Here is a 55,185-nt window from a genome sequence, read left to right on the forward strand (position 1 = left end):
TTCTCCCCAGGCTATATGGCGATGACCCACAACCTCCCCGTAGCGGGCGTGGTTGAAGCGGTCATTGAAGGCGTGCGTGAAGGCTGCAAAACCTTTGACGTTCAGGCGCGTTTGATCGGCATTATGAGCCGTACCTTCGGTGAAGCGGCCTGTCTTCAGGAACTGGAAGCATTACTGGCGCATCGCGACCAGATCACCGCTATCGACCTGGCCGGTGACGAGCTGGGCTTCCCGGGCAGTCTGTTCCTGTCTCATTTCAACCGCGCACGTGATGCAGGATGGCATATTACCGTTCATGCGGGGGAAGCTGCGGGGCCGGAAAGCATCTGGCAGGCCATTCGTGAACTGGGTGCGGAACGTATAGGTCATGGCGTGAAAGCCATTGAAGATCGCGCGCTGATGGATTTCCTCGCCGAACAACGTATTGGAATCGAATCCTGCCTGACCTCCAATATTCAGACCAGTACAGTAGCGTCGCTGGCGCAACACCCGCTGAAAACCTTCCTCGAACACGGGGTGCTGGCTTCGCTGAACACGGACGATCCGGCGGTTCAGGGCGTGGATATTATTCACGAATACAACATCGCCGCACCACAGGCCGGGCTGAGCCGCGAGCAGATCCGTCAGGCGCAAATCAACGGGCTGGAGATCGCCTTCCTGACGCCTGAAGAGAAACAGGCGCTGCGCGATAAAGTTGCTCAGTAGTCCTCTTTACTGCCGGGTGGCGCTGCGCTTACCCGGCCTACGAAAGCGTTTGGCACTTATGCCAGACAGAGCGTTGCGCGATGTTTGGCAGATTCGATCCCGAGCTCGATGAGCTCCATAATCTGGATTGCCTGGCTTGCGGGAACCGGATTTTCACCTGAACCATTCAGCGCGTCACGAATGGCGGCGTAATACGCTGGATAGTTCCCCGGCAGGGTCAATACCGTCTCTTCAACCAGTACCTCACCCTCCGCACGCGTCACCACCCCGTCGCGCATGTCGTAGCCCCAGTCCTCCTGCGGTAAGCGTTCGCCATTTTTGAGGCGCTCTTCCTGCGGATCCAGGCCGAACTTCACATAGCTGCCGCGCGCCCCGTGAATGATATAGCGGGCCGATTCCGCCGCCGCAAGCATTGTCCCGTGCAGCACAATGCGCCGCTGCGGATAACTCAAAATGGCATGGAAATAGTCGGTGGTCTGCGCCCCCGGCCTGAGCTGCGCTAAATCGACCGTCATGCTCACGGGCAGACCAAACAGATGGACGGCCTGATCGAGAAGATGCGGCGCTAAGTCATACCAGATGCCGCTGCCCGGTCCCGCCTGCTCGCGCCAGCGATCTCGCACCTGCGGACGATAACGATCGAAATGCGATTCAAAAAAGGCAATTTCGCCGAGCGTGCCTTCGTTTATCAGCGCCTTAACCGTCAGGAAATCGCTGTCCCAGCGCCGATTGTGAAAGACCGATAATAACCGACCCAGACTTCGCGCCAGCGCATCCAGCTCGCGCGCCTGTGACAACGTCACGGTGAAGGGCTTATCGACAACAACATGTTTCCCTGCCTCCAGCGCCGCTTTCGCCAGGGGGAAATGAGTGTCGTTAGGAGTTGGAATGATAATAAGGTCAATATTAGGATCGTTAAACAGATGCTTAGGCTCCGTTACCACCGGCACGGCTGGCCAGTCGGCGCGGACCTTAGTCTCATCGCTGCTTGTGATAGCCGCCAGTTCCATTCCCGGCGTGCCGGCAACCAGCGGTGCATGAAAGGTTTTGCTTGCGTACCCGTAGCCAATAAGACCGACGCGGATGTTTTCACTCATCGTTTGCCCCCTCGCTGTGCGCTTATTTATCACTGGCCTTGTGCTTAACGCACAGATTAATAATGTGCCCTTTGAGTTAAAATAGCATCTCGCGACAGCGTTTTTTGTTACCTCGCATTAAAGTGTGTATATGGGTTCGGGGAATCGTTCCCAAAGCGCTTGCTCTGGCGAAAAGGGCGCTGTAACATTTGTAATCTGTATTTATGGATAAATTACAAACACAAATTATGTCGTCAATAATTAATCGAATCATTGAATTAGCGGGATGGATTGTCCTTGGAGTTTCAGTCGTGTTGCTCGGCATTGCCAGCCATATCGATAACTACCAGCCGCCGGAGCCTGTTACTGTCGCACAACAAAAGTAAGCCGTGTCGTCATAAAGCGTGACACATTACGTCATGGAACGTATTGCCAGCCGTAATGAACGAGGTTACCCTTCTCTTCCAGGCATCTGCTGATGCCTGAATCTTCGCAAAGAAAACTCCTAATTTCGTCGCGTTACCCGAGTGGACAGTTTACGTCTTTATTAATCCGTTTATTATTCGAACGCATTACCTTTATGGGTATTACCCTTTTATATGGAAACTTATTAACATGACAGTTCAGGACTATTTATTAAAATTTCGCAAGATCAATTCCCTTGAAAGCCTGGAAAAACTGTTTGACCATCTGAACTACACGCTGTCGGATAATCAGGACATCATCAATATGTACCGCGCTGCTGACCATCGTCGCGCCGAACTGGTCTCTGGCGGTCGTCTGTTCAATGTGGGGGAAGTGCCTAAATCCGTATGGCGTTACGTTGTATAAGAAAGTAGCCTTCGGCGTGAAATGTTATATACTCTCCGCCCTGCAAATTTCTGTATAACATTTCGCGCAGACTATGGGAGAGCGTATGACCGCATTGCCTGGAGAGAGAATTGGGGGCTGGTTAATCGCCCCGCTGGCATGGCTGCTGGTGGCATTATTAAGCGCTTCGCTGGCGCTGTTGCTATACACCACCGCACTGGTTACGCCTCATGCTATCCAGACACTGATGTCCCAGAGTGCGCTCAATATTGCAACGTGGTTTGTGTCGTTCGTTTTCGCGATCGCGATGTGGTACTACACGCTGTGGCTGACTATCGCCTTCTTCAAACGCCGCAAAAGCGTGCCGAAACATTACATTATCTGGCTGCTGGTCTCCGTGCTGCTGGCTGTCAAAGCATTCGCTTTCTCGCCAGTATCTGACGCGCTGGCGGTTCGCCAGTTACTGTTTCCGCTACTGGCGACGGCGCTTATGGTCCCTTATTTCAAGCGTTCGACGCGCGTTAAGAAGACCTTTGTCAACCCGTAATAACCTTACAGTTAACCTGTTGTGGCCTGTTGTCGTTTATCCGATAATAGGCGGCTATTTTATTTCAGGCTAAATAATGACCGATTACTTACTGCTCTTTGTCGGAACTGTGCTGGTTAATAACTTCGTACTGGTGAAGTTCCTTGGCCTGTGCCCGTTTATGGGCGTCTCCAAAAAGCTGGAGACGGCAATGGGCATGGGGCTGGCGACCACCTTCGTGATGACGATGGCCTCCATTTGCGCATGGCTGATTGATACCTGGATCCTGATCCCACTGGACATGCTCTACCTGCGCACCTTGTCCTTTATTCTGGTCATTGCGGTTGTGGTGCAATTTACCGAGATGGTGGTGCGGAAAACCAGCCCTGCCCTGTATCGCCTGCTGGGCATTTTCCTGCCTCTCATCACCACCAACTGCGCGGTGCTGGGCGTGGCGCTGCTCAATATCAACCTTGGGCATAATTTCCTGCAATCGGCGCTGTACGGTTTTTCCGCGGCGGTCGGTTTCTCTTTTGTTATGGTCCTGTTCGCCTCGATTCGCGAGCGTCTGGCCGCGGCGGATATTCCCGCGCCGTTTCGCGGTAACGCCATCGCTCTGGTGACCGCAGGTTTAATGTCTCTGGCCTTTATGGGCTTTAGTGGTCTGGTGAAGTTGTAATGAGTGCTATCTGGATTGCCATCGCGTCCATCAGCGAACTGGGACTCGTCTTTGGCATCATTCTGGGTTATGCCTCCCGCCGGTTTGCGGTGGAGGACGATCCGGTGGTTGAAAAAATTGATGAACTTTTACCGCAGAGCCAGTGCGGGCAGTGCGGCTACCCTGGCTGCCGCCCTTACGCTGAGGCGGTGGGCGTGCAGGGCGAAAAGATCAACCGCTGCGCACCGGGTGGCGAAGCGGTCATGCTTAAAATAGCTGCCCTGCTGAACGTCGATCCCCAGCCTGTCGACGGCGATGAACAGGCCCAGGAGCCCGTTCGTGCCCTTGCTGTCATCGACGAAGCCAACTGCATTGGCTGCACCAAATGTATTCAGGCGTGTCCAGTTGACGCCATTGTGGGCGCAACGCGCGCGATGCACACCGTTGTGGCGGATCTGTGCACCGGCTGTAATCTCTGCGTGGCGCCCTGCCCGACGCAGTGTATAGAACTACGCCCGGTTGAAACGACTACTGAAAGCTGGAAGTGGGACCTTCAGACCATTCCGGTTCGCAATATTCCTGTGGAACAACATGCTTAAGTTATTTTCTGCCTTCAGAAAAGAGAAGATCTGGGATTTCGACGGCGGCATTCATCCGCCTGAGATGAAATCGCAGTCTAACGGCACGCCGCTGCGCCAGATCCCGCTGGCGACCCGTTACGTTATGCCCCTTAAACAGCATATCGGCGCGGAAGGTGAACTGTGCGTGAAAGAAGGCGATAGCGTTCTTCGCGGCCAGCCGCTGACCTTTGGTCGCGGACGGATGTTGCCGATACATGCCCCGACTTCCGGTAAGGTGGTGGCTGTTGCCCCCCATACCGTTGCCCATCCGTCGGCGTTGTCTGAGCTGAGCGTGATCATTGAAGCCGATGGTGAAGACCGCTGGATCGATCGTGACGGCTGGAGCGACTACCGTTCCCACAGCCGTGAAGCGCTGATTGAACGCATTCATCAGTTCGGCGTGGCGGGTCTGGGAGGCGCAGGCTTCCCGACCGGCGCTAAGCTTCACGGCGGCGGCGATAAAATCGAAACGCTGATCATCAACGCCGCCGAGTGCGAACCGTACATCACCGCCGATGACCGTCTGATGCAGGACTGTGCCGCGCAGGTGGTGGAAGGGATTCGCATTCTTGCGCATATTCTGCAACCCCGCGAAGTGTTGATCGGTATTGAGGACAATAAACCGCAGGCCATTTCGATGCTGCGTGCGGTACTGGCGGACAGCCACGATATCGCCCTGCGAGTGATCCCGACCAAATACCCGTCCGGCGGGGCAAAACAGCTGACGCAGATCCTGACCGGCAAACAGGTCCCCCACGGGGGCCGTTCGTCCGACATCGGCGTGCTGATGCAAAACGTGGGAACCGCCTACGCGGTGAAACGTGCGGTGATTGACGGCGAGCCATTGACCGAGCGCGTCGTCACGCTGACCGGCGAGTCCGTCTCCCGTCCCGGCAACGTCTGGGCGCGTCTGGGTACGCCGGTGCGTCATCTGCTGGAACAGGCTGGCTTCTGCCCGGGTAGCGATCAACTGGTCATTATGGGTGGCCCGCTGATGGGCTTTACCCTGCCGTGGCTGGATGTGCCGGTGGTGAAGATTACCAACTGCCTGCTCGCCCCTTCCCCAACGGAGATGGGCGAAACGCAGGAAGAGAAAGGCTGCATACGCTGTAGCGCCTGTGCGGACGCATGCCCGGCAGATTTACTGCCGCAGCAGTTGTACTGGTACAGCAAAGGCCAGTTGCACGATAAAGCCCAGGCGCATAACCTGGCTGACTGTATTGAATGCGGTGCCTGCGCCTGGGTCTGCCCAAGCAATATTCCGCTGGTGCAATACTTCCGTCAGGAGAAAGCCGAAATCTACGCCATCTCCATGGAAGAAAAACGTGCCGCTGAAGCGAAGGCCCGCTTTGAAGCGCGTCAGGCACGACTGGAGCGCGAGAAACAAGCCCGTCAGGAACGCCATAAGCAGGCTGCCGTCCAGCCTGCGGCGAAAGATCAGGATGCCATTAACGCAGCCCTGGCCCGCGTGCGCGAGAAGAAAGCCACCGCCGCCCAGACGGTTGTGATCGCTCCGGGAGAAAAACCGGACAACAGCGAAGCGATTGCGGCCCGCGAAGCGCGTAAAGCCGAAGCTCGCGCGCGTCAGGCGGAGAAAGCGCAACACGCCAAACCGGAAGCCGATATCGACCCGCGTAAAGCGGCAGTGGAAGCGGCTATCGCCAGGGCAAAAGCCCGTAAGGCCGGTCAGCAGACAGTGGTGGTTGAACAGGAAGCGACGGATCCGCGCAAGGCGGCCGTTGAAGCCGCTATCGCCCGTGCCAAAGCACGAAAAGCGGCACAGGTTCAGCCAGCCGAAGAGAGTGAAGCGCCTGTCGACCCGCGTAAAGCCGCCGTTGAAGCGGCCATCGCCCGTGCCAAAGCACGAAAAGCGGCACAGCAGGACGAACGGCCTGCGGCCGCCAACGACGATCCACGCAAAGCCGCAGTCGCCGCCGCGATTGCGCGCGTTCAGGCAAAGAAAGCCGCGCAGCAAGCCGTTAACGAGGATTAAATGGTTTTCAGAATTGCAAGTTCCCCTTATACCCATAACCAGCGCCAGACATCGCGTATTATGATGCTGGTGTGCCTGGCCGCGCTGCCAGGTATTGCCGTACAGTGTTGGTTTTTCGGCTGGGGTACGCTTTTCCAGTTAGTTCTGGGTTGCGCCAGTGCCGTCGCAGCGGAAGCAGCGATCCTGAAGCTGCGCAAAATGGAAGTGACTCGCATCCTGAGCGATAACTCCGCCCTGTTGACCGGCCTGTTGCTGGCCATCAGCATTCCCCCGTTCGCCCCGTGGTGGATGGTGGTATTGGGAACGGTGTTTGCGGTGATCATCGCCAAGCAGCTGTACGGCGGGCTGGGCCATAACCCGTTTAACCCGGCGATGATTGGCTACGTGGTACTGCTGATCTCCTTCCCGGTACAGATGACCAGCTGGCTGCCGCCGCATGAGATCGCCGCCACCGTCCCCGGCTTTATGGATGCCCTGCACGTTATCTTTACCGGCCACACCGCGCTGGGCGCAGATATGAACGCGCTTCGCATGGGCGTGGACGGCATCAGCCAGGCCACCCCGCTCGATACCTTCAAAACCTCCCTGCGTGCCGGACACAGCGTGGAGCAGGTGATGAAATCGTCTATTTACAGCGGCGTACTGGCGGGTGCTGGCTGGCAGTGGGTCAATCTGGCCTATCTGTTGGGCGGCGCGTTCCTGCTGCAACAGAAGGCAATCCGCTGGCATATTCCGGTGAGCTTCCTGGTGACGCTGGCCGTCTGCTCGACGCTCGGCTGGGTCATCTCACCTGAGTCACTGGCCAGCCCGCAGCTCCATCTGCTCTCCGGCGCGACCATGCTCGGGGCATTTTTTATTCTGACCGATCCGGTCACCGCGTCTACCACCAACCGAGGACGTCTGATTTTCGGCGCGCTGGCGGGCTTGCTGGTCTGGCTTATTCGCAGCTTTGGCGGTTATCCGGACGGTGTGGCATTTGCCGTGCTGCTGGCTAACATCACCGTTCCGCTCATCGACTACTACACGCGGCCACGCGTGTACGGTCATCGCTAAGGGTCACGCCATGCTAAAAACAATGCAAAAACACGGCGTTACGCTGGCGATCTTCGCTGCCGCCCTCACCGGGCTGACCGCGCTGGTAAATGAACTGACGAAAACAACCATTGCAGAGCAGGCAATGAAGCAGCAAAAGGCGCTGTTCGATCAGGTGATCCCATCCGACTTCTACGATAATGACCTGCAAAAAAGCTGCTTTGTCGTGCAGGCTCCGCAGCTCGGTAAAGGACCCCATCGCATTTATATTGCCCGCAAGGGCGATAATCCCGTGGGTGCCGTCATGGAAGCCACCGCGCCGGACGGTTACTCCGGTGCGATTCAGCTGCTGGTTGGCAGCGATTTTTCCGGCACCGTGCTGGGCACGCGCGTGACGGAACATCACGAAACGCCGGGCCTTGGCGACAAAATTGAAACACGCTTAAGTGACTGGATCTTACACTTCTCCGGAAAGATGATTCATGGCGAAGACGATCCTGCTTTCGCGGTGAAAAAAGATGGCGGCGAGTTTGACCAGTTCACGGGTGCCACGATTACCCCGCGCGCGGTGGTCAACGCCGTCAAGCGCGCCGGGCTGTATGCCGAAACGCTGCCCGCGCAGATCAATCATCTTTCCACCTGTGAGGAGTGACCATGAGCCAGGTTAAAGAGGTTATCGTCCAGGGTCTCTGGAAGAACAACTCCGCGCTGGTACAGCTGCTGGGGCTGTGTCCGCTGCTGGCGGTGACGTCTACCGCCACCAACGCGCTCGGGCTGGGGCTGGCGACCACGCTGGTGCTGACCCTGACTAACTTTTCCATTTCAGTTTTGCGCCGCTGGACGCCGTCGGAAATCCGTATTCCGATCTATGTCATGATCATTGCGTCGGTGGTCAGCGTGGTGCAAATGCTGATTAACGCCTACGCATTTGGCCTGTACCAGTCGCTCGGGATTTTCATTCCGCTTATCGTGACTAACTGTATTGTCGTAGGCCGCGCTGAAGCCTTTGCGGTGAAAAACAATCCGGCCATATCCGCGCTGGATGGTTTTTCCATCGGCATGGGCGCGACTGCCGCCATGTTCGTTCTCGGCTCTCTGCGTGAAATTTTGGGCAACGGTACGCTCTTCGACGGTGCGGACGCGCTGCTTGGCGGCTGGGCGAAGTCGCTGCGTATTGAGGTGTTCCATACGGACACTCCGTTCCTGCTGGCCATGCTGCCGCCTGGCGCCTTCATTGGCCTTGGGATGATGCTGGCGTTAAAATACCTGATTGATGAAAAACGTAAACGCCGCGCCGCTGAGCGCAGCGTACAGGAAGGGATCCCCGAGAAAGCAGTATGAATAAAGAGAAACGCATTGCGATCCTGACGCGCCTGCGCGATGAGAATCCTCATCCTACGACAGAGCTGAACTTTAACTCGCCGTTTGAACTGTTGATCGCGGTGCTGCTCTCTGCACAGGCGACGGACGTGAGCGTCAACAAAGCCACGGCCCTGCTCTACCCTGTCGCCAATACGCCGCAGGCCATGCTGGAGCTGGGCGTTGAAGGTGTGAAATCCTATATCAAGACCATTGGCCTGTTTAACAGCAAGGCCGAAAACGTCATTAAGACCTGCCGGATCCTGCTGGAGCAGCACGGCGGTGAAGTCCCGGAAGACCGCGCTGCGCTGGAAGCGTTGCCGGGCGTCGGGCGTAAAACGGCAAATGTGGTGCTGAACACGGCGTTTGGCTGGCCGACCATCGCCGTGGATACCCATATCTTTCGCGTCTCTAACCGTACCCGGTTCGCGCCGGGTAAAAACGTGGAAGAGGTGGAAGAGAAGCTTTTAAAAGTGGTCCCGGCGGAATTTAAGGTGGACTGCCACCACTGGCTGATCCTGCACGGACGGTATACCTGTATTGCCCGTAAGCCACGCTGCGGTTCCTGCATTATCGAAGATCTCTGCGAATACAAAGAAAAAGTCTATCCCTGAGCGTAAACCACCTAACTTCTTACCTGTTCAAGCCCTTAATATTAACAAGGGCTCTAATATCTTCCCGATTGACCATAAATTGCCCTCTCTTTCCCCTTAACGCATTGTCGATTCTTCGGTCATTTAACACTCAAACAGGTTAATAGTTTTTTCATCACCAAAAATTTCTATACATCTGTGATCGCGATCACTCTGATAACCTGATGTTGGATTTTTGTTGTTAAAACCCGCCCAACCCCTTTGCCAGACAAGATTTCATCGATTCCACACCGCACATAAGACCAGTCATTTTTCAGAATATGGGCTATATCACTGCCATTCACCCAAAATAGCAGAACATATCGCCATACAGCCATTAAACAGGGTCGATTACAGTGAAAAAAACCATCAATTTTGAACGGATGAGATTTAACGCTGTATAACATTTGCATGAACCGATGATTATACCGCCAGAGTTATATGTAACAGATTATTACAAACGTATTGCCAGATGGGGCTGGATAGTGAACATTACCCGCCGTTTCCCCTCCCAATATAACTATAAAGCGGATGGACTACGGTCATCACGCTATGAACACCCCCGTTAATATGGGATGTAAAAAAAGAGGTATATGTGTCTACTGCAAACAATAAACCAACAGATGAGAGCGTAAGTCTTAACGCTTTCAAACAGCCTAAAGCGTTCTATCTCATTTTCTCTATTGAATTATGGGAGCGTTTTGGCTACTACGGCCTGCAAGGGATCATGGCGGTTTACCTGGTTAAACAACTGGGTATGTCTGAAGCCGATTCCATCACGCTGTTCTCTTCCTTCAGCGCCCTGGTGTATGGCCTGGTCGCTATCGGCGGCTGGTTAGGCGATAAAGTCCTCGGTACTAAACGAGTCATTATGCTGGGCGCCGTTGTTCTGGCGATTGGCTATGGGCTGGTTGCCTGGTCCGGGCACGATGCAGGTGTGGTTTACATGGGCATGGCTACCATCGCGGTAGGTAACGGCCTGTTCAAGGCGAACCCGTCTTCCCTGCTCTCTACCTGCTACAGCAAAGATGACCCACGTCTGGACGGTGCATTTACCATGTACTACATGTCCATCAACATCGGTTCCTTCTTCTCTATGCTGGCAACCCCATGGCTGGCCGCAAAATTCGGCTGGAGCGTAGCGTTTGCGCTGAGCTTCGTGGGTATGCTGATCACCGTTGTGAACTTCCTGTTCTGCCGTAGCTGGGTTAAAGACTATGGTTCAAAACCAGACTTCGAACCCGTGCACATGGGCAAACTGCTGGCAACCATCGTCGGCATCGTGATCCTGGCCGCTGTCGCCACCTGGCTGCTGCACAACCAGGGCGTTGCACGTGCCGTACTGGGCGTGGTTGCGCTGGGTATCGTGTTTATCTTCGCGAAAGAAGCCTTTGCGATGCAGGGTGCGGCACGTCGTAAGATGATTGTGGCGTTCATCCTGATGCTGGAAGCGATCATCTTCTTCGTTCTGTACAGCCAGATGCCAACGTCTCTGAACTTCTTCGCTATCCGCAACGTTGAGCACTCCATCCTTGGTATCGCGTTCGAGCCGGAGCAGTATCAGGCCCTGAACCCGTTCTGGATCATGATTGGTAGCCCGATTCTGGCCGCTATCTATAACAAGATGGGCGACCGTCTGCCTATGCCGCACAAGTTCGCTATCGGTATGGTGCTGTGCTCTGGCGCATTCCTGGTGCTGCCGCTGGGGACGAAATTCGCGACCGACGCGGGTATCGTGTCTGTTAACTGGCTGATCCTGAGCTATGCGCTGCAATCCATCGGTGAACTGATGATCTCCGGTCTGGGCCTGGCGATGGTTGCGCAGCTGGTCCCTCAGCGTCTGATGGGCTTCATCATGGGTAGCTGGTTCCTGACCACCGCTGGCGCGGCTATCATCGCAGGTAAGATTGCGAACCTGATGGCGGTACCAGACAACGTTACCGACCCGCTGGTTTCCCTGAATGTCTACGGCACCGTGTTCATGCAAATTGGTATCGCGACCGCCGTGATTGCCGTGCTGATGCTGCTGACCGCACCAAAACTGAATCGTATGACGCAGGACGACGACAAATCCGCTAAAGCGATCAAAACCGCGAACGCGTAATGTCATCGGGAAACGACTGAACAGAAGCCGCTAATTGATTAGCGGCTTTTTTTTTATCCGAACGCGCACTAACATAGCTGGAACCTCAGCAAAAAGGAGTTACCGATGAAACTGTTCTATAAACCGGGCGCCTGCTCTCTTGCTTCCCATATTACGCTTCGCGAGAGCGGTAAAGATTTCACGCTGGACGGCGTTGACCTGATGAAAAAGCGTCTGGAAAACGGGGATGACTTTTTTGCGATTAACCCAAAAGGCCAGGTTCCGGCCCTGCTGCTGGATGATGGCACCCTGCTGACCGAAGGGGTGGCGATTATGCAATTCCTGGCGGACAACGTACCGGATCGTCAGCTCCTTGCCCCCACCGGCAGCATTGCGCGTTATAAAACGCTGGAGTGGCTGAACTATATTGCCACCGAACTGCACAAAGGCTTTACGCCCCTGTTCCGCCCGGACACGCCGGAAGAGTACAAACCTACCGTGCGCGCGCTGCTGGAGAAAAAGTTGCAGTACGTTAACGACGCGCTGAAAGACGACCAGTGGATCTGTGGCTCGCGTTTCACCATCGCCGATGCCTATCTGTTTACCGTTCTGCGCTGGGCGCGCGCGATTAAGCTGAACATGGAAGGATTAGACCATGTCGCATCGTATATGACGCGCGTGGCGGAGCGTCCTGCGGTGGCAGCGGCGCTGAAAGCGGAAGGGTTGAATTAACCGAGCGGCCTGGGTTGCCGGGTGGCGCTGACGCTTACCCGGCCTACAAATTCCGTAGGCCCGTGCAAGCGTCAGCGCCGCCGGGCGTTTTCTAAAGCTGCGTTGCGCTAAAATAGTGCTCCGGCTTCGCGATGCGATCCTGCGCCGCGACGACCTGGAGCTCATATTCCTGCATCGTCTTCGTCGCAATCATGATTTCATAAACGGCTGCGGTGACGTGCTCCAGCGCATCGCGCAGGCTCGCGCCCTGCAATAGCTTCACCAGCAGCAAACCGCTGGTCACATCCCCGACCCCGACAGGCTGACGTGCACCGAAATCCACCAGCGGTCGACTGATATGCCAGGCTTCATCCTTCGTCACCAGCAGCATTTCAAAACGGTCCTGGCTCAACCCTGCGCGTGCCAGGTGCTTAACCAGCACAATCTCTGGCCCCTGGGCGATCAGCTCGCGAGAGGCGCTTACAGCCTCTTCTACGCTGTTGACCGGATGCTCGCACAGGATCTCAAGTTCAATCAGGTTGGGGGCAATAATATCGCTGGCGGGCAATGCATGACGGACATGAAACTCCGCAACACCCGGCGCTACGATGCAGCCTTTTTCAGGATGTCCCATTACCGGATCGCAGAAATATTTCGCCGCGGGGTTTGCCGCTTTCACCTGGCGCACAATGCCGAGGATATGTTCCCCCTGCTCCGCCGAACCCAGATAGCCGCTGAGTGCGGCATCGCAGCGTTTAAGCTGGTCGATATCCGCAATCCCCTGAACGATTTCCGTCAGATGCGACGGCGGCATTACGCAGCCGGTCCATTTACCGTACTGGGTGTGATTCGAGAACTGGACGGTATTGAGGGGCCAGACGTTAACGCCGAGGCGGCGCATCGGGAATTCCGCAGCGCTGTTGCCAGCATGTCCAAACACAACGTGGGACTGAATGGCGAGGATGTTCTTCATGTTGTACTTACCAAACCCTGTCAAAACAAAAGGGGCGTGGTTTCCGACGCCCCTGCATACTTTTAATTACTTCCAGCAGACCAGGCAGTAATTTTTCTTACCGCGACGCAGCAGTGTGTAGCGACCATAGAGACGGTCGTTCTCGGTAAAGGTGTATTCCGGATCGGCCTGTTTTTCGCCATTAATGGTGATCGCGTTAGAGGCGATGGTTTTACGCGCCTGACCGCGAGACGGCTGGAGCTCGGAGTCCACCAGCGCCTGCATCAGATCGGCGCCTTTTTCCATCTCAACCATCGGCACGCCATCCTGCGCCAGCTGTTCGAAATCCGCTTCGCTTAAATCGCTCAGGGTTCCGTTGAACAGGCTAGCCGTAATGCGCTTCGCCGCCGCCAGACCTTCTTCGCCGTGAACCAGTTTAGTCACTTCGTCCGCCAGCACGTACTGGGCGCGTGGTGCTTTACCGCTGTTCTTGTCTTCTTCTTCCAGCGCATTGATTTCTTCGATATCCATAAAGGTGAAGAACTTCAGGAAGCGATAAACGTCGGCATCCGCCGTGTTGATCCAGAACTGGTAGAACTTGTACGGGCTGGTTTTCTTCGGATCCAGCCATACCGCGCCGCCTTCGGTCTTACCGAACTTGGTACCGTCGGCTTTGGTGATCAACGGCACGGTCAGACCAAACACCTGATTCTGGTGGAGGCGACGGGTCAGATCGATACCGGAGGTGATGTTACCCCACTGGTCGGAACCGCCAATTTGCAGAGAGACGCCGTGCAGCTTGTTCAGGCAGGCGAAGTCATACCCCTGCAACAGGTTGTAGGAGAACTCCGTGAAAGAGATACCCTGATCGTCACGGTTAAGACGCTGCTTTACTGCTTCTTTGTTAATCATCTGGTTAACAGAGAAGTGTTTGCCGATGTCACGCAGGAACGTCAGCACGTTCATGCCACCAAACCAGTCGTAGTTGTTCGCCGCAATCGCAGAGTTGTCACCGCAGTCGAAATCCAGGAACGGTGCAACCTGTTTACGGATCTTATCCACCCACTCCTGCACGGTGTCTTCGGTATTCAGCTTACGCTCAGCGGCTTTGAAACTTGGGTCGCCAATCAGACCGGTCGCGCCGCCAACCAGTGCGACAGGCTTATGGCCGGCCATCTGGAAGCGTTTCAGGCATAACAATGGAACAAGATGCCCCAAATGCAAGCTGTCAGCGGTGGGATCGAAGCCGCAATAGAGCGCGATCGGGCCTTGCGCCAGTCGCTCTGCTAACGCTTCCTCGTCCGTCACCTGGGCCACGAGGCCCCGCTCTTGCAATTGTTTAATCAAGTTACTGCTTGCCATCAAATTCTCCATGTATAAACGACTGCACCTTTGCCGGTACACGACTTTTCGCCTGATGCGAAAGGACCATAGAATAAAGCGCCAGCGCGGTGTGCGCTAGCGCTTAAATCAACAAATTTTGGGGATTACGGGGCCAGTCTGTCGATTTTCCAGCCACCGTTGTCGCGCTGGTATAAAAAGCGGTCGTGCAGGCGGTGTTCACCGCCCTGCCAGAATTCCATCTGCTCAATGGGGATGCGGAACCCGCCCCAGAAACTCGGCAGCGGTACTTCACCCTGCTGAAACTTCTGTTTGAGTTCGAGGAATTTACTCTCCAGCACGCCGCGGGCTGAGATTCGGCTGGACTGTTTAGAGACCCAGGCGCCGATCTGACTGTCGCGCGGGCGGCTGTGGAAATATTTTACCACTTCGAGCGTAGAGAGGCGCTCCGCCTTGCCGGTGACCATCACCTGGCGCTCCAGCATATGCCACGGGAAGAGCAGGCTAATACGCGGATTATTTTCAAGGTGATGCGCTTTACGACTGCCAAGATTGGTGTAGAACACCAGCCCTTTCTCGTCATAATGCTTGAGAAGAACGATGCGTTGATACGGCTGACCATTTTCATCAACCGTGGCAACGACCATTGCCGTCGGGTCAGCCAGTTTCGCTTCGCAGGCCTGCTTCAGCCAGCGTTCAAAAAGCACCAGCGGTTCGGCGGGAAGATCCTGGCGGCGCAGACCGCCTTTGGTGTATTCACGGCGCAGATGCGCAATTTGCTGTAGTTCGTCGTTATCTGACATGGCGTTAGCTGAAAGTGAGATTGGGTGGGGCTATTGTGCGCGCCCCCTTCAAAAATCTCAACGCTTCGGATTTTCAAGCTGACAATTGTTCAGCACAATGCGGTCACGCTTGTAGACGGTGGCGCTGTCGCCTTTCGACCAGAAGACGTAGATCCCGTCTGAGTAGCGCGCACCGGAGGCCGACATTCCCTGCTTCAGCGTTAACAACTTATTGTCATAAACAAAGCTGGCTTCCTGATGCGGGTTGTTCAGCTTCACCGTCAGCGGTTTTTCATCACAACGATATTCCAGCGTATCGGTTTGCATACGCTCAACGAACTGGTTATAGACGCTGCATCCGGTCATAAGAAAAGGTACAGCAATGAGAAGAAGTTTTTTCATGGGCAGATTCCGAAGACTATCCTGGTCCTGGAGGGCCTAACCGCCCTCCTGTTTTTCCCTATTTTACGGGTTACGCCTCCCGCTGAATTTCAGTTAACTCTGATTATGGCGCGGGTTTGCGGGGAAAATGGCCCCAAGGACGCTCGCCTCCCGCGCACCGGTTACGGAGGGTAAATTCCCCGGCAGACCGGCAACCGTACGCCAGGCAAGCCAGGCGAAGGCCAGCGCTTCCATATCGTCTCCGCTGATCCCGGCTTCATCAGTGGTCGTGACTTCGGTGCCTGGCAGCAAGGCGGCGAGGCGTGCCATCACCAGCGGGTTACGGCTTCCGCCTCCGCATACCAGCAAGCGCTCACATCCGCCGCTCAGCAACACCTGTTCAGAAATCGACACCGCGGTGAGCTCCGTCAGCGTAGCCTGCACATCCTGAGGCGCAAGGCCGGGGAAGCGCGCCAGCTGACGTTCAAGCCAGCCGTAGTTGAAATATTCCCGCCCCGTGCTTTTCGGCGCGGGCAGAGCAAAGAAAGGATCGCTTAATAGGGTTTGCAGCAAGGGAAGGATCACTTTCCCCTGGCTGGCCCACTGCGCGTCTTTGTCGTAGGCTTTACCGCTCTGACGCCAGATCCAGGCATCCATCAGCATATTACCGGGTCCGGTATCGTACCCCCGCACGGGCTGCCCGGGAATAAGCATCGACAGGTTGGCGATCCCGCCGATGTTCAGGACCATCCTGCGCTCTACCGGGTGCGCCAGCAGCGCCTGATGAAATGCCGGAACCAGCGGCGCCCCCTGCCCGCCGAGGGCCATATCGCGACGACGGAAATCACCCACCACCGTCACGCCGGTTTTTGCCACAATCTGGTTGTTATCGCCAATTTGCATCGTGTGCGGCGCCTCGCCGACAGGTTCATGCCAGACGGTCTGCCCATGGCAACCTATTGCCACGATATCCTGCGGGTGGAGTCTTTCCTGCTGCATCAGGGCCAGTACCGCCTCAGCAAACAGCGCCCCCAGACGCACATCCAGTTGGCCCAGTTGGGAAAGCGTCAGCTGTTGTCCCTGGCAGATGTTCAGGATCTCTTCTTTTAACGAGACAGGAATAGGCCAGGTCAGGCTTGCCTGCTGCGCCACCATGTTTTCATCAATGGCGGCCAGAACGACATCCACACCGTCAAGACTGGTACCAGACATCACACCGATATAGCGACCCGATTTCATGCGCTTTCCTTACGTTACATGGGCTAAGTGCAAACACTCCATCATAAATAACGCGGCTTTGCTATGCGGTGATAATATTTTTTAACAATCTCAGACCTGTAGCACAGACGGTTTTTGTTTATGTCCCGTTAAGCCCTGCTGAAGTAAAATTTATCTATTCGGCATGCAAAGATATGAACTGTGGTCAGGAATGCCATATAATTTAGCCATAACGGATGCCCCAACCGGGCGTTTTTTGGTGAACAGGAGAGTCAAATGATTTTACGTGTACTGGGCGTTTCGCTGATTGGTTTAACACTGGCGGGTTGTGTGAATGACAGTTCACTCTCCGGCGACGTATATAGTGCTTCTGAAGCTAAACAGGTACAGAACGTGACATACGGTACTATCGTTAATGCCCGTCCTGTTCAGATTCAGGGTGGCGATGACACGAACGTGGTGGGCGCAATCGGTGGTGCTGTGCTGGGTGGTTTCCTGGGTAATACCATTGGCGGCGGCACCGGACGTTCTCTGGCTACCGCAGCGGGCGCAGTTGCAGGCGGCGTAGCAGGTCAGGGCGTTCAGGGTGCGATGAACAAAACTCAGGGCGTTGAGCTGGAAATCCGTAAAGACGATGGCAGCACCATTATGGTTGTGCAGAAACAGGGTAACACCCGCTTCTCTGCTGGCCAGCGTGTTGTACTGGCAAGCAACGGCAGCCAGGTTACCGTCTCGCCGCGCTAATATCCTGATGGATGTGGTCTGTTCAGACCGCATCCATTTAACAAAATCATCGTTTCCAACAATATATTTGCACAATACATTCACACGGTGAATTATTCATTTCATCTGTTCTTGTCCGTGCGCAAAGTATTTTTTATTTCCCTCACTTAGACTCTTCGCAATCTCTTTTCTTTTTTAATTTTTAAATTCTCTATGCTTGCGATCTGTCGATTTGTAAAGAACCGCTTTGTGGCCTTCGCGCTTGGATGCATTGTTATCATTGCCGTATTACAAGCTTTTTTTATAAAACTTGTTGAATGGGTCCCTTCGTTTTCACCTTTGTTTTTCCCTACGCTGACGATATTTCTTCTGGTGTTTCATCTGTTTATTGCCTGTTTTATGGCAATGAAATAATGGTGCGACAGAAGGCGATTATATCTTGTTCCCATTGCCCTGGCCTTTGCCGGCTCAGCGTTATTGATGGTGGGGACTCTGTCCAGCTTCCCGGCCTGGCTTGATCTCTATCAGTTCAACGTGGCGAACTATAATGACGCCATGATTTTCTATATGTTCCGCCACTTTTTAATGGCGGTGCTGATAATCATCTCGGCATTGCTGTATACCCTGCGTACGTCCGCTCTCTCACGAAGCACCCACATCGGTATCGTTGTCGGCGCCTCGCTCTTTACGGGCAGTATGCTTGGGCTGGCATTGTTCTATTCCAGCCATTCAACCCTGCTCACACTGGACCTGGTAGACAATGAAACCCGACAGTTTATGGTTCTCTGGAGCCAGGCGATTAATATTATTTTGATCGTCCTGTGGGTAGTAACGTTAATCACCCTGATGGCCATTACCCGCGTGAGGAATTTGTTTTGGGTCGGCGGCAATTTTTTATGCGTCTGTTATATCGTCACCCTGCTCATGCTATTGTTAGGCGGACACGCTGAAGATATTTCATGGTACCGGGCACGGTTATTCGAAACTGTCGCTACATTAATCATTATCTTCATCTTACTTTCCGATGTATTTAATTTGTATCGTGACTCGCATGTAAAATATCAGCAGTCTTATCAAAACTCGATCCGCGATCCCCTCACCCGTCTGTATAATCGTAGCTATTTCTATGATTCATTAAACCACGCGCTGAGTACAGCAACCCTGGCGCACCCGGTATCGGTGATCGTGAGCGATCTTGACCGTTTCAAACGCATTAACGACTGCTACGGCCATTTGCAGGGGGATAAGGTTTTACAGTTTGTCTCAAACCTGTTGACCGATTCAGTGCGACCGCAGGATATCGCAGCGCGGATCGGCGGCGAAGAATTTGTGCTCATGCTGACAAATACCCCTTCCGATCTTGCGCAACAGGTTGCCGAACGCATACGTCTCAAATTGAGCGGTTTCGACAACGTTAGCAGCGGCGGTTATCTCCCGGAACCGATAACTATCAGTATGGGGGTATTCACCGCCACCTCGCCGGAGACCAGCGCTGAAACCTGTGTGGAAAGCGCGGATAAAGCCATGTACGAGGCAAAAGAGACGGGCCGCAACCGGGTGGTGGTGTTCAGAACATGACAAAGGCCTTGCACCAGCAAGGCCTGTGAATAACGTCAGTCGCGCGACTGTAAATCGTGGATGTTTTGTTCAAGACGGGCGATGAGTCCGATCAGCATCTCCAGCTCAGCGGGGGAAATACCGGCCAGGATCTCCCCTCGCGTTTTACTGATGACGGTCTCCATCTCAGTAATAATCGGGGCCGCTTTTTCCGTCAATTTAATCCGCTTGGCGCGACGATCGCTGGCGCAGGTTTGTCGGGAGATGAGTCCCTTCTCTTCCAGCTGGTCAAGGGTACGCACCAGAGAAGGCTGCTCAATACCAATCGCTTTTGCCAGTTGGATCTGTGACTGATCGGGCGGGAGCTGATGAATGTTATGCAGCGTAACCCAGTGCGTCTGCGTAAGTTCCAGAGGTTTCAGGCGATGGTCAATCAGAGCACGCCAGATGCGTACCAACCTTGCCAGATCAGAACCTAATGGCGATTCCAATTTCATCTCCTTATAATTAGCTTGCTAAGTGATTATAGTGATTTTAGAATAGTTTGCAGTATTTGTATTGCCAAAACAAATGCAATCACGGTATTCATCATTCCTTAAAGGATGATTTACACTGAATGGTAATTCGCCATCGCATTGAAATCTGCCAATGTGGCCCTCATTCCACCGCAAAGGATCGCTGCTTGTGACGTTGTTTTCCTTCTCCGCAGGGTTGCCCCTCCAGGATTTGATTGTTGGCGCATCGGTCTACTTTCCGCCACTGTTTAAAGCCGTGATGGTCGGTTTTGTAATCTGGCTCATTGCGCATCGTCTGCTGCGCGACTGGATGTATTCCGGTGAAATCTGGCACCCGATGTTAATGGATCTCTCCCTGTTTACCCTCTCCGTCTGTCTTGGCCTTGCCGTGTTAACCGTGTGGTGAGAATAGCATTGAAAACGTTAAAATATTTTTCCACTCTTTTCGTTTTAGCGCTGGCGGTGATGGCCGGCTGGTGGCTCTGGAATTATTACATGCAGTCGCCCTGGACGCGTGACGGCAAGATCCGCGCGGAACAGGTCAGCATCACGCCACAGGTGTCCGGCAGTATCAGCGCGCTGCTGGTGAAGGACAACCAGTACGTTCATGCGGGCGATGTGCTATTCCGTATCGATGAGACCCCTTTCCACATTGCGGTGCTTAATGCCCAGGCGCAGCTCGCAAAAGCTCAATCAGATCTGGCAAAAGCCAATAACGAAGCCGAACGCCGCCGCCATCTGTCGAGAAATTACATCTCTGCGGAGGATCTCGATACCGCCAATATCAATGTAAAAGCCATGCAGGCCAGCCTGAAGGTTGCAGAGGCAACGCTGAAACAGGCCGAGTGGCAACTGACCCAGACCATGGTCAAAGCCCCGGTGGATGGATGGATCACGAGCCTGTCTACCCGTGTGGGTGATTACGCCACCACAGGCCAGCCGGTCTTCGCCCTGGTCGATAGCCACTCTTTCTATGTTGTAGGTTATTTTGAAGAGACCAAGCTGCGCCATATCCGCGAGGGAGCGCCTGCCCGGATCACGCTTTACAGCGGCGCAGAAACGTTACAGGGTCACGTTAGCAGCATAGGTCGGGCAATATACGATCAGAGCGTGGAAACCGATTCTGGCCTGGTGCCTGACATCAAACCCAACGTCCCGTGGGTGCGCCTGGCTCAGCGGGTGCCTGTTCGCGTCGAGTTTGATCAACTGCCGAAAGACATTACCCTGGTCTCTGGCACAACCTGCACCGTCGCCATCGGATCGCGATGATGAACCTGGGGGCTTTCTCCTGGCGCAATACGCCGTGGATAAAAGCGACACGGCCGCAGTGGCGTTATGCGCTGCGCAACGGCATCGCCATGTGCCTTGCGCTTACGGTTGCCTATTATCTGAATCTGGATGAGCCTTACTGGGCGATGACCTCTGCGGCGGTCGTCAGCTTCCCTACCGTCGGGGGCGTTATCAGTAAAAGCCTCGGGCGCGTGGCGGGTAGCCTGCTGGGGGCAACCGCCGCACTGCTTCTTGCCGGCCATACCCTGAACGATCCCTGGCTCTTTCTGTTAAGCATGTCGGCATGGCTGGGGCTGTGTACCTGGGCCTGCGCCCATTTTACCAATAACGTTGCCTATGCGTTTCAGCTGGCGGGTTACACCGCGGCCATTATCGCCTTTCCGGTCGTCAACGTGCTGGATACCACCGAGCTGTGGGATATCGCCCAGGCACGCGTGTGTGAAGTGATGGTCGGCATTCTGTGCGGAGGCGTCATGATGATGATCCTGCCCAGTACCTCAGATGGCACTACGCTTATCACCGCCCTTAAAACGATGCACGCACGTTTGCTGGAACATGCCAGCCTGCTCTGGCAGCCTGACAGCAGCGATGACATCCGCCTCGCGCACGAAAAGGTCATCGGCCAGATCCTGACCATGAACCTGTTGCGCATCCAGGCTTTCTGGAGCCACTACCGTTTTCGTCGCCAGAACACGCTTCTGAACTATTTACTGCACCAGCAATTGCGGATGACGAGCGCGATCTCAAGCCTTCGCCGGATGTTGCTGAACTGGTCTGCACCGCCAGCCCATACCCGGGAGATTATCGAGGCGCTGCTCGCCGCTCTTGCGCGTCCGGATGCCGATATCTATACCGTGGCCCGCATTATCGCGCCGCTCGCCCCAACGGATGAATATGACTACAGGCACCGTGCCTTCTGGCAGCGTCTGAACTATTTCTGCCGCCTGTATCTGCGCAGCAGCCGCTGGTTAAAAGCCGTCGAGAATGCCACGCCCGTCACCGAATTTTCCGTTCCCGGTAGTCCTGCTCTGGCGCGCCATACCGACGCAATGGAGGCGCTGTGGAGCGGTTTTCGTACGTTTTGCGCGTTAACGGCCGTGGGCGCATGGGCCATCACCACGCAATGGGATGCGGGCAGTGCGGCCCTGACGCTTGCGGCAATCAGCTGCGTGCTCTATTCCGTCGCCGCTTCCCCCTTTAATTCCCTGACGCTTCTGCTGCGTACGCTGGTACTGCTGTCGCTATTCAGCTTCGTGGTGAAATTTGGTTTGATGGTGCAGATAACCGACCTCTGGCAATTTCTGCTGTTTCTCTTCCCGCTATTAACCACCATGCAGTTGCTCAAACTGCAAATGCCTAAACTGGCCGGTCTGTGGGGTCAGTTGATTGTTTTTATGGGCTCATTTATCTCTGTAACGAATCCACCGGTTTACGATTACGCTGATTTTCTCAACGACAACCTGGCGAAGATCCTCGGCGTGGGGCTGGCGTGGCTGGCTTTCGCTGTGCTACGCCCGGGCTCGGACGCGCGTAAAAGCCGCAGGCATATTCGGGAGTTGCGCAGGGGTTTTGTCGATCAGCTGAGCCGCAGGCCGCATCTGCGCGAAAGCGAGTATGAATCGCTGGTTTACCATCATGTCAGCCAGCTGAACAACAGCCAGGATTCACTCTCCCGTCGCTGGCTGCTGCGCTGGGGCGTGGTGCTGTTAAACTGTTCGCACGTGGTGTGGCAACTGCGCGCCTGGGAGACGCGTTCCGATCCGCTGTCGCAGGTCCGTGATAACTGTATTTCCATGCTCCGAGATGTGATGAGCGAGCGCGGGGTGCAGCAGCGCCCCCTGAGCGTCACGCTCGCCGAGCTTCAGCGTATTTGCGACGCGCTGGCGCACCATCATCAGCCTGCGGCCCGCGATCTGGCGTCCATTATCTGGCGGCTGCACTGCTCCCTGTCACAGCTTGAACAGGCGCCGCCACCCGGTACGATTGGCGATCAGATCACCCCGCAGGCATAGCGCGCCCCGCCGCCGCCAAGCGGTTTAGGCTGATCGGACATGTTATCGCCGCCCACGTGGACCATCAGCGCCTTGCCTTTGACCTCGTCAAGCTTTTTGAGTCGTGGCGCCACAACCGGATCGGTGGCTTTACCATCGTTATTTACCACCAGCACCGGCAAATCGCCGAGGTGCCCTATCCCTTCCGGGCCTTCATGCTTACCGGAGTTGTGCGGGTCGAGATGCCCCCCTGCGGCTTCCGCAGCTGTTGGTTTCCCCTCTTTCATCGCGGGTTGACAGCTGCCTTTGGCATGAACGTGAAAACCATGTTCGCCGGGTGGAAGAGCCTTGAGATCGGGAGCAAATTCCAGCCCTTTATCGGTTTCGGTGATTTTCACCGTCCCGATGGACTGGCCTACCCCCTGAGAAGTGACGAGATTCATTTCAACGTCCTCGCTGGCTGCATGCGCACCTGCGCAAACAACCAGCGTGACCATTGCCAGAGCAAAACGCTTCATAAGACCTCCACGGGTTATTTTTTGCACCTTAAGTCTATACCAGCGGCGCAGATTTCACCGGAAAGTCAGGTTCAGGCGTGCTCAGGGTACGTCGTAGCCCAGCGCCGCCTTGCGGATGCGGAACCACTGCTGACGCGTCATATCCAGCTCCTCAGCCACAAGCGCAGCGCGGACGCGCTCAATTTTGCCGGAGCCAATAATTGGCAGCGGTTTAGACGGCAGGCACAGGATCCAGGCGTAAACCACCTGCTCGATACTCTCCGCATTCAGTTCGCGCGCCACCGTTTCAAGCTCGTTACGCAGCGGCTGGAATGCCTCATCGTTAAATAGGCGGCCGCCTCCCAGACAGGACCATGCCATTGGACGGATGCGCAGCTGTTGCAGTTGGTCGAGCGTGCCATCCAGCAGCAGCGGCTGATGAACAGGCGAGATCTCCACCTGATTCGTCGCCAGCGTAAACGGCAGGCGAGACTGCAATAGCGCAAACTGTGCCGGGGTGAAGTTAGACACGCCAAAATGGCGCACTTTGCCGCTCTGGTGCAGCGTCAGGAAGGCTTCCGCGACCTCATCCGCATCCATCAACGGATCGGGTCGGTGGATCAGCAGCAGGTCGATACGATCGGTGGCCAGGTTAATCAGTGACTGCTCGGCGCTTTTAACGATATGCGCGCTGTCAGTGATGTAATGCCCAAGCGCATGCTCCGGTTTTGCTGTGGTGGCAATACCGCATTTGGTCACAATCTCCATACGTTCACGCAGCGCCGGCGCACGCTTCAGCGCTTCGCCAAAGGCAGCCTCGCACTGATAGCCGCCATAAATATCAGCGTGATCGACGGTGGTGATCCCGAGATCGAGATGCTCTTCTATAAAGTCCGCCAGCTGGACCGGAGACATATTCCAGTCCATAAGGCGCCAGTAGCCCATAACAAATCGGGAGAACTCCGGGCCCTGCGGGGCAAGGGTAATACGCTGAACCATAACATTTTCCTCAAGGAAGTCATGTCACCAGTATACGCAATTACCCTGCTAAAACAGTGAAGGTTGCTGAGGTTCTTCGCTTTCAACCGCTTTGTTTGCACGAATTTTACGCAGCAGACGCTGTCGACAGAGCCGTAAGACCTCCTGCTTTTGCGCGTCGCTGAAATTTTGCCAGTTAAAACGTTCATCGCGCGTGCGCATGCAGCCACGACAGTATCCTCGTTCATCTACCTGGCAAATACCCCGGCACGGGCTCTGGACAGGGAAAAACTCCAGTTGCTCTGCCACACCTACCTCCAGAACGTCATTATTCCCTACAGTGAAGACCCTAAATGGCTTGCATGCAAGGATGTCCGCCACAAACAGAGCATTAAGGTTTCGCTAATCTTCCCTTCTTATACTCGCCGCATTGATATAACGAATGGTCTGGTCATCATGTGGTTCACTAAAAAGTTACACTGTAACGATATAAAATTTACTCTGGGCTGTGCACTTTTCTTCACCGTACTGAATGCACTGTTTATCCAGCGCAGCTGGTCAATCATTGCGCCTGCGCATCTGCACGATCTCCTGTTTGCTGCCAGCGTGCCGCTGGTGCTGTTCTGCGGCTGGGTGATTGTCTTCAGCCTGCTGAATATTCCCTTTATTCGCAAGCCGCTCATGATTGTCCTGACCCTGGGATGCGCCGCCGCGACCTGGTTTATGTATACCTATGGCACGGTTATCGATCAGAACATGATTGTGAACGTGTTCGAAACTAATTCCCAGGAAGCGACTGCCCTGGTGACGCCGCAGATGATCCTGTGGCTGGCCGTTGCGGGTCTGGTTCCATCGATTATTTTAGCCCTGACGCGCATTCGCACCGGAAAATGGTGGTATGCCCTCCTGACGCGTGTCGCCGCTATGCTGGGCGCGTTGCTGGTGATCATCCTGGTCGCGGCGGTGTTTTATAAAGACTATGCTTCGCTGTTCCGCAATAACAAAAGCATCGTCAAAATGGTCACCCCGGCGAATTACGTGAGCGCCGTGGTGAAATACAGCAAAATGCGCTGGTTTGCCGGCGACCAGACGCTGGTCCGCATTGGCGAGGATGCTCATAAAGGCGCGCTGATTTCCAGCCAACGCAAGAAAACCGTGCTGATTGTGGTGGTGGGCGAAGCCTCCCGCGCCGCAAACTACTCGTTAAATGGTTACCCGCGTGAAACCAACCCCGAGCTGAAAAAGCAGGATGTCATCAACTTCCCCCAGGCCTCCTCCTGTGGCACGGAAACCGCCGTTTCCGTCCCCTGCATGTTCTCCGGCATGACGCGGAAAAAATATGACGCGGACCTCGCCCATCACCAGGAAGGTCTGCTCGATGTACTTAACCATGCCGGTTTCAACCTGCTGTGGCGCGACAACGACGGCGGGTGTAAAGGCGCCTGCGACCGCGTGCCGCACACGGACATGACCCAGTGGAAACTGGATCAGTTCTGTAAGGACAAATCCTGTATCGACGACGTCAACCTCTACCGTCTGGACAACGTACTGGATGGAATAAAGCAGGATACGGTTCTGGTTATTCATCTGATGGGCAGCCACGGTCCGGCCTACTACAACCGTTATCCGGACAGCTTTCGCAAGTTCACCCCAACCTGCGATACCAATGAAATTCAGGATTGCGATCATCAGTCGCTGATCAATACCTATGACAACTCGATTTTGTATACCGACAGCGTGGTCAGCCGAACCATCGACGCGCTAAAAGCCCGGCAGGCCAACATGAACACGGCGCTCATTTACCTCTCCGATCACGGTGAATCGCTGGGCGAAAGCGGAATTTACCTGCACGGTACGCCGTATATGCTGGCCCCGGAGCAGCAAACGCATATTCCGTTTATGTTCTGGCTCTCCCCGGATTATGCGAAAAACTTCGGCGTAAACACGGATTGCCTGCGTGACCATGCCGCAAAAGAGGCGGTTTCACAGGACAATTTATTCGCCACCGTTCTGGGCATGATGGACGTGAAATCAGCGGTTTATCAACCGCAGCTGGATATTCTGTCGCAATGTCGTCGCTAAGCGGGCTTGCATTAGACCGAACGGTCTATTAGAGTAAGGGCATGAGCAGACACACTGAACACGATACACGAGAACATTTGCTGGCTACCGGCGAGCGCCTTTGCATGCATCGCGGGTTTACCGGTATGGGGCTGAGCGAATTGTTAAAAACCGCTGAAGTACCTAAGGGATCGTTTTATCACTATTTTCGATCCAAAGAGGCGTTTGGCGTTGCCATGCTGGAGCGGCACTACGCCAGCTACCATCAGCGCCTGGCAACCCACTTCGCCAGCGGTGAAGGTGACTACCGGGATCGTGTTCTGAACTACTATCAGGAAACGCTGACGCAGTTCTGTCAGCAGGGCATCATCAGCGGCTGCCTGACGGTAAAACTGTCTGCCGAAGTGTGCGATCTCTCCGAAGATATGCGCACCGCAATGGATAATGGGGCCAGCGGCGTGATTGCCCTGTTGGCTCAGGCGCTGGAGAGCGGGCGCAATGAAAAAACGCTCTCCTTCTCCGGCGATCCGCTCACGCAGGCACAGGTGCTCTATTCCCTCTGGTTAGGCGCCAACCTGCAAGCAAAAATGTCTCGCAGCGCCGTGCCGCTCGAAAGCGCGCTGGCGCATGTGAAAAACTGTATTACCGCGCCTGGCGTGTAGCCGGCGTTTTTATTTACCCTTTTACTAGTCGACTGGTCTACTCAGGAGCCGTTATGTCCGCTGAAAAGCTGTTTACCCCACTGAAAGTGGGTGCCGTTACTGCCCCAAACCGCGTGTTTATGGCCCCACTTACCCGTCTGCGCAGCATCGAGCCGGGCGATATCCCAACGCCATTGATGGGTGAGTATTACCGTCAGCGCGCCAGCTCGGGCCTGATTATCTCCGAAGCCACGCAGATTTCTGCTCAGGCAAAAGGCTACGCCGGTGCACCGGGTCTGCACAGCCCGGAACAGATCGCCGCGTGGAAAAAAATCACCGCAGGCGTGCATGCTGAAGATGGCCGTATTGCGGTTCAGCTGTGGCACACCGGTCGTATCTCACACAGCAGCATCCAGCCTGGCGGTCAGGCGCCGGTTTCTGCCTCTGCCCTGAACGCCAATACCCGCACTTCCCTGCGCGATGAAAACGGTAATGCGATCCGCGTCGACACCACCACGCCACGCGCGCTGGAGCTGGACGAGCTCCCGGGTATTGTGAATGATTTCCGTCAGGCCGTCGCCAACGCCCGTGAAGCGGGCTTCGACCTGGTTGAGCTGCACTCTGCGCACGGTTACCTGCTGCATCAGTTCCTGTCCCCGTCTTCCAACCAGCGTACCGACCAGTACGGCGGCAGCGTTGAAAACCGCGCGCGTCTGGTGCTTGAAGTGGTTGATGCTGTTTGTAATGAGTGGAGCGCAGACCGCATTGGTATTCGTGTCTCCCCGATCGGTACTTTCCAGAACGTCGACAACGGTCCGAACGAAGAAGCAGACGCGCTGTATCTGATTGAAGAGCTGGCGAAACGCGGTATCGCCTATCTGCACATGTCCGAGCCGGACTGGGCAGGCGGCAAGCCTTACAGTGAAGCCTTCCGTCAGAAAGTGCGCGAGCGCTTCCACGGCGTGATTATCGGGGCGGGTGCGTATACGGCAGAGAAAGCCGAGGATTTGATCGGTAAAGGCCTGATCGACGCCGTGGCCTTTGGCCGTGACTACATTGCTAACCCGGATCTGGTTGCCCGTTTGCAGAAAAAAGCCGAACTGAACCCGCAGCGTCCTGAAAGCTTCTATGGCGGCGGCGCGGAAGGTTATACCGACTACCCTTCACTGTAATCCCGCTTTGTACATTGATAGCGGCGACCTTTCGCCGCTATACTAAAACATCGTTTCTGTTCAAAAAGATAATCCATTCCACTGGTTAATGAGGAAATTATGCGCCTACTTCACACCATGCTGCGCGTTGGCGACCTGCAACGTTCCATCGATTTCTACACTAACGTTCTGGGCATGAAGCTGCTGCGCACCAGCGAAAATCCGGAATATAAATACTCTCTGGCGTTTGTCGGTTACGGCCCGGAATCTGATGAAGCGGTCATCGAGCTGACCTACAACTGGGGCGTGGACAGCTACGAGCTGGGTACAGCTTACGGCCACATCGCGCTGGAAGTGGATAACGCCGCCGAAGCCTGCGAACGTATCCGCAGCAATGGCGGTAACGTCACCCGTGAAGCCGGTCCGGTTAAAGGCGGTACCACCGTAATTGCGTTTGTGGAAGATCCGGACGGTTATAAAATCGAACTGATCGAAGCCAAAGACGCTGGTCGCGGCCTGGGCAATTGATCCCGCAGGGCGCACTATGCGCCCGTTGTTTTGCTGCATCCCCTCTCAAAATTTGCCATAATGCGCACTGCTTTTTCCCCCTTGTAAGAGACCCTGATGTCCGATAACGCTCAATTTACCGGTCTGTGCGACCGTTTTCGTGGTTTTTATCCCGTTGTCATTGATGTTGAAACAGCCGGATTTAACGCTAAAACCGATGCGCTGCTTGAGATTGCCGCCATCACGCTGAAGATGGATGAACAGGGCTGGCTTGTACCGGACACCACGCTGCATTTCCACGTTGAACCCTTTGAAGGGGCAAACTTACAGCCAGAGGCGCTGGCCTTTAACGGTATCGATCCGACAAACCCGCTGCGCGGGGCGGTAAGCGAATACGAGGCGCTGCACGCCATTTTCAAAATGGTGCGCAAAGGCATGAAAGAGAATGACTGTAGCCGCGCCATCATGGTGGCCCACAATGCCACCTTTGATCACAGCTTCACTATGGCTGCCGCCGAGCGTGCCTCGCTCAAGCGTAATCCATTCCATCCGTTTGTGACCTTCGACACCGCCGCGCTGAGCGGCCTGGCGCTGGGGCAAACCGTGCTCTCTAAAGCCTGCATCACGGCGGGTATTGCGTTTGACGGCACCCAGGCGCATTCCGCGTTATACGACACCGAGCGTACGGCGGAGCTGTTCTGTGAGATCGTCAACCGCTGGAAACGTCTCGGCGGCTGGCCGCTGCCGATGGGCGACGAGGCCGATCTTCAATCGTAGGTTGGGTAATCAATAGCCCCACAGGCAAAAAAAAGCGACCAACATAATGTGGTCGCTTTTTTATATCCGCAGAAAACTTACTCTGCGTCCGGCTCTTCGGTTTTATACTTCGCCGCAGTCTCTTTGATCAGCTGTTGCAGTTCGCCGCGCTGATACATTTCAATCAGGATGTCGCATCCGCCGACCAGTTCACCATCAACCCACAGCTGTGGGAAGGTCGGCCAGTTGGCGTATTTTGGCAGTTCAGCGCGAATGTCCGGGTTTTGCAGGATATCAACGTAAGCAAAACGCTCACCACAGGCGGACAGCGCCTGAACCGCTTGCGCGGAGAAGCCGCAGCTTGGCAGCTTCGGAGAACCTTTCATGTACAGGAGAATCGGGTTTTCAGCGATCTGGCGCTGAATTTTTTCAATAGTGGTGCTCATGTCTTGCTTCCTTTAACTTCTGTTACGGCATCAGTCTGACATTGTAGCGGGTCAGGCCGACATCGGAAAATAACATTTTTGTCACGTCTAATTATATTATCGCTTATCGCATAAAGTTGCATTGCTAATGTCGTTTATCCCCAGACGAGGTGCGGTTTTGCTTAAGGAGCGAACAGGAGTGCGTCAGAATGGTGAATTTTTTTGCACTTGCTAACGAAACATAATTTTTGAATGAAAAATGCTATTAACTTCTTCTGATTTTATGGATTAGAATCGACAGGTTTTGTAAATCTCACGCGGGTATGCATTGTGGCCTGCATTTATCAGGGGACTGCCCAGTGGCGCGGATAACTAAAATCTCGATGACGCTCTGTGCTTTACTGTTTACCACACTCTCATTTACGCCAGCGGCGAACGCCTCTGAACAGGCGCGGCATTCTGCTGTACAAAAATCGCATCTGGCAAAAACCACAGAACGTAAGAAAAAAACCACCAGTAAAACAGTAAAGAAGAAAACCACCGCTCAGACCAAAAAGACCGCCTCCAGTAAAACCAAAACTCTCCGTTCCGGCACGCACAAAACCACCCGCACGACCGCCAGCCTGGTGAATGAAAAATGCACCGTGCGCAAAGGCCATAAAACGAAATGCGCAAAAGTGACGACGCTGGCTGACGTGCATAAAGCGCGTATGCAGAAAGCGCAAAAAACGGCGATGAACAAACTGATGGGGCAAATAGGTAAACCGTATCGCTGGGGTGGCACCTCTCCGCGCACCGGTTTTGACTGTAGTGGGCTGGTTTATTATGCCTATAAAGATCTGGTGAAGTTTCGCATTCCACGCACCGCCAATGAGATGTACCATCTGCGCGACGCCGCGCCTGTAAACCGTGGCGAACTGCAAAATGGCGACCTGGTGTTCTTCCGCACCCAGGGACGCGGTACGGCCGATCACGTTGGGGTGTATGTGGGTAACGGTAAATTTATCCAGTCACCGCGCAGCGGTCAGGACATTCAGATCACCTCTCTCAGCGAAGATTATTGGGTGCGCCACTATGTGGGTGCGCGCCGCGTGATGACGCCAAAAACCATTCGCTAAACCCTGCCCTGCCGCCTCCATGGCAGGGTAAGTTCCTCTTTTGCATACCCTTTCAATTTGCTATTCTGTCCTTGTTGTCTGTAGGGTTATTGGCAACGTATAAAACTATAAGGAGAGAAGCAATGTCGTTCGAATTACCTGCACTACCGTATGCAAAAGACGCCCTGGCCCCGCACATTTCCGCGGAAACCCTGGAGTACCATTACGGCAAGCATCACCAGACCTATGTCACCAACCTGAACAATCTGATCAAGGGCACCGATTTTGAAGGCAAAACGCTGGAAGAGATCGTGCGCAGTTCAGACGGCGGCGTATTCAACAACGCCGCACAGGTGTGGAACCACACCTTCTACTGGCACTGCCTGGCCCCCAATGCAGGCGGAGAACCTACCGGTGAGCTGGCGGCAGCGATTAACGCCGCGTTCGGCAGTTTCGCGGATTTTAAAACGAAGTTTACTGACGCAGCCGTTAAAAACTTTGGCTCCGGCTGGACCTGGCTGGTAAAAGAGGCTGATGGCAAACTGGCTATCGTTTCCACTTCTAATGCGGGTACCCCTCTGACCACCAGCGCCACGCCGCTGATGACCGTGGACGTATGGGAACACGCCTATTACATTGATTACCGTAATGCGCGCCCGAACTACCTGGAACACTTCTGGGCACTGGTTAACTGGGAATTTGTTGCGAAGAACTTCGCCGCGTAAGAGACACGCAGAAGGGGCAGCCCTTCTGCGTTTTTGTTTATTCCGCCGTACACACCGCTTCAGGCTGTTTACGACCAGACATCATCACCAGCAGCAGGCCGAGTGCAGCAATGATCGCCCCCATCACCGGCACAAAGCTGTAACCCAAACCACCTGAGATCACCGCCCCGCCCGCTGCGGCCCCCAGCGCATTGCCCAGGTTAAACGCACCGATATTCACCGACGAAGAGAGCCCCGGCGCTTCGTGCGCAACGCGCATTACGCGCATCTGCAACGGTGGCACCACGGCAAAGGTTGCGGCGCCCCACACCACCATGGCAATCGCGGCACCCACTTCGTTACGCGCCAGCCACGGAATCGCCACCATGATGACAATCAGCAGCGTTAAAAAACCTTTCAGTGTTCCACTGACGGAGCGGTCGGCAAATTTCCCGCCGAGATAGTTGCCAATCGAGAACCCGACACCAATCAGCACCAGCATCGCGGTAACAAAGAGTGGCGTTGCGTGGGTAATGTCGTGCAGCACCGGGGAGATATAGGTGTAGAGCGTAAACATCGCCCCGGCCCCCAGTACCGTGGTAAGCAGCGCGGACAACACCTGAGGACGCATCAGCACCGCCAGCTCTTTACGTACTTCCGGACGTTCTCCCGCACTTCCTTTCGGCAGTGAGAAGAACAGCGCAACCATCGCGACCACGCCCAGTCCGGCGGTTGCGAGGAAAGACATACGCCAGCCGATGGCTTCTCCCAGCCAGGTGGCAGCGGGAACGCCGCCGATATTAGCGATGGTGAGGCCCATGAACATAGTGGCTACCGCGCTGGCCTGCTTATGTTTTGGCACCACGCTGGCGGCAACAACCGAGCCCAGTCCGAAGAAGGCGCCATGGTTGAGGCTGGTCAGAATGCGCGAAAGCATCAGAGTGGTGTAATCGGGCGAAATCGCGGAAAGCACATTTCCGAGAGTGAAAATCGCCATCAGGAAAATCAGCGCATTGCGGCGAGCGCGGTGGGAAAGCAGCAGCGTCATCAGCGGCGCGCCCACCATCACGCCAATCGCGTAGGCGCTAATTAACATACCGGCCGCAGGAATTGAGACGTCCACACCCCGGGCGATAACAGGCAATAACCCCATAGGGGAGAATTCAGTGGTGCCAATCCCAAAGGCGCCAATCGCCAGGGCCAGCAGGGGAAAATTGATTTTCATGAAGAGACTCCGGATACCGTGCCATAACCCGGCACAGAACTAAGAAGTCAAAAGCATGACATCAATCACAAAAAATGAGAAGTTAACATTTTGGCAAAAGATTTTTGCCGGAGAGGTAACAATAGCGGCAAGAGAGGGAGAAAGTTCTCCCTCTGCCTGAATCAGTGCAGTGCAGCGGTTAAACCACCGGCAACAATCAGAGCAAGAACAACAATGGTGGTAAACAGCGAAAACTTCAGATCGGTACTCATCAATTTTTCTCCTTTTATTCACCCTACGAAAAGTGAGCTTGCTCATTTTTACACAGTTCAGGTCAAAAATCTTCCAGGATTTAAACGGATATCCACTTTACCTCTTCCCCTTTTCATCAAGATAGGACAAAATTCCACGCTAAATTTATTAGCGTACCGGCCACTGACCCCCTCCTGACGTCCTGTGTCGTTTTCCCGGCGTGTCGCAACTCATGTTTGCGTGATAAGGGTGAGAGAAGGCAAACGTTTACCTTCAATTTTTTCAGGAGCTTAGGATATGGTCTGGAGTGACATTTAATGGCAACAATTAAAGACGTAGCAAAACGCGCAAACGTTTCCACTACAACCGTATCACATGTTATTAACAAAACGCGTTTCGTCGCTGAAGAGACGCGTAATGCCGTCTGGGCGGCAATCAAAGAGCTGCACTACTCGCCAAGTGCGGTCGCCCGCAGCCTGAAGGTTAATCACACCAAATCGATTGGTCTGCTGGCCACCAGCAGTGAAGCGGCCTACTTTGCTGAAATCATCGAAGCCGTTGAAAAAAACTGCTTCCAGAAAGGCTATACCCTGATTCTGGGCAACGCGTGGAACAACATTGAAAAACAGCGCGCTTACCTGTCAATGATGGCGCAAAAGCGCGTCGACGGCCTGCTGGTAATGTGTTCTGAATACCCCGAGTCGGTCCTTTCCATGCTGGAAGAGTATCGCCACATTCCGATGGTGGTCATGGACTGGGGCGAAGCGCGCGCAGACTTTACCGACTCCGTTATTGATAACGCCTTTGAAGGCGGCTACATGGCGGGGCGTTATCTGGTAGAACGCGGTCATCGTGAAATTGGCGTGATCCCGGGTCCGCTGGAGCGTAACACCGGGGCTGGCCGTCTGGCCGGTTTCATGAAAGCGATGGAAGAGGCGCTGATCACCGTGCCGGAAAACTGGATTGTTCAGGGCGACTTCGAGCCGGAGTCGGGCTATCGCGCCATGCAGCAGATCGTCTCCCAGCCGCATCGCCCTACCGCGGTGTTCTGCGGCGGCGACATCATGGCGATGGGCGCGCTCTGCGCGGCGGATGAACTCGGCCTGCGCGTCCCGCAGGATATCTCGGTGATCGGCTATGACAACGTGCGCAACGCCCGCTTCTTTACCCCGGCGCTGACCACCATTCACCAGCCGAAAGATTCGCTGGGTGAAACGGCCTTCAATATGCTGCTGGACAGGATCGTCAACAAGCGTGAACAGTCCCAGTCCATTGAAGTTCACCCGCGCCTGATTGAACGCCGTTCCGTTGCGGACGGTCCGTTCCGCGACTACCGTCGTTAATCTCATTACGGGGCCAGCTATGCTGGTTCCCGCAACCACTCCCGGTTCAGCGTTTCGCTGTCGCCCAGATAATCCAGCAGCCAGGCCATGGCGGGCGAGACGTCGTTTTGCTGCCACGTCAGACAGCACGCGGCATCCGGGAAGGGGTTTTCCAGCGTCAGAGCCACCCACTCTCCCGCGTCGATGCGCGGGCGCGCAAAATGCACCGGCACCATGCCAACGCACAGCCCCGCGCTCAGACAGGTGGCCGACGACTCCCAGTCCGGTGCGACCACGCGGCGCTGATTATCCAGCAGCCAGGTAATGCGCTTGGGCAACGAGCGGGAGGTATCTTCCAGCACCAGCGAGGGCCAGTTGCGTAAGGTGTCATCGCTCAGCGGACCTTCCAGCGCCGCCAGCGGGTGATCGCGCGCGACCACGCAGGTCCAGCTCAGCATGCCCATGTCGCGAAACGCGTAGCGCCCCCCAACCGGGATCGCCTGGGTTGCACCAATCGCCATCTCCGCCCTGCCGTCCGCCAGCGCATCCCAGACGCCGTTGAACACTTCCTGCGAAACACGCAGTTCGACGTCGGAAAAATGACGATAGAAATCGACGATCATCTGCCGGGTCCGCTCCGGCTTAACGATGTTATCCACCGCGATAGCGAGATGCCCGCGCCAGCCGTTGGCGATCTGCTGGCACTGCTCACGGGTGATCTGCATTTTTTTGATAACAGACCGCCCTTCCTTCAAAAACCACGCTCCGGCAGGCGTGAGCTCCACGTCGCGATGGCGCCGCTCGAACAGCGGGACCGCCAGCCACGCTTCCAGCTGGCGCACCGTATAGCTGATAGCCGAGGGAACGCGATGCAGCTCCTGGGCGGCACCGGTAAAGCTGCCGTTACGCGCCACGGCATCAACCACTTCAAGGGAATAATCTGACCACATCTTTAGCCTGCAAATTTTTTGAACGCACCCGCCAAATATTAGCGTTTCACAAGCCGCTTTGCACTCCCTACACTCTGCGCCAACGTACACCTGCCTCCTCAGGAGAAAAAAGTGCAACCCAGGAAAGGATTTTTAGTCTGGCTCGGCGGCTTAAGCGTGCTGGGCTTTTTGGCGACCGATATGTATCTGCCCGCGTTCGCCGCGATGCAGGAAGATTTGCAAACCCCTGCCGCCGCCATCAGCGCCAGTTTAAGTTTGTTCCTCGCCGGCTTTGCTTTTGCGCAATTGCTGTGGGGGCCGCTCTCGGATCGTTTTGGCCGTAAGCCCGTCCTGTTGTTGGGGCTGGCGATTTTTGCCGTAGGCTGTCTGGGCATGCTGTGGGTCCGCGATGCCGCCTGGTTGCTGGCGCTGCGCTTTATTCAGGCGGTCGGTGTCTGCGCCGCAGCGGTGACCTGGCAGGCGCTGGTGACCGATTACTACCCCGCCTCGCGCACTAACCGCATATTCGCCACTATTATGCCGCTGGTCGGCCTGTCGCCGGCGCTTGCCCCGTTACTGGGCAGCTGGATCCTGGCGCATTTCGACTGGCAGGCCATTTTCGCCACGCTCTTTGCTATTACGCTGGTCCTGATGCTGCCTGCTTTCGGGCTTAAACCTGCGCATAAAAAAGAGACGCATCCGGACGCAAAGCCCATCACCTTTACCTCTTTACTGCGGTCGAAAGCCTATCGCGGTAACGTGCTGATTTATGCTGCCTGCTCTGCCAGCTTCTTTGCCTGGCTAACCGGTTCGCCGTTCATTCTGCATGACATGGGCTACAGCCCGGCGGCTATCGGCCTGAGCTATGTACCACAGACCATCGCCTTCCTGGTGGGTGGCTATGGCTGTCGCGCCGCGCTGCAAAAATGGGAAGGCCAACAGATGCTGCCCTGGCTGCTGGTTTTGTATGCGCTAAGCGTGATTGCGACCTGGGCTGTCGGCTTTATTCCCGGCGCCGGGCTTGCAGAAATTTTGATTCCGTTCTGCGTCATGGCGATCGCTAACGGGGCCATCTACCCTATTGTTGTAGCCCAGGCGTTGCGTCCATTTCCGCAGGCGACAGGCCGCGCTGCCGCGCTGCAAAATACCCTGCAACTTGGCCTGTGCTTCCTGGCAAGTCTCGTGGTCTCTGCGTTGATTGCAACCCCGCTGCTCACCACCACCAGCGTGATGTTGGTCACCGTTGCACTGGCTGGTTTGGGCTATCGGATGCAGTCCTCAGCCCATCGCGAGCAGAGTGAAAACGCGCAGACAGAAACGTCGCACGCCTGATTGCGTGGGAAACTATGTTAAAAACCAGTGATTAGGTTGCTAACAATTTTCTGTTGAATCACCAAATTTTGCGGCCTATACTGAATTTGGTTCGATTAAATACGATAAATATTAAGTGTTAACGGGAGCCGGAGCGCTCCCGTTTTACCATGGAAGGCATTTCGGCAAGGGTTATCTCCCTTCCTCTGTTCTACGTCGGATATTAGCCTCGCGGGCATTTACCGTGAGATTTCTCACAAACCAAAAAAGCGTCTACGCTGTTTTAAGGTTCTGATCACAGCAAGGTGATGGAGAAGCTATGAGTTCATCGTGTATAGAAGAAGTCAGCGTTCCGGACGATAACTGGTCCCGGATCGTCAGTGAACTGTTGGGACGTGCGGGCATTACGATTAATGGCTCATCCCCCTCCGATCCCCAGATAAAGCATCCCGATTTTTTCAAACGCGTGTTACAGGAGGGGTCGTTAGGGCTGGGTGAAAGCTATATGGACGGCTGGTGGGAGTGTGAGCGGCTGGATATGTTCTTCTCCAGCGTATTACGCGCCGGTCTTGAAAAACAGCTCCCTCGTCATTTCAAAGATACCTTACGCATTGCCTCCGCCCGCCTGTTCAATCTGCAAAGTAAAAAACGGGCGTGGATCGTCGGTAAAGAGCATTACGATCTTGGCAACGATCTGTTCAGCCGTATGCTCGATCCTTTAATGCAGTACTCCTGCGGATACTGGAAAAAAGCGACGACCCTGGAAGAGGCGCAGCAGGACAAGCTGCAACTGATCTGCGATAAATTGCAGTTACAGCCCGGTATGCGTGTGCTGGACATCGGCTGTGGCTGGGGTGGTCTTGCCTGGTTTATGGCTAAAAATTACGGCGTCAGCGTAGTCGGCGTCACGATTTCGGCTGAACAGCAGAAGATGGCGCAGGAACGCTGTCTGGGTCTGGATGTTGATATTCGGCTTCAGGACTACCGCGACCTGAACGAGCAGTTCGATCGCATTGTTTCCGTAGGTATGTTCGAGCACGTGGGGCCGAAGAACTACAAGACTTACTTCGAGGTCGCCGATCGTAACCTGAAGCCTGAGGGAATTTTCCTGCTACACACCATCGGCTCTAAACGCACCGATAACAATGTGGATCCCTGGATCAACAAATATATCTTCCCGAATGGCTGTTTACCCTCTGTTCGCCAGATTGCGAACGCCAGCGAACCGCATTTTATTGTGGAAGACTGGCATAACTTCGGCGCAGATTACGACACCACCCTGATGGCCTGGCATGAACGTTTCCAGGCTGCATGGCCTGAAATCGCCGACAACTATTCGGAACGATTCAAACGGATGTTTAGCTATTATCTGAATGCCTGTGCGGGCGCGTTCCGTGCGCGGGATATACAGCTTTGGCAGGTGGTGTTTAGTCGTGGGATTGAGCACGGTTTGCGTGTGGCTCGCTGAAAAAATAACCCCGGTTAACCGGGGTTATTTTTTATTCTTCTTCCTTGGTTTTAATTATCGCCGCCTCTTTCGCCGCCAGTACGCGCTCAACGGTATCCACGACCGCCTGGGTCTGGGGATCAATTTCGATATTTACGCGCTGCCCCAGTTTTTTTGCGCCAAGCGTAGTACGTTGCAGCGTTTCAGGAATTAAATGCACGCAAAAACGCGTTGGCGTCACTTCACCGACGGTCAGACTAATCCCATCGATGCCAATAAATCCTTTATAAAGGATGTATTTCATTAATGACGGATCCTGCACCTTAAACCAGATTTGACGGTTATTTTCCGAGGTCACGATTTTCGCCACTTCTGCGGTGGTCATAATATGGCCCGACATCAGATGCCCGCCAATCTCATCGCTGAATTTCGCCGCGCGTTCAACGTTAACGATATCTCCCACCACCAGCTCACCCAGGTTAGTGATACGCAGCGTCTCTTTCATTAAATCAAAGCTTATCTGGTTACCGTTAATTTCGGTCACCGTCAGGCAGCAGCCGTTATGCGCTATCGACGCCCCGGTTTCAATGCCGTCGAGCATATATTCAGGCAGCTCAACTACGTGAGTACGGAAATTCGGTTTTTCATCAATGGACACCACTTTGGCAGTGCCCTGCACAATACCAGTAAACATGCTTACAGCTCCTGTTCATTCCGAACGGCGATGACACCGTATAATCCCACCACAATAACAGTTGAAAAAACAGGTTGCCAGTGATGCGCAATTTCTGGCGATTTTTTCACTAGATAATTAGTTAAACCCCGCTACAATAGCTGGCATCCCTCTGTTTTTTCTTCTTGCTGCCAGTAACGGCGGCCTTTTTAGTCTCTCAAATAACTACAATACAAAGGTGTTCACGTGCAGAAGTATATGATCGAAGCGCGTCAGTTATTGGCACTGGCCATACCGGTGATCGTCGCGCAGGTAGCCCAAACCGCAATGGGATTTGTGGATACGGTAATGGCCGGTGGTTACAGCGCCACCGATATGGCCGCCGTGGCGATCGGAACCTCAATCTGGCTTCCGGCCATTCTTTTTGGTCACGGCCTGCTGCTGGCGCTGACGCCCGTTATCGCGCAGCTTAACGGCTCCGGTCGACGCGACCGCGTGGCCCATCAGGTGCGCCAGGGCTTCTGGCTGGCCGGGGGTGTCTCCGTCCTGATTATGATCGTCCTGTGGAACGCCGGGTATATTATTCGCGCCATGCATAATATCGACCCGGCGCTGGCGGATAAGGCGGTCGGTTATCTGCGCGCCCTGCTCTGGGGCGCGCCCGGCTATCTGTTCTTCCAGGTGGCACGTAACCAGTGTGAAGGGCTGGCAAAAACCAAGCCGGGCATGGTGATGGGCTTTATCGGCTTGCTGGTGAACATTCCCGTGAACTATATCTTCATTTACGGTCATTTTGGCATGCCGGAACTCGGCGGCGTGGGCTGCGGCGTGGCAACGGCTGCGGTGTACTGGGTGATGTTCGGCTGTATGCTCACCTACATTAAACATGCGCGATCCATGCGTGACATTCGTAACGACACCTCGTTCAGCGCACCTGACTGGACGCTCATGACCCGTCTCATTCAGCTGGGGTTACCCATTGCGCTGGCGCTGTTCTTCGAAGTGACGCTGTTTGCCGTCGTCGCCCTGCTGGTCTCGCCGTTAGGGATTATTGATGTCGCAGGACACCAGATCGCCCTGAACTTCAGCTCTTTGATGTTCGTCCTGCCGATGTCCCTGGCTGCCGCGGTGACGATTCGCGTGGGCTTCCGTCTGGGGCAAGGCTCGACGCTGGACGCGCAAACGGCAGCCCGCACCGGCCTCGGCGTCGGCGTCTGCATGGCAGTCTGTACCGCGCTCTTTACCGTGCTGTTGCGTGAGCAAATTGCCCTGCTCTATAACGACAACCCGGAGGTAGTGACCCTGGCCTCGCATCTGATGCTGCTGGCGGCCATTTATCAGATCTCTGACTCCATCCAGGTGATTGGAAGCGGCGTGCTGCGTGGGTATAAAGATACGCGTTCCATCTTCTTTATCACCTTTATCGCTTACTGGGTGCTGGGTCTGCCGTGCGGGTACATTCTGGCGTTCACGGATCTGGTGGTGGATCGCATGGGGCCAGCCGGATTCTGGATGGGCTTTATCATCGGCTTAACGTCTGCGGCCATTATGATGATGCTGCGTATGCGCTTCCTGCAACGTCAGCCGTCTGCGGTAATTTTGCAGCGCGCTGCACGTTAATAACACAGTAGCCGCCGCCTGGCGGCTACTTTCTCTTCACTTTGCGCGGTAATGAAGCAATCGCGTGAAATCAGAGAGAAAAATGCATTTTCCCTCTTGCCACCTTGGGGCTGTGCCGCTAATATTCGTCCCCGTTGTCACCGACAACACAATGCGTTCATAGCTCAGTTGGTTAGAGCACCACCTTGACATGGTGGGGGTCGTTGGTTCGAGTCCAATTGAACGCACCATTCTGCGTCTGTAGCTCAGTTGGTTAGAGCACCACCTTGACATGGTGGGGGTCGATGGTTCGAGTCCATTCAGACGCACCAATCTGTTTTCTCGCACATTTCATTCCCGTTCAGCCTCATGCAGAGGCAGCAAACCTTTTAAGCACATCGAAAGTGACCTCCAGCCCGCGCGTGCAGCGAAAGAGCGGAATGGCATAAGCCCCATCAGGTTAGCAAAACGCCCGGCGTTTGCCGGGCGTGAAAACAACGTCAATCAATGATTACTGCTTATGTTCAATCGCCGGGTTGTTGTTGATGGCGATGCGCTGCGGTTTCTCTTCTTCCGGGATATCCTGGTGTAATTCAATCGCCAGCAAGCCGTTTTCCAGCGAAGCGCCGGTTACTTTCACATGCTCCGGCAGACTATAGCTGGCCCGGAAGTCGCTGCGGCTGATACCCCGATGGATCCACCCTTCTTCGCCGTTTTCGGTTTTCTCTTCTTCACGTTTACCGCTGATATTCAGCTGACCGCCAACGGTTTCAATTTCCAGTTCGCTCTCTTTCCAGCCCGGCACGCTCAGCGTCAGTTCATAGCGGTTATCACCCACCCGCCGGATATTGTAAGAAGGCGTGGAGGGCAACGGCGTACTGCCGGTTAGCTGGCTAAAAAGGCGATCGATACGGTTAAAACGGTCCGCAAACAGAGAGTCGGAGAGATCGTTCAACATGGGAAAAGCTCTCAGAGTCATCATGTACCTCCTGAACAGTAAAAAAGAATATTCAAAAAGTTCATGTCTTACGGGCAGGTATTCCTTACCCGCTTTCTATATGAGGTTACCGCACAATATTTCAACCTCAGGAGCTGCAAAATGTAGCTGGAACCTAAAAAACGCAACGGGCCGTTAAGCCCGTTATTCGTTACATCATCGCAGTTCTATCACTCTCGCCCGCTCAGCCTGCTTTCGGTAGTGGTCATATCGCTCCCGGAACCATGCCTGCTGTTCATAACTCATATTGCCGGTCACGGCATCGATATCAACTGGCTGGCCCAGGGCGTACATACGGGCAAAACTGCGTGCCAGAAAATCAAAATTCTTTAATGCGTTTATATCTTGTCGCTTCATTAGCATATCCCTCCAGTCATTGTGATTACTGTTCAAGGTCATATGCTTTTCTGATCTCAGTATCCGCCCGAAAAAGATCGTTTTTTGAGCGATGCGTGCGCATCCATCTGCCAGTGTTCACATTTCAGGAACGACAAAACTCTTCAGCCCTGGTCATAATTTTCCCTCCCTTTTATCAATCATGCAGAAAACATAAACCCCAGCCATGCAGTAAGTTCGCCATGTAGCCGGAAGGTGCGAACGGCATGCTTTAATGCCATACGCTGTAACAGCGTCGTCCAGCGCGTTCAGGTGGGTTTCCACCTGCAAGCGTCTTATCAGTTCGAATAACAGACAAAGAACGTTTACACTGGCGGATAAATACTGATTTCCTGAACAAACGGGTAAATGGGTGAATCCGGGCTTGTTGGCCATATAGAGAAGGGCGCATGTAGGTTGCCGCGGTTGTGTATCGAACTGCGCATTGTTTTCTACAACACGCTGCTCCTGGCCTTTCACGGCTGTTTTCTTTTTCGTCTGCGCTTGCCTGGCGGAGGGGGAGGGTTTTACCTGCCGGGGCAGTTCGGAGGCACCATAACCTGAACAGAATCGCTTCGACTGGCTCAGACTTCCGTCATTGCAGACAAAACGACCATCCGATGTACAGTGTGCTATGCCATCTTTTGAGCCCGAGCAGGGCTGTCTTCCACGGGCGGCATCAGCCTGCATGTTAAAAAGTACACTGACCGTAAGATGGAGAATTCTCCTGATAAAATCAGCTGGTTCTCCTCACTGACGCTGTGCAGGTCAAGCCCGCCGGCGAAGTTACCGTACTTTTTAACCCCCATCACATACAGATAATCGTTAAACCTGGGAACAAACAGTCTTTCCTTTCAGAAATCAGGCAGAATCATATCTAATCAGCCAGGGTCAATTGAATTGACCTTCCCATAAGTTCAAGAAGGGGCGCAACATCCCCTCTTCAAAACGTCTTAATTTTTTCCTTCATTGAATGATTTAACCTTTCTCCTGCTACGCTTATTTTATGGTTCAGAAATGCAGGAACGCTTTCGATGAAAAAAATCGCCATTATCGGCTCAGGTCCAACAGGGATTTATACCTTTTACTCACTTCTTAACAACGCAGCACCGCTTTCGATCACCGTGTTCGAAAAGGCAGACCAACCCGGTGTCGGGATGCCCTACAGCGACGAGGATAATTCCCGGCTGATGCTGGCGAACATCGCCAGTATCGAAATCCCGCCCATTTTTATTACCTACCTCGACTGGCTCAAACAGCAGAGTGCGGCCCATCTTGCCCGCTATAACGTCGATAGTGAGAAACTGCACGACCGGCAATTCCTGCCGCGTATTCTGTTGGGTGAATATTTTCACGATCGGTTTCTTGCCGTCGTTGCTGAGGCGAAAAAGTCGGGCTTTCATGTCGAGGTGCACCCCAACGCAGAAGTCACGGATATTAAGGCTGATGCAGACGGTGTGGCCCTTTCAGTGAACGATGCCCCTTTCTCAAGGCGGTTTGATCTTGCGGTTGTTGCCACCGGCCACGTCTGGCCTGATGAAGATGAAACCACCCGCGCATATTTCCCAAGCCCATGGTCAGGGCTGATGGACGCGGAGGTCCGAGCCTGTGAGGTGGGGATCATGGGTACTTCCCTCAGCGGGCTGGATGCTGCAATGGCGGTTGTGATGCAGCATGGCCGGTTTAGCGGGGAGCAGTTCGTTGTCAATAAAGGCAGCGAAGGGTTAAATATCACGCTGATGTCCCGCACGGGCGTTCTGCCGGAGGCCGACTTCTACTGCCCTATCCCTTATGAACCGCTGTCCGTGTTAACGGAGTCTGTGGCGGAAAGCGAAATCGCCAAAGGCCCGGACGGGCTGCTTGACCGCATCTTTGCGCTGATGGTGAAAGAGCTCGAGCTGGCCGATCCGCGCTGGTGCCAGGCGATATCGCTCGGTACGCTGAATGCCGACACGCTTCGTGATGTCTGGTTTGAGGATCGTAAAAAGCATGGCCCTTTCACCTGGGCCGAAGCGAATCTGAAAGAAGTGGAGCGCAACAAGCGCGAAAAACGCACCGTTGCCTGGCGCTATACCGTGCTTCGTCTGCATGAAGTGGTTCAGGCCATCGTCCCTTCACTCAGTGAGCATGACAGAGAGCGGTTTAAATCCGGGCTGGAGCGTGTGTTTATCGATAATTATGCCGCCATTCCACCGCAGTCTATCCGCCGTTTACTGGCGCTGCGCGAGGCAGGGATCATTAGCGTGGTCGCACTCGGTGATGATTACGACCTGGATATCGGCAGCGATCAGACCGTCATCACCACGGCAGAAAAGCGTTACCGCTTCGACGTGTTTATCGATGCGCGCGGGCAAAAGCCACTCAGAAACAAGGACATTCCCTTCCCCACCCTGCGTAAACAGCTTGCGGAAACCGGCGATGACGTCCCGGACGTGGGGGAAGACTATACGTTGCAGGCGCCTGCATCACTGCGGGGGCGCATCGCTTTTGGGGCGATCCCCTGGCTGATGCACGATCATCCCTTTGTTCAGGGTTTGTCTGAGTGCGCTGAAATTGGTAAAGCGATGGCGAAAGCGGCTGGAAAACCTGCGACAGGCGTGCGAAGGAAGTTACCATTCATGGAATTTTAACAGAGCTTCCCTGCCCTGCGGGGTCGGGTTACTCGAAGAAGACGTCCGGGTTTTCCGACAGCGACACGAACGATTTAGTGTTCTTGTCCAGGGCAAGGATTTTGCCGCTTTCGATGTCATATACCCAGCCGTGCAGGCGAATGGCGTTGTTGCGCAGGCCTACCGCCACCGACGGATGGGTCTTGATATTGCTCAGCTGCGCAAAGACGTTCTCCTGCACCATCGCATTCACCTTATCGATTGGCTTATCCCAGGTTTTCTTCTCAACCACCGCTTTTGCCGCATCAGAATAGCGCAGCCAGTGGGAAACGGCTGGCATCGGCTCCAGATCGGCGTTGTCAGCAATCGCCTTCATTGCGCCGCAGTTGGAGTGGCCGCAAATAACGATATCGGTCACGCCCAGGGCAACAACAGCATATTCGATGGTCGCAGAGACACCGCCAGGCTCCGGCCCGAACGGTGGCACAATGTTGCCCGCGTTTCGAATGACAAAGAGCTGTCCTGGCTCCTGTTGCGTAACCAGTTCCGGAACCAGACGGCTGTCGGAGCAGGAGATGAACAGCGCTTTGGGATTCTGACTGGACGCTAAACTACGAAAAAGCTCTTTACGTTGCGGGAAAATCTCTTTTTGAAAGCTGAGAAAACCTTCAATGATATGTTGCATAGCCATTTCTCTTTTATCTGTTTTAGTTTAGGTATGATCGCGATCACACTCGTAAAATTTAACCACCGCACCTTAGCGGAGACAAGCAATATATTTCTGGCCCGACCGCTGCACGATCTCATCCGCGTTCGCCGGGATGTTCTGCCCTTCAAAGGCCCCGTACAGGCGCTGGTACGTTTTCCCTGTCAGTCGGCCAATCACCGACTCAACGGTGCGGGCAGGCAGCGGCAGCATATTCGGATAACTCCACATAAACGACACGGCGTCCTTACCGGGCGTAACCTGCAAAATATCACCGGCCAGCAGCACGCCGTCGCCTGACTGCCAGTGCAGCACCGTGCCGCCGGCAAAGTGCCCGCCCAGCCGCAGCAGAGTCACCAAAGGCATAATCTCCAGGGCGTCCTCCTCCCAGAAGCGTATCGCCGGGCTGTCACGCATCACCCACTGCCGATCGCTGGCGTGCAGGTAGATCGGTGCGTTAAACGCCGCGGCCCACTCCTGCATGGTGGTGTAGTAATGCGGGTGCGAAATCGCGATCGCGCTGATTCCCCCGAGCGCGTCAACTAACGCTCTGGTCGCGGGGTCAAGATTGGCGATGCAGTCCCACAGAACATTGCCCTGTGGCGTACGCAGCAGGAGCGCCCGCTGGTTGATGGCAAAAGCGGGAACGGTTTTGATGCTGAACAGCTGCGGCTCCAGCTGTTGCCATTTGTTGGTGTGCGTGGTCGTAAGGCTGTCGAAGTCCGTCCATGCCTGGCCCGTCACCGGGACATACTGGCGCTCATCGTCGCAAATCGGGCAGTTTTTGGGCTGTTCATCGTAAGCGGTACCGCAGGTTTTACAGAGTGTAATCATCGGTTTTCCTCAGCAATAAAGCACTGAGTATGGCAGGGATTATCCATATGTGCTGAGGGGTGCCTGGCCCGCTTTTTTTGACTTATACTGTGCGAGTATCAAAAACTGAATAACGCAGGTGGCACATGGAAATTGATCTCGATAACTTAGTCTTTAACGGGCTGGATGAAGCAGAAGAGCGCAACGCGGAACGTCTCGACGATGCGGATAAAAAAGCCCAGGCGATTGTCGCCGATGACGACTGCGGCGATGCCTGCAAGATCTGAAGAAAAAGCACCGGGCTCCCCGGTGCTTTTTTTTTTATGAATGCCTTTTGCTACCCGCTATCAGATCTCCGGCGTTTTGCTAAACCCGGTCAGCATCAGGATCAGGCTTTGGGTAGATGACCCCGTCTCAAACTGATAGTGATTTCCCTGACGATCGCCGCCGATATACCACGAAATGTCGGTTTTCCCTTCTGCCAGCGCCTTGCGCACCGCTTTATCCACGTCCACCATCCGGTATTCGCGGGAGTGGTTCAGGTACAGCACCGCATCCGAGCGATAGTTGCAGGACGGTCGTGACTGCCAGCTCACGGTGGCCGGTTCCCAGTCGTTACTCGCCGGATAGAAGAAGATTTGATCCGCGCCGTCAGTTTCCACTTTCCCGCCATAAATTCTCACGCGGTATTTAAACTGGGCAGGATCCTGTCCGGCAGGCAGCGGAGGGATGTTGAACTTCACCAGCGACAATGTTTCGCTGTTTTTCGTGCGTCCACCGTTCTTCCAGTTATCCTGCACCAGTAAGACCTGGGGATCGGGCTGTGAAAGTGCCGGTTCCATGCTGCTGAGCCAGACGTTAGCCTTCGCTTTTGAATAACCATACGGCACGGTGGTGCCGCAATCCATTCCCCGGTTCATGCACAGGTCGGTCATAAATCGCGCGGCATCTTCCGTCCAGCCTTTCATGAAGTCAGCATGCGCCGTATACAGGCTCCCCCACCGCTCTTCACGCTCACTGCCATGCATGATGGGGTCGAGGGAAAGCTGGACTTTACTGGTATCCAGAGAGCTAATTGTCGGGAGCACGTACGCAATATTCATGTTCACCGTCGGGATCTTCACCGGGAAGGCGGACGGACACTGTCCTCTCGTATCGTAGGTGGCGTTAGCCAGGCCGTGGGCGGGCTTCAGGTTGACCCCGTCCCAGCAGTTCGGGAACTGAATGCCGATATTAAACTGCACGGCATCCTTCGCCTTGCGTAAGCCGCAGACTTCACCCGTTCTGGTGGTGTAGCCCTTGCCATTGGCGCATAAAAAGGTGATATGCGGATTTGGCGCGGTGCCATGATGATCGCCCGCCAGCAGCGACAGCCCCGGCGGAAACGGATGAAGCGGCCAGGCGTCAACATTCGATGCCTGATAATAGGTTTTTTGATAGGCGGGTTTGACCACCGTTCCGTCCGGCAATTTTAGCGACGGAGCCCAGTAGGCCGAGCTGTCTGCTTTGTTATCGCAGGTGGTCTTTTCCTGGGTACGCAGAGATTCACGGCTGGAGTAAGCATCCGCGTGCACGTTACCAAAAAAATCGTGCAGCATAGCCTCATTGGGCATGCCGAACATCATAATGGCATCATCGCCGAGGGTGTGGGAATAACTGCATACAACATGCGCCTGTGGACCAGCGTGTACCGCCTGCATGGTAAGCAGAAGTGCGGAGGCAGAAAGCGCGGGGGTTAATACTGTCCGTTTCATTATTATCTCCATCTGTGAAAGGAGATAGTGGTAACAAAACGGCCATCATTTACCGAGGATTAGCCTGGGTATTTTTCCCTTCATCCTCGCTTTACAGACACCACGCACAGCTCATTCCAGTACATTTCGCGCGTCCGGCGCAGTTCAGCGTGACGTTTTATCATGGAACCACTCCGGGTCGATGTTGGCTACGTCCACGCCATACAGGCTGGCGACAGGTAGTATTGACTCAAGAACACGTTGCGCGCTGTTCTCCGCATTCATTGGTCGGGGCGCAAATAACCGCCGTAACGTGCTTATCCATTTTTTCATCGTCATTACCCTTCTCGCTTAACCTGTCCTCAGTTAAACACCCAAATTGCGCCCGGGGAAATATCAAAATCCACTGTCGATGTGCAGGATCTGCAAATAGCGCCCCGCCGTCTGCTCTCTTCTTTAACACCTTGTTCACTCATGCTTTTTTTCTCATAGCAAAGAACGATTTCTTATTTGGCGATAGCTTTCCCTTATGGGAGCGTAACGGGGTAAAACAAAAACAACGGGATGGCGTATGACTATGGCTGCAAAAATGAAAGGGTTTAAAAAACGGGCGCAGGTTCTGGGATTAGTGGCAGCCTGGGGCCTGGTTTCAGCGCAGGCGCAGGCCGATCGGCTGGCGGATATCAAGGCAGCAGGCGTGGTGAAAGTGGCCACGTTTGATGCCAATCCACCCTTTGGCTCGATTGATGCCAAAACGCATGAGATCGTGGGTTACGACGTGGACTTCGCCAAAGCGCTGGCGAAATCGCTCGGCGTCAAGCTTGAACTGGTCGCCACTAATCCGGCTAACCGTATACCGCTGCTACAGTCCGGAAAAGCGGATCTCATCGTGGCGGATATCACGATCACTCCGGAACGCGCACAGGTCATTGATTTCTCAACGCCTTACTTTGTCACCGGCCAGCAGTTCCTGGTTCCGGCAAAATCACCGGACAAGCTTGATGACTATAGCCGGGCACGCATTGGCGCCGTAAAAGGTACGACGGGTGAACAGGCGCTGCACCAGCGTTTTCCGCAGTCCCGCGTCCTCTCTTATGATGATATTCCGCTGGCGCTGACGGCACTGCGCAATGGCAACGTGCAGGCCATTACCCAGGACAGCACCATTCTGGCCGGTCTGCTGGCGCAGGCGCCGGATAAAGCCGACTTCAAAATCCTGCCCGACCTGCTCAGTAAAGAAGAGATTGGCGTGGGGGTGAAAAAGGGTGAAACGGCGCTGCTGAAAGCCGTTAACGATGAGCTGGTAACCCTGGAGAAAAACGGCCAGGCGGCAAAAATCTATGACGTCTGGTTCGGTCCAGGCACCCCAGCTCCACAGCCTCGTAACTTTAAAATAGAAGCCCGGTAATATGCTCTCAGGTTTATTTTCACGCTCCGCGGCCAATGCCGCGGATTTTTCACTTCTGGAACAGGCCAGCGTTGAGTTTCGCCATGTGGACAAACGCTACGGCGATCATCCGGTTTTAACCGACATTAACCTCACCATCATGCCGGGTGAAGTGGTTGCCATTCTCGGCCCTTCGGGTTCCGGAAAATCGACCCTGATTCGGCTTATCAACCAGCTTGAGAGCCTGAGCGGCGGGGAGATTCTGATCGACCACAAGCCGACCGGACAGCTTTCCGGCAGCAGGCTACGTCAGTTACGCAGCCGCGTCGGGTTTGTGTTCCAGCAGTTCAATCTCTATGCCCACCTTACCGCCAGTCAGAACATCACCCTGGCACTGGAGCACGTTCACGGCTGGAAACCCCTGCCCGCCCAGGAGCGCGCGCTGGCGCTGCTGGAGAAGGTCGGCATGCTGGAGAAGGCGCACCGCTTCCCCGCTGAACTTTCCGGCGGACAGCAGCAGCGCGTGGCGATTGCCCGTGCTCTGGCCTCGTCGCCGCAAATCATTCTCTTTGACGAGCCGACGTCGGCACTCGACCCGGAAATGATTGGCGAAGTGCTGTTTGTGATGAAAACCCTCGCCCACAGCGGGATCACCATGATTGTCGTTACCCATGAGATGCAGTTCGCCCGGGAAATTGCCGATCGAATCGTCTTTATCGACGGCGGAAAAATTCTGGAAACCGCGCCCCCGGCGCAATTTTTCAATCAACCGTCGCATCCCCGTGCGAGGCGTTTCCTGCAAAAAGTGCTGGATCCGCTGCATCAGGAGCAACTGTAATGCCCGCTCTGGACTGGCAGGGGGTGCTGGCCGGACAGCCCCTGCACTGGATCCTCTCCGGATTTCTCACCACTCTGTGGGTGACGCTGGCGGGGATTATGCTGGCCAGCCTGCTCGCCTTGTTCTTTATGCTTTTGCGGCTTTCCGGGGGACGTTTCGGGACATTGATCGTCAGCTGCTGGGTATCGCTGTTTCGCAATACGCCGCTGCTGGTACAGCTGCTGTTCTGGTATTTCGCCGCCTGGAACGGGTTGCCGCAGGGGCTGCGTGACGCGGTGAACGCAGACCACAGCTGGTCCATTTTGCCCGGTGACGTCTGGTGGTTTACGCCCGAGTTTTTATGCTCCGCCTGGGGGTTAGGCGTCTTTACCTCGGCGTTTTTAATCGAAGAAGTGGAATCGGGGCTGCGTTCCGTGCCTGCCGGACAGCGGGAGGCGGCGCTCGCCCAGGGATTTTCCTCATGGCGTCTGTTTCGCTACATTCTTCTGCCTCAGGGGCTTGCTAACGCCTGGCAGCCCGTCGTTGGCCAGTACCTTAACCTGATGAAGCTCTCCTCGCTCGCGAGCGGGATTGGCTTCGCCGAACTGACCTACCAAGTCCGCCAGATAGAAAGTTACAACGCCCATGCACTGGAAGCCTTCACCGTCGGTACGGTGCTCTACTTGCTTACCGGGATGGTGACGGGAAGCGTGCTGGTGCGCCTCGGCCCCCATTCAGGGAGGAAAAATCATGATCCCCGGATTTAACGTTATTGTCGAAAACCTGGATTATCTGCTTTGGGGACGTGCGGCTGCGGGAGAACCCGGCGGCGTACTGCTCTCACTGCTGATGGCCGCAGGCGCCGCCGCGCTTGCCCTGCCCGGCGGGATTGTGCTGGCTTGCGTCGCCTGGCGCTATCCCGGCGTGGTGCGCAGTGCGCTGTTTGCGTGGGCAGAGTTGATTCGCGGGATCCCCCTGATCTTCGTGATATTCTGGATGTGGTATCTGCTGCCACTGATAACCGGCAGGGATCTCCCGGGCGCGACGACCGTCACGCTGGCGCTGGCCTGGTTTACCGCGGCTGCGGTGATGCATTCGGTGTTAGCCGGACTGAGAGCCCTGCCGTCGGGCCAGAATGAGGCCGCGCTTTCTCAAGGGTTCAGTACGCAGCAAACGCTGTGGCGCGTGCTGCTGCCGCAGGCGCTGAGAAATATTCTGCCGTCGCTGGTGGGGATTTTTATCAGCCTGCTGAAGGATACGTCGCTGGCGTTTATCGTGAACGTTCCTGAACTGACCACGGTGGCGGGACAGATCAACAACCGGGTGCAAATTTACCCGGCGGCCATTTTTATCTTCACGGGTGTGATCTATTACCTGCTCTGCTGCTCGCTTGAGCTGCTCGCGAAGCGCTGGCGAGTTAGCCGGCCAGCGCTTTAACCACCGTTTCCATCGCTTTGGTGGTCAACTCACTGCGCTTAACGCGCTGGTTCGCCAGCGCGGTACGCAGAACGCCCGCAATGACAATATGTTTCGGCTCCTGCCCTAAATCACGCATTTCGAGAACGACCTTGCCTACCACCCGACACATCTCCTGGTACAGCGCTTCGTCTTTGGTCACATTGCCCATTGCCATCACTCCGTTGCCCTAAACCGTCAGCTTAAATCATTCGTCGGCTGGATACAAAAAAGAAGCCCGGCGTGTAGTTCGCCGGGCTTCGTCTGGAAAATCAGGAGATTAGTTGTTTACCGGGATGACTGCGCCTTTGTATTTGGTGCGGATCCAGTCCTGAATCTCTTTGGAGTGCAGCACGTTCACCAGCGCGACGATATCCTTCTTCTTCTCGTCACCGCGATGAACGGTAATGATGTTAGCGTACGGGTTATTCTCACCGCTTTCAACCGCAATGGGATCGTGCACCGGATCCAGACCGGCATCAATTGCGTAGTTGGCGTTGATCACCACCGCAGCACCTTCGTCGTTGTTGTACATCTGCGGCAGCAGAGATGCCTCAACGTTAGGGGTGAATTGCAGCTTTTTCGGGTTCTCCACGATATCGCTGATGCGCGCGGTCACTTTATCGATGCCTGGCTTCAGCTTGATCACGCCCTCTTTTTCGAAGATGGAGAGAATACGCCCTTCCTCGGACACCGCATCACGCATGATGATTTTGCCGCCTTCCGGCAGATCCTTCAGCGATTTGTATTTTTTCGAATAGATACCGATCGGCTCAATGTGGATTGCGCCCGCACTGACAAAATCATAATCCTTATCGCCCGCGTGATCTTTCAGGACGCTGTTCAGGTAAGGGATGTGCTGGAAATAGTTGGCGTCAATGTCATGCCCCGCCAGCGCCGTGTTTGGCAGAATGTAGTCCTGGAATGGTTTAATCTCCAGATCGATCCCCTGCTTCGCCAGAATCGGCTTAGCCTGCTCCAGAATTTCCGCGTGCGGGGTGTTGGACGCCCCCACGGTGAGCGTGTCCGCCCAGGAGGCAAAGCTCAGGGCACTCAGGGTTGCGGCGGCGATCAGTGTCAGTGTCTTTTTCATGATGTGGTTCCTGTGTGTATTTATTAGCGTTTATCTAACAGTGAAGTAATGGCATCGCCGCAGAACTGGATAATGAACACGATGATCAGAATGGTCACCGTTGCCACCAGCGTGACGTCACCATGGTTGCGCTGGAATCCTTCCAGATAAGCCAGATTTCCCAAACCGCCGGCACCTATCACCCCTGCCATTGCGCTGTAGCTCACCAGCGCAATCAGCGTCACCGTCATACCTGAAACCAGTGCGGGTGAAGATTCCGGCAATAAAACCCGAAACACTAACGTGCTCAGCCGCGCGCCCATCGAGCGCGTGGCCTCAATGACTCCTTTGTCCACTTCTCGCAGGGCAATCTCGACCAGACGGGCGTAGAACGGCGCCGCGCCCACAATCAGGGCGGGCAGCGCAGCGTTAGCGCCAAGAATGGTCCCCACAACGGTCTTGGTGAACGGGATCAGCAGAACGATAAGAATGATGAACGGAATCGAGCGGAACACGTTCACCACAATCGACATCACGCTGTAGACCGTGCGGTTGTGGAATAACCCGCCGCGGGCGGTTAAAAACAGCGCCAGACCGAGCGCGATCCCCAGGACAAACGTCGCCACGCCGGAAAGCGCGGTCATGTAAAGCGTCTCCTGGGTTGCAGCCCAAAGCTGATCCCACTTCAGGTGCGGAAAGAGTTCTTCAGCCATGCTTGATTACCTCGCCTTCAATATCGCTTTGCTTCAGGTCGGCGAGGATATTGTTCAGTTGTTCGTCCGATGCCACCACGTGCACCCAGAGCTGCCCGAAAACACCGTGGGCGGTTTGCGTCATTTTGCCGTGCAGGATGTTAAACGGCAGGCCGTAGCGCAGGGTCAGTTCACCGACGATCGGCCTGTGCGTGCTGTGCCCGGTGAAGGTCAGCCTGATTACCGTGCCTTCCAGATCGTTTGCCAGTTCGGTATTGAAGGTCTCTTCCTCCGCGTACTGGCTCACCTGGCGGACAAACTGCCGGGTGATCGGCTGCTGCGGATGCGTAAACACGCTCAGCACGTCCCCCTCTTCCACCACCTTGCCGTTTTCCATCACCGCCACGCGGTCGCAGATTTTGCGCACCACGTGCATCTCATGCGTAATGAGTACGATGGTCAGGTTAAAGCGACGGTTAATGTCCAGGAGCAGATCGAGGATCTGATCGGTGGTCTGCGGATCCAGCGCCGAGGTGGCTTCGTCACACAGCAGTACGTCCGGATGATTGGCCAGCGCGCGGGCAATGCCCACACGTTGTTTTTGCCCGCCGCTCAGCTGGGATGGGTAGGCATTCTCGCGCCCCTTCAGGCCGACCAGCTCCACCAGCTCGGCAACGCGAGCCTGAATTTGCGCTTTTGGCACACCGGCAATTTGCATTGAAAAGGCGATGTTTTCCTTCACCGTGCGCGACCAAAGCAGATTAAAGTGCTGGAACACCATGCTGATTTTCAGGCGTGCCTGACGCAGCGCTTCTCCCTTCGCGGCGGAGATATCCTGACCGTTAATGGTGACGCTGCCGGCGCTGGGCTTTTCCAGACCGTTCAGCAGACGGATCAGCGTACTTTTCCCGGCCCCGCTGTAACCGATGATCCCGTAAATCTTTCCCTGCTCTATCGTCAGGTTGACGTTATCTACGGCTGTCAGCGCCTGTTTCCCGTTGTCAAAAACCTTCGAAATATTGCTGAGTACAATCATTCTTATTCGTTATCCGTTTCGCATATAGCGGTTTAGCAGTATGGATGTCCAAAAGATAGTAAACAGCCGTTATCAGCTTTTAAATGACCAAAAAAGAATTTCTTATAATGCTCAGGAATAAGCAGCGAACTGGCGGGTGAAAAGCATTTAGATGAATATCAGCAATAATTATCTGCCATTTGCATATCAGGTCTTACTCACCCGACGAAATCGGCTAATTTTGCAGCACTTTATGCGGATATAGCCATCCTCACATCCGGACAACTTTACGTCTTGCTGTCTTTCCATCTGAAAACACAATGATTATTCCTTTCCGTTCTAAAACTCAGTGAAAGGTTCTTTATTGAGAAAATTTCATGGTTCTATCATCCGGTCATCACCTCTTCACAGGACATGACCATGACGCTTTACCACTCCGTCACCGAACTGATTGGCCGTACGCCGCTCATCCAGCTGCACAAGCTGGACACCGGCCCCTGCTCGCTGTTTCTGAAGCTGGAAAACCAGAATCCCGGCGGCTCGATTAAAGACCGCGTCGCGTTGTCGATGATTAATGAAGCCGAGCGTACGGGCCAGCTACGGCCCGGCGGCACCATTATTAAAGCCACGGCGGGGAACACCGGCCTGGGGCTGGCGTTGATTGCGGCGCAGAAGGGCTACTCGCTGATCCTGGTGGTGCCGGACAAAATGAGCCGCGAGAAGATTTTCCACCTGCGCGCGTTAGGGGCGCAGGTCGTGCTGACCCGTTCAGATGTGAATAAAGGGCATCCGGCCTACTACCAGGATTATGCCCGGCGGCTGGCGAACGAACTGCCAGGCGCGTTTTATATTGATCAGTTCAATAACGCGGCCAATCCGCTGGCGCACCGCACCACTACCGCACCGGAACTGTTTGAACAGCTTGACGGCCAGATCGATGCCATCGTCGTCGGCGTGGGGTCCGGCGGTACGCTGGGTGGCTTACAGGCGTGGTTTGCAGAACAT

The 55,185-nt window shown here is 54.8% G+C and carries 60 protein-coding genes, 2 tRNA genes and 1 pseudogene (2 of these 63 cut by a window edge); 38 read left to right on the forward strand and 25 right to left on the reverse strand.

The features are described 5' to 3' along the window. Positions 1–705: the 3' portion of an adenosine deaminase gene (gene add, locus SK62_RS11400; protein WP_015570661.1), read on the forward strand. 294 nt of this gene lie to the left of the window's left edge; only the last 705 of its 999 coding nucleotides appear in the window; its start codon lies beyond the left edge, outside the window; the stop codon is at positions 703–705. A 56-nt stretch (positions 706–761) separates the two neighbouring features. On the opposite strand, the gene SK62_RS11405 is transcribed toward add, so the two are convergent. Continuing rightward, on the reverse strand, positions 762–1,802 hold the full coding sequence (locus SK62_RS11405) for an oxidoreductase (protein ID WP_032648137.1): 1,041 nt from the start codon (positions 1,800–1,802) through the stop codon (positions 762–764). Between the two features lie 239 nt (positions 1,803–2,041). Between SK62_RS11405 and blr the strand changes: the two genes are divergently transcribed. The 12 genes from blr (at position 2,042) to gstA (ending at position 12,226) form a co-directional block, all read left to right on the forward strand. Further along, positions 2,042–2,167, forward strand: coding sequence for a division septum protein Blr (blr, locus tag SK62_RS11410; protein WP_151884424.1), 126 nt, complete (start codon positions 2,042–2,044; stop codon positions 2,165–2,167). Between the two features lie 229 nt (positions 2,168–2,396). Further along, complete coding sequence (ydgT, locus tag SK62_RS11415; RefSeq protein WP_000217941.1) at positions 2,397–2,612, forward strand: transcription modulator YdgT; 216 nt, start codon at positions 2,397–2,399, stop codon at positions 2,610–2,612. An 85-nt stretch (positions 2,613–2,697) separates the two neighbouring features. Next, entirely contained in the window at positions 2,698–3,138 is a 441-nt protein-coding gene (locus SK62_RS11420) for a DUF2569 domain-containing protein (protein WP_045338785.1), read from the forward strand. A gap of 76 nt (positions 3,139–3,214) precedes the next feature. Then, the gene (rsxA, locus tag SK62_RS11425) at positions 3,215–3,796 is read left to right on the forward strand and encodes an electron transport complex subunit RsxA (RefSeq protein ID WP_000133206.1); all 582 of its coding nucleotides are present in this window, start codon (positions 3,215–3,217) and stop codon (positions 3,794–3,796) included. Next, the gene (gene rsxB, locus SK62_RS11430; protein ID WP_048249550.1) at positions 3,796–4,374 is read left to right on the forward strand and encodes an electron transport complex subunit RsxB; all 579 of its coding nucleotides are present in this window, start codon (positions 3,796–3,798) and stop codon (positions 4,372–4,374) included. The genes rsxA and rsxB overlap by 1 nt, the downstream gene beginning before the upstream one ends. Beyond that, on the forward strand, positions 4,367–6,388 hold the full coding sequence (gene rsxC / locus SK62_RS11435; RefSeq protein WP_023303569.1) for an electron transport complex subunit RsxC: 2,022 nt from the start codon (positions 4,367–4,369) through the stop codon (positions 6,386–6,388). The genes rsxB and rsxC overlap by 8 nt, the downstream gene beginning before the upstream one ends. Next, the gene (rsxD, locus tag SK62_RS11440; protein ID WP_015570666.1) at positions 6,389–7,441 is read left to right on the forward strand and encodes an electron transport complex subunit RsxD; all 1,053 of its coding nucleotides are present in this window, start codon (positions 6,389–6,391) and stop codon (positions 7,439–7,441) included. Positions 7,442–7,451: 10 nt separating this feature from the next. Further along, positions 7,452–8,072: an electron transport complex subunit RsxG gene (gene rsxG, locus SK62_RS11445; protein ID WP_023296391.1), complete on the forward strand. Its 621-nt coding sequence runs from the start codon at positions 7,452–7,454 to the stop codon at positions 8,070–8,072. A 2-nt stretch (positions 8,073–8,074) separates the two neighbouring features. Beyond that, positions 8,075–8,761, forward strand: a complete 687-nt coding sequence (locus SK62_RS11450) for an electron transport complex subunit E (RefSeq protein ID WP_003857592.1) — start codon at positions 8,075–8,077, stop codon at positions 8,759–8,761. After that, positions 8,758–9,393, forward strand: coding sequence for an endonuclease III (gene nth, locus SK62_RS11455; protein WP_015570668.1), 636 nt, complete (start codon positions 8,758–8,760; stop codon positions 9,391–9,393). Before SK62_RS11450 ends, nth begins: the two co-directional genes overlap by 4 nt. Positions 9,394–10,006: 613 nt before the next feature. Further along, complete coding sequence (gene dtpA, locus SK62_RS11460) at positions 10,007–11,515, forward strand: dipeptide/tripeptide permease DtpA (RefSeq protein ID WP_017693548.1); 1,509 nt, start codon at positions 10,007–10,009, stop codon at positions 11,513–11,515. A gap of 105 nt (positions 11,516–11,620) precedes the next feature. Continuing rightward, positions 11,621–12,226, forward strand: coding sequence for a glutathione transferase GstA (gene gstA / locus SK62_RS11465; protein WP_047719414.1), 606 nt, complete (start codon positions 11,621–11,623; stop codon positions 12,224–12,226). 91 nt (positions 12,227–12,317) lie between these two features. Here gstA and pdxY read toward each other — a convergent pair whose 3' ends face one another. From pdxY to anmK, 5 genes are all read right to left on the reverse strand, one after another. Continuing rightward, positions 12,318–13,178, reverse strand: coding sequence for a pyridoxal kinase PdxY (gene pdxY / locus SK62_RS11470; RefSeq protein WP_048249551.1), 861 nt, complete (start codon positions 13,176–13,178; stop codon positions 12,318–12,320). 66 nt (positions 13,179–13,244) lie between these two features. Then, positions 13,245–14,519, reverse strand: a complete 1,275-nt coding sequence (gene tyrS, locus SK62_RS11475; protein WP_017384594.1) for a tyrosine--tRNA ligase — start codon at positions 14,517–14,519, stop codon at positions 13,245–13,247. Between the two features lie 125 nt (positions 14,520–14,644). After that, on the reverse strand, positions 14,645–15,301 hold the full coding sequence (pdxH, locus tag SK62_RS11480) for a pyridoxamine 5'-phosphate oxidase (protein WP_003857601.1): 657 nt from the start codon (positions 15,299–15,301) through the stop codon (positions 14,645–14,647). Positions 15,302–15,358: 57 nt separating this feature from the next. After that, complete coding sequence (gene mliC, locus SK62_RS11485) at positions 15,359–15,682, reverse strand: C-type lysozyme inhibitor (RefSeq protein WP_015570672.1); 324 nt, start codon at positions 15,680–15,682, stop codon at positions 15,359–15,361. 93 nt (positions 15,683–15,775) lie between these two features. Then, on the reverse strand, positions 15,776–16,900 hold the full coding sequence (gene anmK, locus SK62_RS11490; protein WP_015570673.1) for an anhydro-N-acetylmuramic acid kinase: 1,125 nt from the start codon (positions 16,898–16,900) through the stop codon (positions 15,776–15,778). A 255-nt stretch (positions 16,901–17,155) separates the two neighbouring features. Between anmK and slyB the strand changes: the two genes are divergently transcribed. Both slyB and SK62_RS11500 read left to right on the forward strand, forming a co-directional pair. Beyond that, on the forward strand, positions 17,156–17,623 hold the full coding sequence (slyB, locus tag SK62_RS11495) for an outer membrane lipoprotein SlyB (protein WP_003857604.1): 468 nt from the start codon (positions 17,156–17,158) through the stop codon (positions 17,621–17,623). Between the two features lie 192 nt (positions 17,624–17,815). Beyond that, a pseudogene (locus SK62_RS11500) lies at positions 17,816–19,180 on the forward strand (MASE4 domain-containing protein). Positions 19,181–19,215: 35 nt separating this feature from the next. On the opposite strand, the gene slyA reads toward SK62_RS11500, so the two are convergent. Then, complete coding sequence (slyA, locus tag SK62_RS11505; RefSeq protein ID WP_006808997.1) at positions 19,216–19,656, reverse strand: transcriptional regulator SlyA; 441 nt, start codon at positions 19,654–19,656, stop codon at positions 19,216–19,218. Between the two features lie 187 nt (positions 19,657–19,843). Between slyA and SK62_RS11510 the strand changes: the two genes are divergently transcribed. From SK62_RS11510 to SK62_RS11520, 3 genes are read left to right on the forward strand one after another with little or no spacing between them, the layout of a single operon-like run. Then, positions 19,844–20,080 (forward strand): DUF1656 domain-containing protein, encoded by a 237-nt coding sequence (locus tag SK62_RS11510; RefSeq protein ID WP_003857607.1) that lies wholly within the window; start codon positions 19,844–19,846, stop codon positions 20,078–20,080. Positions 20,081–20,082: 2 nt separating this feature from the next. Further along, the gene (locus tag SK62_RS11515; RefSeq protein ID WP_026094311.1) at positions 20,083–20,943 is read left to right on the forward strand and encodes an efflux RND transporter periplasmic adaptor subunit; all 861 of its coding nucleotides are present in this window, start codon (positions 20,083–20,085) and stop codon (positions 20,941–20,943) included. After that, positions 20,943–22,976: an FUSC family protein gene (locus SK62_RS11520; protein ID WP_047719436.1), complete on the forward strand. Its 2,034-nt coding sequence runs from the start codon at positions 20,943–20,945 to the stop codon at positions 22,974–22,976. The genes SK62_RS11515 and SK62_RS11520 overlap by 1 nt, the downstream gene beginning before the upstream one ends. Here SK62_RS11520 and sodC read toward each other — a convergent pair. The 3 genes from sodC to SK62_RS11535 all read right to left on the reverse strand — a co-directional run bounded on the left by sodC (position 22,955) and on the right by SK62_RS11535 (position 24,739). Next, positions 22,955–23,473: a superoxide dismutase [Cu-Zn] SodC gene (gene sodC, locus SK62_RS11525; RefSeq protein WP_047719413.1), complete on the reverse strand. Its 519-nt coding sequence runs from the start codon at positions 23,471–23,473 to the stop codon at positions 22,955–22,957. The genes SK62_RS11520 and sodC overlap by 22 nt on opposite strands. An 81-nt stretch (positions 23,474–23,554) precedes the next feature. Further along, positions 23,555–24,451: an aldo/keto reductase gene (locus tag SK62_RS11530; protein WP_017693550.1), complete on the reverse strand. Its 897-nt coding sequence runs from the start codon at positions 24,449–24,451 to the stop codon at positions 23,555–23,557. A gap of 48 nt (positions 24,452–24,499) precedes the next feature. Next, positions 24,500–24,739 carry a DUF1289 domain-containing protein gene (locus SK62_RS11535; RefSeq protein WP_017384600.1) on the reverse strand — a complete coding sequence of 80 codons (240 nt, stop codon included), beginning with the start codon at positions 24,737–24,739 and terminating at the stop codon, positions 24,500–24,502. A gap of 147 nt (positions 24,740–24,886) precedes the next feature. On the opposite strand from SK62_RS11535, the gene eptA reads away from it, so the two are divergent. The 5 genes from eptA to rnt all read left to right on the forward strand — a co-directional run bounded on the left by eptA (position 24,887) and on the right by rnt (position 29,567). Further along, a complete protein-coding gene (gene eptA, locus SK62_RS11540; RefSeq protein WP_026094312.1) occupies positions 24,887–26,512 on the forward strand; it encodes a phosphoethanolamine transferase EptA in 1,626 nt (541 codons plus the stop codon). A 41-nt stretch (positions 26,513–26,553) separates the two neighbouring features. Next, positions 26,554–27,153, forward strand: a complete 600-nt coding sequence (locus tag SK62_RS11545; protein WP_047719412.1) for a TetR/AcrR family transcriptional regulator — start codon at positions 26,554–26,556, stop codon at positions 27,151–27,153. A gap of 53 nt (positions 27,154–27,206) precedes the next feature. Further along, positions 27,207–28,304, forward strand: a complete 1,098-nt coding sequence (locus SK62_RS11550; protein WP_047719411.1) for an alkene reductase — start codon at positions 27,207–27,209, stop codon at positions 28,302–28,304. A 99-nt stretch (positions 28,305–28,403) separates the two neighbouring features. Continuing rightward, complete coding sequence (gene gloA / locus SK62_RS11555; RefSeq protein ID WP_003857623.1) at positions 28,404–28,811, forward strand: lactoylglutathione lyase; 408 nt, start codon at positions 28,404–28,406, stop codon at positions 28,809–28,811. 96 nt (positions 28,812–28,907) lie between these two features. Further along, on the forward strand, positions 28,908–29,567 hold the full coding sequence (rnt, locus tag SK62_RS11560; RefSeq protein WP_003857625.1) for a ribonuclease T: 660 nt from the start codon (positions 28,908–28,910) through the stop codon (positions 29,565–29,567). Between the two features lie 77 nt (positions 29,568–29,644). Here the strand turns inward: rnt and grxD are convergent, their stop codons facing one another. Further along, complete coding sequence (gene grxD, locus SK62_RS11565) at positions 29,645–29,992, reverse strand: monothiol glutaredoxin 4 (RefSeq protein ID WP_003832760.1); 348 nt, start codon at positions 29,990–29,992, stop codon at positions 29,645–29,647. Between the two features lie 338 nt (positions 29,993–30,330). Between grxD and SK62_RS11570 the strand changes: the two genes are divergently transcribed. Continuing rightward, on the forward strand, positions 30,331–31,089 hold the full coding sequence (locus tag SK62_RS11570; protein WP_047717823.1) for a C40 family peptidase: 759 nt from the start codon (positions 30,331–30,333) through the stop codon (positions 31,087–31,089). 122 nt (positions 31,090–31,211) lie between these two features. Continuing rightward, positions 31,212–31,793, forward strand: a complete 582-nt coding sequence (gene sodB, locus SK62_RS11575) for a superoxide dismutase [Fe] (protein WP_023296387.1) — start codon at positions 31,212–31,214, stop codon at positions 31,791–31,793. Positions 31,794–31,830: 37 nt separating this feature from the next. On the opposite strand, the gene SK62_RS11580 is transcribed toward sodB, so the two are convergent. Both SK62_RS11580 and SK62_RS22890 read right to left on the reverse strand, forming a co-directional pair. Then, positions 31,831–32,997 (reverse strand): MFS transporter, encoded by a 1,167-nt coding sequence (locus tag SK62_RS11580; protein ID WP_017384607.1) that lies wholly within the window; start codon positions 32,995–32,997, stop codon positions 31,831–31,833. A 161-nt stretch (positions 32,998–33,158) separates the two neighbouring features. Next, positions 33,159–33,248, reverse strand: coding sequence for a cytochrome bd-I oxidase subunit CydH (locus SK62_RS22890; protein ID WP_003857632.1), 90 nt, complete (start codon positions 33,246–33,248; stop codon positions 33,159–33,161). 297 nt (positions 33,249–33,545) lie between these two features. Between SK62_RS22890 and purR the strand changes: the two genes are divergently transcribed. Further along, entirely contained in the window at positions 33,546–34,571 is a 1,026-nt protein-coding gene (gene purR, locus SK62_RS11590) for an HTH-type transcriptional repressor PurR (protein WP_003857634.1), read from the forward strand. 17 nt (positions 34,572–34,588) lie between these two features. Here purR and punR read toward each other — a convergent pair whose 3' ends face one another. Continuing rightward, positions 34,589–35,500, reverse strand: a complete 912-nt coding sequence (gene punR / locus SK62_RS11595) for a DNA-binding transcriptional activator PunR (protein WP_003857638.1) — start codon at positions 35,498–35,500, stop codon at positions 34,589–34,591. Positions 35,501–35,611: 111 nt separating this feature from the next. Between punR and punC the strand changes: the two genes are divergently transcribed. Then, the gene (punC, locus tag SK62_RS11600) at positions 35,612–36,811 is read left to right on the forward strand and encodes a purine nucleoside transporter PunC (protein WP_023296385.1); all 1,200 of its coding nucleotides are present in this window, start codon (positions 35,612–35,614) and stop codon (positions 36,809–36,811) included. 298 nt (positions 36,812–37,109) lie between these two features. Then, on the forward strand, positions 37,110–38,258 hold the full coding sequence (cfa, locus tag SK62_RS11605) for a cyclopropane fatty acyl phospholipid synthase (RefSeq protein WP_017384609.1): 1,149 nt from the start codon (positions 37,110–37,112) through the stop codon (positions 38,256–38,258). Between the two features lie 31 nt (positions 38,259–38,289). Here cfa and SK62_RS11610 read toward each other — a convergent pair whose 3' ends face one another. Beyond that, positions 38,290–38,931 carry a riboflavin synthase gene (locus SK62_RS11610; protein WP_047719410.1) on the reverse strand — a complete coding sequence of 214 codons (642 nt, stop codon included), beginning with the start codon at positions 38,929–38,931 and terminating at the stop codon, positions 38,290–38,292. A 225-nt stretch (positions 38,932–39,156) separates the two neighbouring features. Between SK62_RS11610 and mdtK the strand changes: the two genes are divergently transcribed. The 3 genes from mdtK to SK62_RS11625 all read left to right on the forward strand — a co-directional run bounded on the left by mdtK (position 39,157) and on the right by SK62_RS11625 (position 40,841). Beyond that, positions 39,157–40,530, forward strand: a complete 1,374-nt coding sequence (gene mdtK, locus SK62_RS11615) for an MdtK family multidrug efflux MATE transporter (RefSeq protein WP_047719409.1) — start codon at positions 39,157–39,159, stop codon at positions 40,528–40,530. 153 nt (positions 40,531–40,683) lie between these two features. After that, a tRNA-Val gene (locus tag SK62_RS11620) sits at positions 40,684–40,760 on the forward strand. A 4-nt stretch (positions 40,761–40,764) separates the two neighbouring features. Continuing rightward, positions 40,765–40,841: transfer RNA gene (locus SK62_RS11625), tRNA-Val, on the forward strand. A gap of 179 nt (positions 40,842–41,020) precedes the next feature. Here the strand turns inward: SK62_RS11625 and SK62_RS11630 are convergent. Together SK62_RS11630 and glgS are read right to left on the reverse strand one after the other, a co-directional pair. After that, positions 41,021–41,491, reverse strand: a complete 471-nt coding sequence (locus tag SK62_RS11630; RefSeq protein WP_080346150.1) for an Hsp20 family protein — start codon at positions 41,489–41,491, stop codon at positions 41,021–41,023. Positions 41,492–41,662: 171 nt separating this feature from the next. Continuing rightward, positions 41,663–41,863 carry a cell surface composition regulator GlgS gene (gene glgS, locus SK62_RS11635; protein WP_023296382.1) on the reverse strand — a complete coding sequence of 67 codons (201 nt, stop codon included), beginning with the start codon at positions 41,861–41,863 and terminating at the stop codon, positions 41,663–41,665. Between the two features lie 1,052 nt (positions 41,864–42,915). Between glgS and SK62_RS11640 the strand changes: the two genes are divergently transcribed. Further along, positions 42,916–44,511 (forward strand): FAD-NAD(P)-binding protein, encoded by a 1,596-nt coding sequence (locus tag SK62_RS11640; RefSeq protein ID WP_047719406.1) that lies wholly within the window; start codon positions 42,916–42,918, stop codon positions 44,509–44,511. 28 nt (positions 44,512–44,539) lie between these two features. Here SK62_RS11640 and SK62_RS11645 read toward each other — a convergent pair whose 3' ends face one another. Together SK62_RS11645 and SK62_RS11650 are read right to left on the reverse strand one after the other, a co-directional pair. After that, entirely contained in the window at positions 44,540–45,175 is a 636-nt protein-coding gene (locus tag SK62_RS11645; protein ID WP_015570694.1) for a carbonic anhydrase, read from the reverse strand. Between the two features lie 72 nt (positions 45,176–45,247). Next, the gene (locus SK62_RS11650; RefSeq protein WP_023303556.1) at positions 45,248–46,030 is read right to left on the reverse strand and encodes an MBL fold metallo-hydrolase; all 783 of its coding nucleotides are present in this window, start codon (positions 46,028–46,030) and stop codon (positions 45,248–45,250) included. A 125-nt stretch (positions 46,031–46,155) separates the two neighbouring features. On the opposite strand from SK62_RS11650, the gene SK62_RS22895 reads away from it, so the two are divergent. After that, complete coding sequence (locus SK62_RS22895; protein WP_003857665.1) at positions 46,156–46,296, forward strand: hypothetical protein; 141 nt, start codon at positions 46,156–46,158, stop codon at positions 46,294–46,296. 60 nt (positions 46,297–46,356) lie between these two features. On the opposite strand, the gene SK62_RS11660 is transcribed toward SK62_RS22895, so the two are convergent. Together SK62_RS11660 and SK62_RS23060 are read right to left on the reverse strand one after the other, a co-directional pair. After that, a complete protein-coding gene (locus SK62_RS11660; RefSeq protein ID WP_047719405.1) occupies positions 46,357–47,763 on the reverse strand; it encodes a DUF1996 domain-containing protein in 1,407 nt (468 codons plus the stop codon). 144 nt (positions 47,764–47,907) lie between these two features. Beyond that, positions 47,908–48,075 carry a hypothetical protein gene (locus SK62_RS23060; protein WP_032619795.1) on the reverse strand — a complete coding sequence of 56 codons (168 nt, stop codon included), beginning with the start codon at positions 48,073–48,075 and terminating at the stop codon, positions 47,908–47,910. 244 nt (positions 48,076–48,319) lie between these two features. Between SK62_RS23060 and SK62_RS11670 the strand changes: the two genes are divergently transcribed. Genes SK62_RS11670 through SK62_RS11685 form a run of 4 tightly spaced genes read left to right on the forward strand, consistent with a single transcriptional unit; the run spans position 48,320 to position 51,383 of the window. Next, positions 48,320–49,150 (forward strand): ABC transporter substrate-binding protein, encoded by an 831-nt coding sequence (locus tag SK62_RS11670; RefSeq protein ID WP_044488997.1) that lies wholly within the window; start codon positions 48,320–48,322, stop codon positions 49,148–49,150. 1 nt (position 49,151) lies between these two features. Continuing rightward, positions 49,152–49,967: an amino acid ABC transporter ATP-binding protein gene (locus SK62_RS11675; protein ID WP_017384620.1), complete on the forward strand. Its 816-nt coding sequence runs from the start codon at positions 49,152–49,154 to the stop codon at positions 49,965–49,967. Further along, a complete protein-coding gene (locus tag SK62_RS11680; protein ID WP_047057699.1) occupies positions 49,967–50,713 on the forward strand; it encodes an amino acid ABC transporter permease in 747 nt (248 codons plus the stop codon). Before SK62_RS11675 ends, SK62_RS11680 begins: the two co-directional genes overlap by 1 nt. After that, positions 50,697–51,383 (forward strand): amino acid ABC transporter permease, encoded by a 687-nt coding sequence (locus SK62_RS11685; RefSeq protein WP_015570700.1) that lies wholly within the window; start codon positions 50,697–50,699, stop codon positions 51,381–51,383. The genes SK62_RS11680 and SK62_RS11685 overlap by 17 nt, the downstream gene beginning before the upstream one ends. Here the strand turns inward: SK62_RS11685 and fumD are convergent. The 4 genes from fumD to SK62_RS11705 form a co-directional block, all read right to left on the reverse strand. Further along, positions 51,364–51,573, reverse strand: a complete 210-nt coding sequence (gene fumD / locus SK62_RS11690; RefSeq protein WP_003857676.1) for a fumarate hydratase FumD — start codon at positions 51,571–51,573, stop codon at positions 51,364–51,366. The genes SK62_RS11685 and fumD overlap by 20 nt on opposite strands. 108 nt (positions 51,574–51,681) lie before the next feature. Next, complete coding sequence (locus tag SK62_RS11695) at positions 51,682–52,494, reverse strand: MetQ/NlpA family ABC transporter substrate-binding protein (protein WP_003857677.1); 813 nt, start codon at positions 52,492–52,494, stop codon at positions 51,682–51,684. Positions 52,495–52,517: 23 nt separating this feature from the next. Beyond that, a complete protein-coding gene (locus SK62_RS11700; RefSeq protein ID WP_017384621.1) occupies positions 52,518–53,186 on the reverse strand; it encodes a methionine ABC transporter permease in 669 nt (222 codons plus the stop codon). Then, positions 53,179–54,201 (reverse strand): methionine ABC transporter ATP-binding protein, encoded by a 1,023-nt coding sequence (locus SK62_RS11705; protein ID WP_047719404.1) that lies wholly within the window; start codon positions 54,199–54,201, stop codon positions 53,179–53,181. The genes SK62_RS11700 and SK62_RS11705 overlap by 8 nt, the downstream gene beginning before the upstream one ends. Positions 54,202–54,600: 399 nt before the next feature. Here SK62_RS11705 and SK62_RS11710 point away from each other — a divergent pair, with 399 nt between their 5' ends. Beyond that, positions 54,601–55,185, forward strand: partial view of a pyridoxal-phosphate dependent enzyme gene (locus SK62_RS11710; protein WP_047719403.1) — the start only. 786 nt of this gene lie beyond the right edge of the window; only the first 585 of its 1,371 coding nucleotides appear in the window; its start codon is at positions 54,601–54,603; its stop codon lies beyond the right edge, outside the window.

The organism is Enterobacter sp. BIDMC109, from assembly GCF_001037885.1.
Classification (GTDB): domain Bacteria; phylum Pseudomonadota; class Gammaproteobacteria; order Enterobacterales; family Enterobacteriaceae; genus Enterobacter; species Enterobacter hormaechei_C.

What these genes read in the sequence shown, in the direction of transcription:
- rsxC (WP_023303569.1), top strand. Translation starts at nt 4,367, where the DNA reads ATGCTTAAGTTATTTTCTGCCTTCAGAAAAGAGAAGATCTGGGATTTC.
- SK62_RS11420 (WP_045338785.1), top strand. Translation starts at nt 2,698, where the DNA reads ATGACCGCATTGCCTGGAGAGAGAATTGGGGGCTGGTTAATCGCCCCG.
- SK62_RS11545 (WP_047719412.1), top strand. Translation starts at nt 26,554, where the DNA reads ATGAGCAGACACACTGAACACGATACACGAGAACATTTGCTGGCTACC.
- fumD (WP_003857676.1), bottom strand. Translation starts at nt 51,573, where the DNA reads ATGGGCAATGTGACCAAAGACGAAGCGCTGTACCAGGAGATGTGTCGG.
- SK62_RS11450 (WP_003857592.1), top strand. Translation starts at nt 8,075, where the DNA reads ATGAGCCAGGTTAAAGAGGTTATCGTCCAGGGTCTCTGGAAGAACAAC.
- SK62_RS11680 (WP_047057699.1), top strand. Translation starts at nt 49,967, where the DNA reads ATGCCCGCTCTGGACTGGCAGGGGGTGCTGGCCGGACAGCCCCTGCAC.
- pdxH (WP_003857601.1), bottom strand. Translation starts at nt 15,301, where the DNA reads ATGTCAGATAACGACGAACTACAGCAAATTGCGCATCTGCGCCGTGAA.
- SK62_RS11685 (WP_015570700.1), top strand. Translation starts at nt 50,697, where the DNA reads ATGATCCCCGGATTTAACGTTATTGTCGAAAACCTGGATTATCTGCTT.
- punR (WP_003857638.1), bottom strand. Translation starts at nt 35,500, where the DNA reads ATGTGGTCAGATTATTCCCTTGAAGTGGTTGATGCCGTGGCGCGTAAC.
- SK62_RS11700 (WP_017384621.1), bottom strand. Translation starts at nt 53,186, where the DNA reads ATGGCTGAAGAACTCTTTCCGCACCTGAAGTGGGATCAGCTTTGGGCT.
- rsxB (WP_048249550.1), top strand. Translation starts at nt 3,796, where the DNA reads ATGAGTGCTATCTGGATTGCCATCGCGTCCATCAGCGAACTGGGACTC.
- SK62_RS22895 (WP_003857665.1), top strand. Translation starts at nt 46,156, where the DNA reads ATGGAAATTGATCTCGATAACTTAGTCTTTAACGGGCTGGATGAAGCA.
- SK62_RS11530 (WP_017693550.1), bottom strand. Translation starts at nt 24,451, where the DNA reads ATGGTTCAGCGTATTACCCTTGCCCCGCAGGGCCCGGAGTTCTCCCGA.
- SK62_RS11610 (WP_047719410.1), bottom strand. Translation starts at nt 38,931, where the DNA reads ATGTTTACTGGTATTGTGCAGGGCACTGCCAAAGTGGTGTCCATTGAT.
- ydgT (WP_000217941.1), top strand. Translation starts at nt 2,397, where the DNA reads ATGACAGTTCAGGACTATTTATTAAAATTTCGCAAGATCAATTCCCTT.
- SK62_RS11550 (WP_047719411.1), top strand. Translation starts at nt 27,207, where the DNA reads ATGTCCGCTGAAAAGCTGTTTACCCCACTGAAAGTGGGTGCCGTTACT.
- purR (WP_003857634.1), top strand. Translation starts at nt 33,546, where the DNA reads ATGGCAACAATTAAAGACGTAGCAAAACGCGCAAACGTTTCCACTACA.
- SK62_RS11670 (WP_044488997.1), top strand. Translation starts at nt 48,320, where the DNA reads ATGGCTGCAAAAATGAAAGGGTTTAAAAAACGGGCGCAGGTTCTGGGA.
- SK62_RS11660 (WP_047719405.1), bottom strand. Translation starts at nt 47,763, where the DNA reads ATGAAACGGACAGTATTAACCCCCGCGCTTTCTGCCTCCGCACTTCTG.
- gstA (WP_047719414.1), top strand. Translation starts at nt 11,621, where the DNA reads ATGAAACTGTTCTATAAACCGGGCGCCTGCTCTCTTGCTTCCCATATT.
- cfa (WP_017384609.1), top strand. Translation starts at nt 37,110, where the DNA reads ATGAGTTCATCGTGTATAGAAGAAGTCAGCGTTCCGGACGATAACTGG.
- grxD (WP_003832760.1), bottom strand. Translation starts at nt 29,992, where the DNA reads ATGAGCACCACTATTGAAAAAATTCAGCGCCAGATCGCTGAAAACCCG.
- SK62_RS11405 (WP_032648137.1), bottom strand. Translation starts at nt 1,802, where the DNA reads ATGAGTGAAAACATCCGCGTCGGTCTTATTGGCTACGGGTACGCAAGC.
- gloA (WP_003857623.1), top strand. Translation starts at nt 28,404, where the DNA reads ATGCGCCTACTTCACACCATGCTGCGCGTTGGCGACCTGCAACGTTCC.
- pdxY (WP_048249551.1), bottom strand. Translation starts at nt 13,178, where the DNA reads ATGAAGAACATCCTCGCCATTCAGTCCCACGTTGTGTTTGGACATGCT.
- sodC (WP_047719413.1), bottom strand. Translation starts at nt 23,473, where the DNA reads ATGAAGCGTTTTGCTCTGGCAATGGTCACGCTGGTTGTTTGCGCAGGT.
- SK62_RS23060 (WP_032619795.1), bottom strand. Translation starts at nt 48,075, where the DNA reads ATGAAAAAATGGATAAGCACGTTACGGCGGTTATTTGCGCCCCGACCA.
- nth (WP_015570668.1), top strand. Translation starts at nt 8,758, where the DNA reads ATGAATAAAGAGAAACGCATTGCGATCCTGACGCGCCTGCGCGATGAG.
- SK62_RS11695 (WP_003857677.1), bottom strand. Translation starts at nt 52,494, where the DNA reads ATGAAAAAGACACTGACACTGATCGCCGCCGCAACCCTGAGTGCCCTG.
- anmK (WP_015570673.1), bottom strand. Translation starts at nt 16,900, where the DNA reads ATGAAATCGGGTCGCTATATCGGTGTGATGTCTGGTACCAGTCTTGAC.
- rsxA (WP_000133206.1), top strand. Translation starts at nt 3,215, where the DNA reads ATGACCGATTACTTACTGCTCTTTGTCGGAACTGTGCTGGTTAATAAC.
- SK62_RS11650 (WP_023303556.1), bottom strand. Translation starts at nt 46,030, where the DNA reads ATGATTACACTCTGTAAAACCTGCGGTACCGCTTACGATGAACAGCCC.
- SK62_RS11705 (WP_047719404.1), bottom strand. Translation starts at nt 54,201, where the DNA reads ATGATTGTACTCAGCAATATTTCGAAGGTTTTTGACAACGGGAAACAG.
- glgS (WP_023296382.1), bottom strand. Translation starts at nt 41,863, where the DNA reads ATGAAGCGACAAGATATAAACGCATTAAAGAATTTTGATTTTCTGGCA.
- sodB (WP_023296387.1), top strand. Translation starts at nt 31,212, where the DNA reads ATGTCGTTCGAATTACCTGCACTACCGTATGCAAAAGACGCCCTGGCC.
- rsxD (WP_015570666.1), top strand. Translation starts at nt 6,389, where the DNA reads ATGGTTTTCAGAATTGCAAGTTCCCCTTATACCCATAACCAGCGCCAG.
- SK62_RS11675 (WP_017384620.1), top strand. Translation starts at nt 49,152, where the DNA reads ATGCTCTCAGGTTTATTTTCACGCTCCGCGGCCAATGCCGCGGATTTT.
- tyrS (WP_017384594.1), bottom strand. Translation starts at nt 14,519, where the DNA reads ATGGCAAGCAGTAACTTGATTAAACAATTGCAAGAGCGGGGCCTCGTG.
- rsxG (WP_023296391.1), top strand. Translation starts at nt 7,452, where the DNA reads ATGCTAAAAACAATGCAAAAACACGGCGTTACGCTGGCGATCTTCGCT.
- slyA (WP_006808997.1), bottom strand. Translation starts at nt 19,656, where the DNA reads ATGAAATTGGAATCGCCATTAGGTTCTGATCTGGCAAGGTTGGTACGC.
- SK62_RS11630 (WP_080346150.1), bottom strand. Translation starts at nt 41,491, where the DNA reads ATGATGACTCTGAGAGCTTTTCCCATGTTGAACGATCTCTCCGACTCT.
- eptA (WP_026094312.1), top strand. Translation starts at nt 24,887, where the DNA reads ATGTGGTTCACTAAAAAGTTACACTGTAACGATATAAAATTTACTCTG.
- SK62_RS11520 (WP_047719436.1), top strand. Translation starts at nt 20,943, where the DNA reads ATGAACCTGGGGGCTTTCTCCTGGCGCAATACGCCGTGGATAAAAGCG.
- SK62_RS11645 (WP_015570694.1), bottom strand. Translation starts at nt 45,175, where the DNA reads ATGCAACATATCATTGAAGGTTTTCTCAGCTTTCAAAAAGAGATTTTC.
- mliC (WP_015570672.1), bottom strand. Translation starts at nt 15,682, where the DNA reads ATGAAAAAACTTCTTCTCATTGCTGTACCTTTTCTTATGACCGGATGC.
- rnt (WP_003857625.1), top strand. Translation starts at nt 28,908, where the DNA reads ATGTCCGATAACGCTCAATTTACCGGTCTGTGCGACCGTTTTCGTGGT.
- SK62_RS11640 (WP_047719406.1), top strand. Translation starts at nt 42,916, where the DNA reads ATGAAAAAAATCGCCATTATCGGCTCAGGTCCAACAGGGATTTATACC.
- SK62_RS11580 (WP_017384607.1), bottom strand. Translation starts at nt 32,997, where the DNA reads ATGAAAATCAATTTTCCCCTGCTGGCCCTGGCGATTGGCGCCTTTGGG.
- SK62_RS22890 (WP_003857632.1), bottom strand. Translation starts at nt 33,248, where the DNA reads ATGAGTACCGATCTGAAGTTTTCGCTGTTTACCACCATTGTTGTTCTT.
- slyB (WP_003857604.1), top strand. Translation starts at nt 17,156, where the DNA reads ATGATTTTACGTGTACTGGGCGTTTCGCTGATTGGTTTAACACTGGCG.